At 73.2% G+C, this 56,130-nt stretch carries 48 protein-coding genes, 2 tRNA genes and 3 pseudogenes; 30 read left to right on the plus strand and 23 right to left on the minus strand.

What is annotated here, in order from left to right; genetic code table 11:
* The 10 genes and pseudogenes from ABT118_RS31340 to ABT118_RS31390 form a co-directional block, all read left to right on the plus strand.
* A pseudogene (locus ABT118_RS31340) lies at positions 1–114 on the plus strand (dolichol-phosphate mannosyltransferase); the annotation flags it as partial.
* A 139-nt stretch (positions 115–253) separates the two neighbouring features.
* Positions 254–1,183: an MBL fold metallo-hydrolase gene (locus tag ABT118_RS31345; RefSeq protein WP_350677218.1), complete on the plus strand. Its 930-nt coding sequence runs from the start codon at positions 254–256 to the stop codon at positions 1,181–1,183.
* Positions 1,184–1,199: 16 nt separating this feature from the next.
* Positions 1,200–2,183: pseudogene (locus tag ABT118_RS32805) on the plus strand (NTP transferase domain-containing protein).
* Complete coding sequence (locus tag ABT118_RS31360; RefSeq protein ID WP_350677223.1) at positions 2,180–3,373, plus strand: molybdopterin molybdotransferase MoeA; 1,194 nt, start codon at positions 2,180–2,182, stop codon at positions 3,371–3,373. The pseudogene ABT118_RS32805 and the gene ABT118_RS31360 overlap by 4 nt, the downstream one beginning before the upstream one ends.
* A 124-nt stretch (positions 3,374–3,497) precedes the next feature.
* Positions 3,498–4,502 carry a potassium channel family protein gene (locus ABT118_RS31365; protein ID WP_350677445.1) on the plus strand — a complete coding sequence of 335 codons (1,005 nt, stop codon included), beginning with the start codon at positions 3,498–3,500 and terminating at the stop codon, positions 4,500–4,502.
* Positions 4,503–4,538: 36 nt separating this feature from the next.
* The gene (locus ABT118_RS31370; protein WP_350677229.1) at positions 4,539–5,516 is read left to right on the plus strand and encodes an NAD(P)H-quinone oxidoreductase; all 978 of its coding nucleotides are present in this window, start codon (positions 4,539–4,541) and stop codon (positions 5,514–5,516) included.
* Positions 5,517–5,667: 151 nt separating this feature from the next.
* Positions 5,668–6,555 carry a hypothetical protein gene (locus ABT118_RS31375; protein WP_350677232.1) on the plus strand — a complete coding sequence of 296 codons (888 nt, stop codon included), beginning with the start codon at positions 5,668–5,670 and terminating at the stop codon, positions 6,553–6,555.
* Between the two features lie 97 nt (positions 6,556–6,652).
* On the plus strand, positions 6,653–7,234 hold the full coding sequence (locus ABT118_RS31380; protein WP_350677239.1) for a bacterial proteasome activator family protein: 582 nt from the start codon (positions 6,653–6,655) through the stop codon (positions 7,232–7,234).
* A 189-nt stretch (positions 7,235–7,423) separates the two neighbouring features.
* Positions 7,424–8,770, plus strand: a pseudogene (locus ABT118_RS31385) (protein kinase domain-containing protein); the annotation flags it as partial.
* A 140-nt stretch (positions 8,771–8,910) separates the two neighbouring features.
* Entirely contained in the window at positions 8,911–10,617 is a 1,707-nt protein-coding gene (locus ABT118_RS31390; protein ID WP_350677251.1) for a protein kinase domain-containing protein, read from the plus strand.
* Between the two features lie 57 nt (positions 10,618–10,674).
* Here the strand turns inward: ABT118_RS31390 and ABT118_RS31395 are convergent, their stop codons facing one another.
* Positions 10,675–11,757 carry a phosphotransferase enzyme family protein gene (locus tag ABT118_RS31395; RefSeq protein WP_350677257.1) on the minus strand — a complete coding sequence of 361 codons (1,083 nt, stop codon included), beginning with the start codon at positions 11,755–11,757 and terminating at the stop codon, positions 10,675–10,677.
* Between the two features lie 59 nt (positions 11,758–11,816).
* Positions 11,817–12,476, minus strand: a complete 660-nt coding sequence (locus ABT118_RS31400; RefSeq protein WP_350677261.1) for a response regulator — start codon at positions 12,474–12,476, stop codon at positions 11,817–11,819.
* A 359-nt stretch (positions 12,477–12,835) separates the two neighbouring features.
* Between ABT118_RS31400 and pdhA the strand changes: the two genes are divergently transcribed.
* From pdhA to ABT118_RS31415, 3 genes are read left to right on the plus strand one after another with little or no spacing between them, the layout of a single operon-like run.
* Positions 12,836–13,987 carry a pyruvate dehydrogenase (acetyl-transferring) E1 component subunit alpha gene (pdhA, locus tag ABT118_RS31405; protein ID WP_502884745.1) on the plus strand — a complete coding sequence of 384 codons (1,152 nt, stop codon included), beginning with the start codon at positions 12,836–12,838 and terminating at the stop codon, positions 13,985–13,987.
* Positions 13,987–14,961: an alpha-ketoacid dehydrogenase subunit beta gene (locus tag ABT118_RS31410; RefSeq protein WP_502884746.1), complete on the plus strand. Its 975-nt coding sequence runs from the start codon at positions 13,987–13,989 to the stop codon at positions 14,959–14,961. Before pdhA ends, ABT118_RS31410 begins: the two co-directional genes overlap by 1 nt.
* A gap of 13 nt (positions 14,962–14,974) precedes the next feature.
* The gene (locus ABT118_RS31415; protein WP_350677272.1) at positions 14,975–16,372 is read left to right on the plus strand and encodes a dihydrolipoamide acetyltransferase family protein; all 1,398 of its coding nucleotides are present in this window, start codon (positions 14,975–14,977) and stop codon (positions 16,370–16,372) included.
* A gap of 71 nt (positions 16,373–16,443) precedes the next feature.
* Here the strand turns inward: ABT118_RS31415 and ABT118_RS31420 are convergent, their stop codons facing one another.
* Positions 16,444–17,283 carry a hypothetical protein gene (locus ABT118_RS31420; protein ID WP_350677277.1) on the minus strand — a complete coding sequence of 280 codons (840 nt, stop codon included), beginning with the start codon at positions 17,281–17,283 and terminating at the stop codon, positions 16,444–16,446.
* A 49-nt stretch (positions 17,284–17,332) separates the two neighbouring features.
* Positions 17,333–18,250, minus strand: a complete 918-nt coding sequence (locus ABT118_RS31425) for a hypothetical protein (protein ID WP_350677280.1) — start codon at positions 18,248–18,250, stop codon at positions 17,333–17,335.
* Positions 18,251–18,453: 203 nt separating this feature from the next.
* Between ABT118_RS31425 and ABT118_RS31430 the strand changes: the two genes are divergently transcribed.
* The 3 genes from ABT118_RS31430 to ABT118_RS31440 all read left to right on the plus strand — a co-directional run bounded on the left by ABT118_RS31430 (position 18,454) and on the right by ABT118_RS31440 (position 22,450).
* The gene (locus ABT118_RS31430) at positions 18,454–19,665 is read left to right on the plus strand and encodes a benzoate/H(+) symporter BenE family transporter (RefSeq protein WP_350677287.1); all 1,212 of its coding nucleotides are present in this window, start codon (positions 18,454–18,456) and stop codon (positions 19,663–19,665) included.
* A gap of 157 nt (positions 19,666–19,822) precedes the next feature.
* The gene (locus ABT118_RS31435) at positions 19,823–21,061 is read left to right on the plus strand and encodes a M64 family metallopeptidase (protein ID WP_350677290.1); all 1,239 of its coding nucleotides are present in this window, start codon (positions 19,823–19,825) and stop codon (positions 21,059–21,061) included.
* 78 nt (positions 21,062–21,139) lie between these two features.
* A complete protein-coding gene (locus ABT118_RS31440) occupies positions 21,140–22,450 on the plus strand; it encodes an MFS transporter (RefSeq protein WP_502884749.1) in 1,311 nt (436 codons plus the stop codon).
* 67 nt (positions 22,451–22,517) lie between these two features.
* Here ABT118_RS31440 and ABT118_RS31445 read toward each other — a convergent pair whose 3' ends face one another.
* Together ABT118_RS31445 and ABT118_RS31450 are read right to left on the minus strand one after the other, a co-directional pair.
* Entirely contained in the window at positions 22,518–23,330 is an 813-nt protein-coding gene (locus ABT118_RS31445) for a BRO-N domain-containing protein (RefSeq protein ID WP_350677302.1), read from the minus strand.
* Positions 23,331–23,453: 123 nt separating this feature from the next.
* Positions 23,454–24,275, minus strand: coding sequence for a maleylpyruvate isomerase family mycothiol-dependent enzyme (locus ABT118_RS31450; RefSeq protein ID WP_350677310.1), 822 nt, complete (start codon positions 24,273–24,275; stop codon positions 23,454–23,456).
* A gap of 168 nt (positions 24,276–24,443) precedes the next feature.
* Between ABT118_RS31450 and ABT118_RS31455 the strand changes: the two genes are divergently transcribed.
* The 3 genes from ABT118_RS31455 to ABT118_RS31465 all read left to right on the plus strand — a co-directional run bounded on the left by ABT118_RS31455 (position 24,444) and on the right by ABT118_RS31465 (position 26,974).
* Complete coding sequence (locus ABT118_RS31455) at positions 24,444–25,241, plus strand: carbon-nitrogen family hydrolase (RefSeq protein WP_350677453.1); 798 nt, start codon at positions 24,444–24,446, stop codon at positions 25,239–25,241.
* Between the two features lie 145 nt (positions 25,242–25,386).
* Entirely contained in the window at positions 25,387–26,280 is an 894-nt protein-coding gene (locus tag ABT118_RS31460; RefSeq protein ID WP_350677316.1) for a GntR family transcriptional regulator, read from the plus strand.
* A 46-nt stretch (positions 26,281–26,326) separates the two neighbouring features.
* Positions 26,327–26,974, plus strand: coding sequence for a putative DNA-mimic protein (locus ABT118_RS31465; RefSeq protein WP_350677321.1), 648 nt, complete (start codon positions 26,327–26,329; stop codon positions 26,972–26,974).
* Positions 26,975–27,026: 52 nt separating this feature from the next.
* On the opposite strand, the gene ABT118_RS31470 is transcribed toward ABT118_RS31465, so the two are convergent.
* Positions 27,027–27,812: an SLATT domain-containing protein gene (locus ABT118_RS31470; protein ID WP_350677326.1), complete on the minus strand. Its 786-nt coding sequence runs from the start codon at positions 27,810–27,812 to the stop codon at positions 27,027–27,029.
* Between the two features lie 470 nt (positions 27,813–28,282).
* Here ABT118_RS31470 and purD point away from each other — a divergent pair, with 470 nt between their 5' ends.
* The 4 genes from purD to ABT118_RS31490 all read left to right on the plus strand — a co-directional run bounded on the left by purD (position 28,283) and on the right by ABT118_RS31490 (position 34,258).
* Positions 28,283–29,524, plus strand: coding sequence for a phosphoribosylamine--glycine ligase (gene purD / locus ABT118_RS31475; protein ID WP_350677331.1), 1,242 nt, complete (start codon positions 28,283–28,285; stop codon positions 29,522–29,524).
* A gap of 495 nt (positions 29,525–30,019) precedes the next feature.
* Positions 30,020–31,576, plus strand: a complete 1,557-nt coding sequence (locus ABT118_RS31480; RefSeq protein WP_350677335.1) for a hypothetical protein — start codon at positions 30,020–30,022, stop codon at positions 31,574–31,576.
* Between the two features lie 184 nt (positions 31,577–31,760).
* A complete protein-coding gene (locus tag ABT118_RS31485; protein ID WP_350677343.1) occupies positions 31,761–33,311 on the plus strand; it encodes a N,N-dimethylformamidase beta subunit family domain-containing protein in 1,551 nt (516 codons plus the stop codon).
* Between the two features lie 47 nt (positions 33,312–33,358).
* Positions 33,359–34,258 (plus strand): phosphoribosylaminoimidazolesuccinocarboxamide synthase, encoded by a 900-nt coding sequence (locus tag ABT118_RS31490; RefSeq protein ID WP_350677348.1) that lies wholly within the window; start codon positions 33,359–33,361, stop codon positions 34,256–34,258.
* A 57-nt stretch (positions 34,259–34,315) separates the two neighbouring features.
* Here the strand turns inward: ABT118_RS31490 and ABT118_RS31495 are convergent, their stop codons facing one another.
* From ABT118_RS31495 to ABT118_RS31525, 7 genes are all read right to left on the minus strand, one after another.
* Entirely contained in the window at positions 34,316–34,924 is a 609-nt protein-coding gene (locus tag ABT118_RS31495) for a response regulator (RefSeq protein ID WP_350677351.1), read from the minus strand.
* Positions 34,921–36,147, minus strand: coding sequence for a sensor histidine kinase (locus ABT118_RS31500; protein ID WP_350677356.1), 1,227 nt, complete (start codon positions 36,145–36,147; stop codon positions 34,921–34,923). The genes ABT118_RS31495 and ABT118_RS31500 overlap by 4 nt, the downstream gene beginning before the upstream one ends.
* Before the next feature lie 44 nt (positions 36,148–36,191).
* Positions 36,192–36,989, minus strand: a complete 798-nt coding sequence (locus ABT118_RS31505; protein ID WP_350677361.1) for an ABC transporter permease — start codon at positions 36,987–36,989, stop codon at positions 36,192–36,194.
* On the minus strand, positions 36,986–37,972 hold the full coding sequence (locus ABT118_RS31510) for an ABC transporter ATP-binding protein (RefSeq protein WP_350677367.1): 987 nt from the start codon (positions 37,970–37,972) through the stop codon (positions 36,986–36,988). The genes ABT118_RS31505 and ABT118_RS31510 overlap by 4 nt, the downstream gene beginning before the upstream one ends.
* A 154-nt stretch (positions 37,973–38,126) precedes the next feature.
* Positions 38,127–38,199, minus strand: a tRNA-Gly gene (locus tag ABT118_RS31515).
* A 23-nt stretch (positions 38,200–38,222) separates the two neighbouring features.
* Positions 38,223–38,295 (minus strand) — tRNA-Gly (locus ABT118_RS31520).
* 139 nt (positions 38,296–38,434) lie between these two features.
* Positions 38,435–38,752, minus strand: coding sequence for a histone-like nucleoid-structuring protein Lsr2 (locus ABT118_RS31525; protein WP_057230366.1), 318 nt, complete (start codon positions 38,750–38,752; stop codon positions 38,435–38,437).
* Positions 38,753–39,217: 465 nt separating this feature from the next.
* Here ABT118_RS31525 and purS point away from each other — a divergent pair, with 465 nt between their 5' ends.
* From purS to ABT118_RS31545, 4 genes are all read left to right on the plus strand, one after another.
* On the plus strand, positions 39,218–39,472 hold the full coding sequence (gene purS / locus ABT118_RS31530; protein WP_033250393.1) for a phosphoribosylformylglycinamidine synthase subunit PurS: 255 nt from the start codon (positions 39,218–39,220) through the stop codon (positions 39,470–39,472).
* Positions 39,469–40,146 carry a phosphoribosylformylglycinamidine synthase subunit PurQ gene (purQ, locus tag ABT118_RS31535; RefSeq protein WP_350677377.1) on the plus strand — a complete coding sequence of 226 codons (678 nt, stop codon included), beginning with the start codon at positions 39,469–39,471 and terminating at the stop codon, positions 40,144–40,146. The genes purS and purQ overlap by 4 nt, the downstream gene beginning before the upstream one ends.
* Positions 40,146–42,401 (plus strand): phosphoribosylformylglycinamidine synthase subunit PurL, encoded by a 2,256-nt coding sequence (purL, locus tag ABT118_RS31540; protein WP_350677383.1) that lies wholly within the window; start codon positions 40,146–40,148, stop codon positions 42,399–42,401. Before purQ ends, purL begins: the two co-directional genes overlap by 1 nt.
* Before the next feature lie 61 nt (positions 42,402–42,462).
* Positions 42,463–43,296, plus strand: a complete 834-nt coding sequence (locus ABT118_RS31545; protein ID WP_350677387.1) for a sterol carrier family protein — start codon at positions 42,463–42,465, stop codon at positions 43,294–43,296.
* A 7-nt stretch (positions 43,297–43,303) separates the two neighbouring features.
* Here the strand turns inward: ABT118_RS31545 and ABT118_RS31550 are convergent, their stop codons facing one another.
* Entirely contained in the window at positions 43,304–44,083 is a 780-nt protein-coding gene (locus tag ABT118_RS31550) for a DUF3152 domain-containing protein (RefSeq protein WP_350677390.1), read from the minus strand.
* Positions 44,084–44,335: 252 nt separating this feature from the next.
* Here ABT118_RS31550 and ABT118_RS31555 point away from each other — a divergent pair, with 252 nt between their 5' ends.
* Entirely contained in the window at positions 44,336–45,457 is a 1,122-nt protein-coding gene (locus ABT118_RS31555; RefSeq protein ID WP_350677396.1) for a histidinol-phosphate transaminase, read from the plus strand.
* A 47-nt stretch (positions 45,458–45,504) separates the two neighbouring features.
* Positions 45,505–45,924 (plus strand): DUF3151 domain-containing protein, encoded by a 420-nt coding sequence (locus ABT118_RS31560; protein ID WP_350677401.1) that lies wholly within the window; start codon positions 45,505–45,507, stop codon positions 45,922–45,924.
* 63 nt (positions 45,925–45,987) lie between these two features.
* Here ABT118_RS31560 and fbaA read toward each other — a convergent pair whose 3' ends face one another.
* Entirely contained in the window at positions 45,988–47,016 is a 1,029-nt protein-coding gene (gene fbaA / locus ABT118_RS31565; protein ID WP_350677458.1) for a class II fructose-bisphosphate aldolase, read from the minus strand.
* A gap of 318 nt (positions 47,017–47,334) precedes the next feature.
* On the opposite strand from fbaA, the gene ABT118_RS31570 reads away from it, so the two are divergent.
* The gene (locus tag ABT118_RS31570) at positions 47,335–48,042 is read left to right on the plus strand and encodes a DedA family protein (RefSeq protein WP_350677409.1); all 708 of its coding nucleotides are present in this window, start codon (positions 47,335–47,337) and stop codon (positions 48,040–48,042) included.
* A gap of 60 nt (positions 48,043–48,102) precedes the next feature.
* Here the strand turns inward: ABT118_RS31570 and ABT118_RS31575 are convergent, their stop codons facing one another.
* The 7 genes from ABT118_RS31575 to ABT118_RS31605 form a co-directional block, all read right to left on the minus strand.
* On the minus strand, positions 48,103–49,926 hold the full coding sequence (locus ABT118_RS31575) for an alkyl/aryl-sulfatase (RefSeq protein WP_350677414.1): 1,824 nt from the start codon (positions 49,924–49,926) through the stop codon (positions 48,103–48,105).
* A 95-nt stretch (positions 49,927–50,021) separates the two neighbouring features.
* The gene (pyrE, locus tag ABT118_RS31580) at positions 50,022–50,558 is read right to left on the minus strand and encodes an orotate phosphoribosyltransferase (protein WP_350677417.1); all 537 of its coding nucleotides are present in this window, start codon (positions 50,556–50,558) and stop codon (positions 50,022–50,024) included.
* A gap of 26 nt (positions 50,559–50,584) precedes the next feature.
* The gene (locus tag ABT118_RS31585; RefSeq protein ID WP_350677422.1) at positions 50,585–51,448 is read right to left on the minus strand and encodes an SRPBCC domain-containing protein; all 864 of its coding nucleotides are present in this window, start codon (positions 51,446–51,448) and stop codon (positions 50,585–50,587) included.
* 70 nt (positions 51,449–51,518) lie between these two features.
* Entirely contained in the window at positions 51,519–53,129 is a 1,611-nt protein-coding gene (locus ABT118_RS31590; RefSeq protein ID WP_502884748.1) for a spermine/spermidine synthase domain-containing protein, read from the minus strand.
* A 79-nt stretch (positions 53,130–53,208) separates the two neighbouring features.
* Positions 53,209–53,778, minus strand: a complete 570-nt coding sequence (locus ABT118_RS31595; RefSeq protein WP_350677427.1) for a DUF2617 family protein — start codon at positions 53,776–53,778, stop codon at positions 53,209–53,211.
* A 342-nt stretch (positions 53,779–54,120) separates the two neighbouring features.
* Positions 54,121–55,281, minus strand: coding sequence for a pyridoxal phosphate-dependent aminotransferase (locus ABT118_RS31600; protein ID WP_350677434.1), 1,161 nt, complete (start codon positions 55,279–55,281; stop codon positions 54,121–54,123).
* Positions 55,282–55,406: 125 nt separating this feature from the next.
* A complete protein-coding gene (locus ABT118_RS31605; RefSeq protein WP_350677438.1) occupies positions 55,407–55,943 on the minus strand; it encodes a type III secretion system chaperone family protein in 537 nt (178 codons plus the stop codon).
* Between the last annotated feature and the right edge of the window lie 187 nt (positions 55,944–56,130).

Raw genomic sequence — 56,130 nt, forward strand, 5'->3', positions numbered from 1 at the left:
GAACGCGAACTCGGCAACTCCAAGATGAGCCGCAACATCGTCATCGAAGCCCTCTGGCGCGTCACCGTCTGGGGCATCACCGCCCGCCTCGACAAGCTCACCGGCAAGAAGTAGCCGCAGCGGCTGCCGCGCCCAGGGACGGTGTTTGATCACTCACCTGGGCGCGCCTGCGCGGCGGTCCCGGCGGTTTCCTCCCAAGCTGGAGCCCTGGGGCCGGTCCGCACCGGCCCACCGTGCCGACCAGGGAGCCGATGTGACGCCGTCCCAGCCCGAGGGGACCGCCGGAGCCGAACCGGGCGGTCCGGGGCACCCGGGCCCGGCACCGGCCCCGCTGCAGATCGAGGTCTTCACCGGCCCCGAGACCGCCTTCTTCGCCACCTCCAGCCTGATCATGGGCGAGCGCACCGCGATCCTGGTCGACGCCCAGCTCACCCGGGCGGCCGGCCGCGAGCTGGCCGAGTGGATCGCGGGCAAGGACCGGCAGCTGCTCGCCGTCGTGATCACGCACCAGCACCCGGACCACTACTTCGGTGCCGAGGAGGTGCTCCGGCTCTTCCCGAAGGCCCAGCTGCTGGCCGCCCCCCTGGTGGTGGAGGGCATCCTCGCCACGGTGGCCGCCAAGGTGGCGCAGTGGAAGCCGGTGTACGGGGACGACATCCCCGACCACCCGATGATCCCGGCCCCGCTGCTGCCGCAGCCGCTGATGATCGACCGGCAGCTGATCCGGGTGCTCAGCCTCGGCCAGGGCGACTGCGCCGGCTCCACCGTCGTCCACGTGCCCGGCAGCCGGACCGTGATCGCCGGGGACTTCGTCTACAACGGCACCCACATCTGGACGGCCGACACCGACCCGGCCGAGCGCGAGCAGTGGTCGCACAACCTGGCCCGGCTGGCCGACCTCGGCGCCGAGCGGGTGATCGCCGGCCACCGGGCGCCCGGGGCCGACGACGACGCGATGCGGGTGCTCGCCTTCACCGGCGAGTACCTGCAGGACTTCGACCGCGCGCTGGCCGCCCACCCCGACGACGCCGAGTCCCTGGTCGCGATGGTCAACGAGCGGTACGGCGGGCTGACCCTCCCGGCGCTGCTCGACCTCAGCGCGGAGGCCAACGTGCTCACCCCCGAGGACCTCTCCAACGGCGAGAACGGCATCGTGGACGCGGAGATCGTCGAGGACCCGTGAGCGCGATACTGGCCGTATGACGGTCTATGACGCCCTGGTGCTGGCGGGCGGTGCGGCCCGACGGCTCGGCGGGGCGGACAAGCCGGGCCTGCCGGTCGGCGGCCGCACCCTGGTGGACCGGGTGCTGGCCGCCTGCGCGGACGCCCGTACCACCGTGGTGGTCGGCCCGGAGCGGGAGACCGAGCGCGGCGGCCTGCGGTGGACCAGGGAGGACCCGCCCGGCGGCGGCCCGGTGGCGGCGGTCGCGGCCGGGCTCGGGCACGTCACCGCCGACTGGGTCCTGCTGCTCGCGGCCGACCTGCCGTTCCTGGACCGGCGGACCGTCGGGCGCCTGCTGGACGCACTCGGCGAGCAAGACGGGGCCCTGCTGGTCGATGCCGGCGGCCGGGACCAGCCGCTCGCCGCCGCCTACCGCACCGCCGCCCTCCGCGCCGCCCTCGCCGAGCTCGGCGAACCGGCCGGGCTCCCGCTGCGCCGCCTGCTCGCCCCGCTCCGGCTGACCCGCCTCGCCGACCCGGACGGCGTCTCGTACGACTGCGACACCTGGGAGGACCTCGAACTCGCCCGCCTCCGCGACCGCTGAGGTCTTCGCCCGGGGCTCGGGCTCTGCTGCGCGGCGGGGCCGCACCTCACCAGGGCCCCGAGCGGGCCGGCTCACGGGGCGGGCTGCTGCCGGGTGAGCGAAACGACGCGCGATGCTCATGCCCGGAGCGTTGCCTGCGGCGCCGGATCAGGCAGCATGGGGGCCATGGAGCGCACGCTGGATGACTGGATCGCCGACGTCGCCACCGAACTGGGCATCGACCTGGAGGTGGACGTGGCCGGGCTGCTGGACCTCGCCCGGGTGGTGGCCCACGGAGTGGCCCGCCCGGCTGCACCGCTGACCGCGTTCCTGGTCGGCTACGCGGCCGCCCAGCAGGGCGGCGGCCCGGCCGAGGTGGCCCGGGCGCAGGCCCGGACGGCGGCGCTCGCCGAACGCTGGGCCGGGGAGCAGGGGTGACCACGGTGGCCCGGGAGACCGTCCCCGGGACGACCCTGCGGCACTGCCCCTGGCCGCAGGCCCGCCGGGCCGCCCGGCTGGCGGCACGTCAGCCGCTGCCCGCCGTCGGCCTCGCGCTCGGCGCGGCGCTCGGGCAGAGCCTGGCCGAGCCGCTGGCGGCGCTCACCGACCTGCCTGCCTTCGACACCTCGGCGATGGACGGCTGGGCCGTGGCGGGCCCGGGGCCCTGGCGGCTGACCGGCCGGCTGCTGGCCGGGGAGCCGTGCACACCGCTGGCCGACGGCACCGCGGTACAGATCGCCACCGGGGCCCAACTGCCGCCCGGCGCCACCGGGGTGCTCCGCCGGGAGCACGGCCGGGCGGACGGCGCGGTGCTGTCGGGACCGGGTGGGGTGACGCCGGGTCAGGACGTCCGCCCGCGCGGCCAGGAGTGCCGCCGGGGCGAGCCGCTGCTCCCGGCCGGGACGGTGGTGACCCCGGCCGTGCTCGGCCTGGCGGCCGCCTGCGGGCACGACCGGCTGACCGTGCACCGCCGTCCGACCGTCGAACTGCTGCTGCTCGGTGACGAACTGCTGGACGCCGGGCTGCCCGGCCCCGGCCTGGTCCGGGACGCGCTCGGCCCGCTGCTGCCGCCGTGGCTCTCCGCCGCCGGGGCGGAGCTGGTCGGCCGCCGCCGGGTCGGCGACGACTTCGGGCTGCTCCGGGACGCGATCCGGCACTCGCCCGCCGACGTGGTGGTCACCACCGGCGGGACGGCCGCCGGGCCGGTGGACTTCCTGCACGAGGCGCTGGTCGCGGTCGGCGCCCGGCTGCTGGTGGACGGGGTCGCGGTCCGGCCCGGACATCCGATGCTGCTGGCCGAACTGCCGGACGGGCGCCACCTGGTGGGCCTGCCGGGCAACCCGCTGGCCGCCGTGGCCGGGACGGTCACCCTCGCCCTGCCGCTGCTGCACCGCCTGGCCGGCCGGCCGGGCCCGGACCTGCGGACCGAGCCGGTGGCCGTCGCACTGCCGGGCCACCCGGACGACACCCGGCTGCTCCCGGTGCTCAGGACCGGCCGGGGGCTGGTGCCGCTGGCCTTCGACGGTCCGGCGATGCTGCGCGGCCTGGCGCTGGCGGAGGCGTTCGCGGTGGTGCCGCCCGGCGGTGTACCGGCGGGCGGCCGGGCGGAGACACTGGAGACGCCGTGATCGGCACCCGCATCCCACCGACCCGTACCCACCCCACCGAGGCCCCGTGACCGACGCGCCGAAGAAGGCCCGCCCCTCCCTGCTGCACCCGCTCCGCGCCCCGGCCGACGGCAGCGGCCCCGACATGGCGATCCAGCTGCCCGCCCGGCGGGTCGCCCCGGCCTTCCGCCAGGTCGGCGCCCGGCTGGCGATGGCGCTGCTGGTGCTGGTCGCCACCACGCTGATCGTCTGGCTGGACCGCAGCGGGTACAACGACAACTCCGACGGCGCGGTGGACTTCCTGGACGCCGCCTACTACGCCACCGTCACGCTCTCCACCACCGGGTACGGCGACATCACCCCCGTCAGCGACGGCGCCCGGCTCATCAACATCCTGGTGATCACGCCGCTGCGCGTGGTCTTCCTGATCATCCTGGTCGGTACCACCCTCGAGGTGCTGACCGAACGAACGCGCCAGCAGTGGCGGTTGAACCGCTGGAGGTCCACCGTGCGGGAGCACACCGTCGTCGTCGGCTACGGAACCAAGGGCCGCCACGCGGTGGCCACCCTGCTCGGCCAGGGCGTCGACAGGCACGAGATCGTCATCGTCGACCCGCAGCGCAAGGTGATCGACCAGGCCACCCGGGACGGGCTGGTCGGCGTGATCGGCGACGCGACCAGGACCGACACCCTGATCCGGGCCGAACTCCCCACCGCCAGCCGGGTGGTGATCGCCCCGGAGCGCGACGACACCGCCGTGCTGGTCACCCTGACGGCCCGCCAGCTCAACAAGCACGCCACCGTGGTCGCCGCCGTCCGCGAGGACGAGAACGCCCCGCTGCTCCGGCAGAGCGGCGCCGACGTGGTGGTGACCAGCTCCAGTTCGGCCGGCCGGCTGCTCGGCATGTCGATGCTCAGCCCGCACGCGGGTGCGGTGATGGAGGACCTGCTCACCTACGGCAACGGCCTGGACGTGGTGGAGCGCCCGGTCACCAGGGCCGAGGCCGGGCACAGCCCGCGCGACTGCGCCGACCTGGTGGTCGCGGTGGTGCGCGGCCGCCGGGTGCTCAACTACACCGAGCCCGAGGCGGCGGTCCTGCAGCTGACCGACCGGGTGATCACCATTCAGCAGGCCGCCCCGCTGGCCTGATCCGCGCCACCGGGCCGGGGCAGTACCGTCGGACGCATGCATGCGATGACGATCCCTCAGCCCGGTGGTCCCGAAGCGCTGGTGTGGGCGGAGGTGCCCGATCCGGTGCCCGCCGCGGGCGAGGTGCTGGTCGCGGTCTCGGCCAGTGCCGTGAACCGGGCCGACCTGCTGCAGCGGCAGGGCTTCTACGACCCGCCGCCCGGCAGCTCCCCGTACCCGGGCCTGGAGTGCGCGGGGCGGATCGTCGCCCTCGGCGCGGGGGTGGCGGGCTGGGCGGTCGGCGACGAGGTCTGCGCCCTGCTGGTGGGCGGCGGCTACGCCGAGCTGGTCGCCGTCCCGGTCGGCCAGCTGCTGCCCGTACCGAAGGGCCTGACGTCGGCCGAGGCGGCCGCGCTGCCCGAGGTGGCCTGCACGGTCTGGTCGAACCTGTTCATGGTGGCCCATCTGCGCCCGGCCGAGACGGTGCTGCTGCACGGCGGCGCCAGTGGGATCGGCACCCTGGCGATCCAGCTGGCGAAGGCGGTCGGCGCCAAGGTGGTGGTCACCGCGGGCAGCGCCGAGAAGCTGGCCCGGTGCGCGGAGCTGGGCGCGGACGTCCTGGTCAACTACCGCGAGCAGGACTTCGTCGAGGTGGTGCGCGAGGCCACCGGCGGTGCCGGTGCGGACGTGGTGCTGGACATCATGGGTGCCAAGTACCTGCAGCGGAACGTCGACGCCCTGGCCGTCAACGGGCGGCTCGCGATCATCGGGCTGCAGGGCGGCACCAAGGCCGAGCTCGACCTCTCCACCCTGCTCCGCAAGCGGGCCGCGATCACCGCGACCACCCTGCGCAGCCGTCCGCTGGGCGAGAAGGCCGCCATCGTCGCGGCCGTCCGCGAGCACGTCTGGCCGCTGGTCGAAGCGGGCGTGGTCAGGCCGGTGGTGGACCGGGTGCTGCCGCTGGCGGAGGCGGCCGAGGCGCACCGGGTGGTGGAGGCGGGCGAGCAGGTCGGCAAGGTGGTCCTGCGGGCCTGAGCCCTGGGGCGCGGCGGTTCCGGCCGCTGCGCCCCCGAAGCGGCCGGTGAGTCCGAAATGCCTTGAATGTCGGAGTGTGTGAGGCTGGTGCGGAGCAGTCCCGCCGCCGTCCGCGCCGCAGCGTGGTCGGCCGTCGGAAGGACCTCCCTCCGTGGCCGCACTTCCGTTCGTGTTCTCCGCACGTCCTGCTCCGGCGGTCTTCCGCGCCGCGGTCCTGGCCGGGGTGGCGGTGCCGTTGCTGCTCTCCGGGCCGACCGCACGGGCCGACGAGCGGGAGCCGGACGGCCGCCCGCAGGTGGAGGTGGTGCTGCCCGTGCTGCCGCCGGTGCTGATACCCAAGCTGCCGACGCTGCCCGCGCTGCCCACGGTGAAGCTCCCGGTCACCCCACCGGCCACCCCCGGCCGGACCGTCCCCGCGAAGCCCCGGCCCGTCGAGCCCGTCGAGCCCGCCGATCCGGCCCCGAAGCCGTCGTCCGAGCCCACGCCGACGCCGACCCCGGCCGCCACCCCCACCCCGAGCGCCCGCCCGTCCGCCGAGCCGTCGGCGGAGCCCACACCGACCCCCGCTCCCACGGCGGTGCCGACCCCCGCCCCGACTCCCGCCCCGACCGCCGCACCGAAGCCCCCGACCACCCCGGCGCCGGTGGTCACCGTCGCGCCCGTCCAGCCGGCCCCGGTCGCGCCCGCCCGGCAGCAGCAGGCCTCACCGACCCACCAGCCGCCCGCCCCCGCCGCGCCCGAGGCCCCGGCCGCCGAGGAGGCGGCCCCGCTGCCCGAGCGGCCCCGGCCGGTCGGGCGGATCGCGCCGAAGGTCGGGCCCGCCGAGGCCGCCGCCCCGGTGGAGCAGGCCGAGCCGTCCGAACCCGAGGCGTCCGCCGAGCCGGCCGTCCGGCCCGCCACCGCCGTGCAGGTGGCCGCCGGGTTCACCGCCCCGCTGCGCTGGACCGACGCCTCCACCCTCCAGCTGCCGCTCGGTGCCGGGCTGGCGATGATCGGCTGCGGGCTGGGGCTGGTCGGTCTGCGGATGCGCCGCCGCTGACGCCGGGTCAGTCCGGATCACCGGCACGGACGGCACCGTACGCGGCATGATGGTGGGTGAGTTGACCCTCTCCCCGCATGAAGCATATGAAGGAGCTATGACTAAGCCGATGAACGAACGGTCGCAGTCGGAGGACGCCCCGAAGGTGCTGATCGTGGGCCCGGACGGGATGCCGGTCGGGGCGGTCCCCGGCTTCGGCCGGATCGGCGAGGGCGAGGCGGTGGAGCCGCGCGAGCTCCCGGTGACCGAGATGGTCGAGCAGCCCGCCAAGGTCATGCGGATCGGCAGCATGATCAAGCAGCTGCTCGAAGAGGTCCGGATGGCCCCCCTCGACGAGGCCAGCCGGGTCCGGCTGAAGGACATCCACGCCAGCTCGATCAAGGAGCTGGAGCTCGGCCTGGCGCCGGAGCTGGTGGAGGAGCTGGAGCGGCTCTCGCTGCCGTTCACCGACGACACCATCCCGACCGAGGCCGAGCTGCGGATCGCCCAGGCCCAGCTGGTCGGCTGGCTGGAGGGCCTCTTCCACGGCATCCAGACCGCGCTGTTCGCCCAGCAGATGGCCGCCAGGGCCCAGTTGGAGCAGATGCGGCGCGCGCTGCCGCCCGGCAGCCACGGCGCCGAGGCGGACTTCGACGAGCCGGCCGAGGGACGCGGCATCCGCTCCGGCCCGTACCTGTAGAGCTGCTGCGCGGACTTCGTTCCAGCTCGGACACGGCCGCCACCCGAGACCCGGTGGTGCCCGGCCGAGCCGATACCCTGACCCCTGTCGTCGGCCCCTGCGGGCCGGCGGCCGGGGTCGGTCCGGTTTCTGGAACCGGACGGCTGCGCAGCCGGGACACCTCCGCAGCCGGAGGGGGAAGCAGGGGACATGAGCGGCGAGGACGGCAGCACGGTCGAGGGCCACTCGCTGGCAGGCGGCCGGTACGTGCTGCGGCACCTGCTCGGCCAGGGCGGGATGGCCTCCGTCCACCTGGCCCACGACACCGTGCTGGACCGCAAGGTCGCGGTGAAGACCCTGCACACCGAGCTGGGCCGGGAGCAGGCCTTCCGGGAGCGGTTCCGCCGGGAGGCGCAGGCGGTCGCCCGGCTCCAGCACACCAACATCGTCTCGGTCTTCGACAGCGGCGAGGACGTCGGCCCGGACGGCGCGACCACGCCGTACATCGTGATGGAGTACGTCGAGGGCCAGGCGCTGCGCGACGTGCTGAACGAGGCGATCGCCAAGCACGGCGCGATGCCCGCCGACCAGGCGCTCAGGATCACCGGTGCGGTGCTCTCCGCGCTGGAGGCCTCGCACGACCAGGGCCTGGTGCACCGGGACATCAAGCCGGGCAACGTGATGGTCAGTGCCAAGGGCACGGTCAAGGTGATGGACTTCGGCATCGCGCGCGCCCTGCAGTCGGGGGTGACCTCGATGACCCAGACCGGCATGGTGGTCGGCACCCCGCAGTACCTCTCGCCGGAGCAGGCGCTCGGCAAGAGCGTGGACGCCCGCTCGGACCTCTACTCGGTCGGCTGCATGCTGTTCGAGCTGCTCACCGGGCAGCTGCCGTTCGACGGCGACTCGCCCTTCTCGATCGCGTACAAGCACGTGCAGGAGGAGCCCCCGTCCCCCTCCGGCGTCAACCCGGCGGTGCGCCCCGGGGTGGACGCCCTGGTGGCCCGGGCGCTGCGCAAGGACCCGGCGCACCGCTTCCCGACCGCCGAGGCGATGCGGGCCGAGCTGGAGCGGATCGCGGCCGGGGTGCCGGACGGCGGTGCGCCGCTGCGCGCGGCCACCCCGCTGGTGATCGGCGAGGGCCCGCGCTCGGTGTCGGCCGGGGCCTCGCTGACCGGCTTCCCGCAGGTCTCCGGCGACCTGCGCGGGCCCGCCCCGCAGGTGCACCAGCCGTACCAGCCGTCGACCCCGCCGCCGTACGGTCCGCAGACGCCGCCACCGCCGGTGCCGGTCTTCGCCCAGCCGTACCCGGGGCCGCACACGCCGGGCCCGTTCCCGCAGCAGCAGCCGTACCCGATGGGCCATCAGCAGCCGTACCCCCAGCAGCCCTACCAGGCGCCGCAGTTCGCCCCGCAGGCGGCGAAGGGCAACGGCTGCTCGACCGCGCTGGTGGTGGTCGGCGTGATCATCGGTGTGATCGTGCTGGCCGTGGTGATCGTCGGGATCGTGGCGGCCAAGCAGGAGCAGACGTCGCAGAACGACCTGTACGACACCGGGGCACCGGCGGCTTCGAGTCAGTACCTCCAGGACCGGCCGATCTGACCGTCGCACCGGCTCCGCCGCAGCACGCCGGGCGGCCCGAAGCGGTAGCGTTCCAAGGACGCAACTGACAGGGCGATGGCCCGGGGCGAGGAGTGATGGCACAGACACAGCAGCCGGGCGACGGCGCGGACGAGAACCCCGATTCGCCCGAGGTGCCGGAGGCCGTCCCCGAGCCGACCCCCGAGCCGATCCCCGCCGAGACGGCGGAGACGGCCGTGCTGCCCGCGTCCGCCTCCGTGTCCGCCACACCGGGCCGGGGCACCGCCGCACCGCTCGGCACCGTCGGCGAGGGCCGCTACCGGTTGACCCACCGGCTCGGCCGGGGCGGGATGGCCGAGGTGTTCGCGGCCCAGGACGTCCGGCTGGCCCGGACCGTCGCGGTCAAGCTGCTCCGCACCGAGCTGGCCCAGGACGAGACCGCCCGGCTCCGGTTCACCCGGGAGGCGCACTCCGTCGCGTCGCTCAACCATCACTCGATCGTCGCTGTCTACGACACCGGTGAAGAGGTCGAGGACGGCGAGTCCACGCCGTACATCGTGATGGAGCTGGTCGAGGGCCGCACCGTCCGCGAGCTGCTGGTGGACGAGGAGGCGCCGCCGGTCGACCAGGCGCTGATCATCATCGCCGGCGTGCTGGAGGCGCTCGCCTACAGCCACCGCCACGGCATCGTGCACCGGGACATCAAGCCCGCCAACGTCATCATCACCACCGGCGGCGCCGTCAAGGTGATGGACTTCGGCATCGCCCGTGCGCTCACCGGGCCGGCCAGCACGATGACCCAGACCGGCATGGTGATGGGCACCCCGCAGTACCTCTCGCCCGAACAGGCGCTGGGCAAGGCCGTCGACCACCGCTCCGACCTGTACGCGGCCGGCTGCATGCTCTACGAACTGCTGGCGCTGCGCCCGCCGTTCGTCGGCGAAACCCCCCTTTCGGTGGTCTACCAGCACGTCCAGGACGCGCCGGTGCCGCCCTCGCAGGCCAACGACCGGGTGCCGCCCGAGCTGGACGCGCTGGTGCTGCGCTCGCTGGCGAAGAACCCCGACGACCGGTTCCAGAGCGCGGACGAGTTCCGGGCCCATCTGCAGCACGCGCTGCGGGAGATGCACGGGGCCGCCGGGGCTGGTTACGCGGCGGGCGCGGCTGCCGCCGCAGCTGCGGCCGCCGGGCTGGCGGCGGCCGGGGCCGGGAACACCGGTGGCTACCCCGGCTACGAAGGGGTGCCCAGCGGGGGTACCGCGATCACCGAGCCGATCGGCGGGGCGGTGGCCGGCAGCGACCCGACGGCGGTGCTGCCGTACCCGGTGGGCTCGCCGTTCCAGACCCCGTCCGCGCCGTACCCGGCCGTGACCGGCGGAGGTGACGACGGGTCGGACGACGGGAAGTCGGGGCGCCGGCGCAACCCCTGGCCGGTGGTGGCCGGGGTGCTGCTGGTGCTCGGCGCCGCAGGCGTCGGCATCGGGCTGGCCCTGAACAAGGACAACGGCGGCGGCGGGCCGACGACCCCTGCGGTCAGCAGCTCGGCCCCGGTCTCGCCGACCCCGTCGGACTCGCCGACGCCGACGCCGTCCAAGAGCACCAACTCCCGGACGCCGTCGCCCACTCCGACCCCGACGCCGACCCCGTCGCCCACCCCGACGCCGACGCCGAGCCCGAGCCCGACCCCCACGCCGAGCCCGTCGCCGTCGCCCACTCCGACGCCGACGCCGAGCCCGACCCCCACCCCGACGCCGACACCCACGCCGGCCTCGTCGAACCCGGCCCCGCCCAGTCCGGCAGAGGGCAACGCTCCGGTTTCGTAGGCAGGCGGCGCCGACCGTCAGCTGCGGGCCGAGTCCCGGACCGCAGCTGACGCGGGGTCAGTTGGTCAGGGCGTCGAGGACCTGTTCGTACTCCTGGCACCACCAGGTGAGTTGGCCTGCGGAGGCGGGGAAGAGCGGGTCGGCCCGGTGGTCGTTGCGCTGGTAGTGCCACTGGAGCATCCAGAGGTCGTTCAGGCGCTCCCACCAGACCCGGTGGGTGGCAGCGGCCAGGTCGGCGGTGGTGGCGGCGCCGGTGCTGCGGTAGGCGCGGGACCAGTGGCGGACCCGGTTGAGGTCGAGGACGCCGGTCCTGCGGTCGTCGAAGAGCAGGGTGGCGGCCCGGACGGCCTCCTCGGCCTGGGGGCGGAAGCCGAGCTTGTCCCAGTCCAGGACGGCGGAGACCCGGCCCTGCCGGTAGAGCAGGTTGAGGCCGTGGAAGTCGCCGTGGGTCCAGCCGGTGGGCGGGGCGGCCTGCGGGGCGGGGCGGCGGTGGCGGTGGGTGTCGAGCAGGTCGAGGCGTTCGGTCAGGCGGCGTTCGACCAGGGTGTCGAACCGGCTGCGGGGGAGGGCCGCCCCGGCCTGTTCGCGGAGCCGGAGGACCAGGGCGGCGGTCTCCTCCGGGTCGGCGGAGCGGTGGCCCGCGGGCTGCCGGGCGGGGGTGCAGACCTGACCGAGTGCGAGGTGCAACCGGCCTAGCAGGGCGCCGAGTTCACGGGTCTCGCGCGGGTCGAGGTCGGTGCCGTGCCGGTGGCTGCCCTCGATCCAGGGGAAGAGGGCGAACAGGCGGCCGTCCCGGCTGGTGAAGGTGCGACCGTCCCGGGTCGGGACCGGGGGCGCGATCGGGAAGCCGAGCGCCGCCAACGCGGTGGTGGCGCGGTGCTGGGCGAGGACCACGGGGCGGGTGGCGGTGGCCTGGTCGACGTAGCACTTGAGGAAGAACCGTCCGGCCCCGGTCTCCACCCGGTAGCCCCGGTTGAGCAGGCCCTCGGCGACCGGTATGGCGCTGAACCGGGCCAGTCGGTAGGTGCGCAGCACCCCGGCCAGGACGCGGTCCGGGACCGGGGGGCTGAGGGTGCCGATGGGGGGTGCGCTGGTGTCCGGACGGGCCGGTGCGCATGCGATGGAGGTGCCGTGGTTCACGTCCCCTGAGGGTAGTGCCCACCGGCAGGGGTACTTGACAGAGTGTCAGAGATCTGCTCTCAGTGGTGCTGGTCCGCCTGGTGCCGGGCGACGTACGCGGCGGCCTGGGTCCGGCGCTCCATTCCCATCTTGGCGAGCAGGCTGGAGACGTAGTTCTTCACGGTCTTTTCGGCCAGGTGCAGCTCGTTGCCGATCTGGCGGTTGGTCATCCCCTCGCCGATCAGGTCGAGGATGCGGCGCTCCTGCTTCGTCAACTGGGCGAGTCGCTCGTCCTCCTTCTCACCCCCGTCGCGCAGGCGCGCGAGCACCCGGCTGGTGGCGATCGGGTCGAGCAGGGACTTGCCCGCGGCCACGTCGCGGACGGCCGAGATCAGGTCGGTGCCGCGGATCGCCTTCAGTACGTACCCGGAGGCCCCGGCCATGATGGCGTCGAAGAGCGCCTCGTCGTCCGAGAAGGAGGTCAGCATCAGGCACTTGATGTCGGGGTGCTGGGAGCGCACCTCGCGGCAGACCTCGACCCCGTTGCCGTCCGGCAGCCGGACGTCGAGCACGGCGACGTCCGGGTGGACGGCGGGGATGCGGGTGAGCGCCTCGGCGGCGGTGCCGGCCTCGCCGACCACCTCGATGTCGTCCTCGATCGAGAGCAGCTCGTGCACGCCCCGGCGGACGACCTCATGATCATCGAGCAGGAATACCCTGATTTGTCCGTTTCCAGTCACGGCCAAATGCTCCCATGAATATGTAGAGAAGACCTATCGCCCGTGCCGACCGCTGTCCGGAAATTGATGCCGGTTACCCCCTTACGCGGAGACTGCTGCCCGGATAGCGTGCGCAGGTGTCCTGACGGCCACGAAATGAGAGCCGCGCCACACCCGCGGCGCTCACCACCCGAACAACTAGGACGTCCTAGCGCAGAAGCGCCAAGGGGCTGCGCTGGGTAACGTTCTCGTGAGGGACGCCGTCGGAAAAGGAACACCACCTGCTGAGCAGTCGGTGCGCATACCCACGCGCTCCTGCGAGGCGGTGACCGGACCGGTCACCGGCGACCCCGGGCGGCCGGACAGACCGAGGAGTGAACGTGACCGTCAAAAGCACGACGAGGGCGCGCAAGAAGGCAGCCCCCGCCGTCCCTGACACCCTCCCGTCGGGCGCCGACGCCCAGCCGGAGCTGGTCCAGCTGCTCACGCCGGAGGGCACCCGGGTCGAGCACCCGGACTTCCCGCTGACCACCACGCCCGACGAGCTCCGCTCGCTCTACCGGGACCTGGTGCTGGTGCGGCGCTTCGACGCCGAGGCGACGTCCCTGCAGCGTCAGGGCGAGCTCGGCCTGTGGGCCTCGCTGCTCGGCCAGGAGGCGGCCCAGGTCGGTTCCGGTCGCGCCATGCGCACCGGCGACTACGCCTTCCCCACCTATCGCGAGCACGGCGTGGCCTGGTGCCGCGACGTGGACCCGCTGAACCTGCTCGGCATGTTCCGCGGCGTGAACCACGGTGGCTGGGACCCGAACGAGAAGAACTTCCACCTCTACACCATCGTGATCGGCGCACAGACCCTGCACGCCACCGGTTACGCGATGGGCATCACCAAGGACGGCGCCGACGACGCGGTGATCGCGTACTTCGGTGACGGCGCGTCCAGCCAGGGCGACGTGAGCGAGGCGTTCACCTTCGCCTCGGTCTACAACGCGCCGGTGGTGTTCTTCTGCCAGAACAACCAGTGGGCGATCTCCGAGCCGACCACCAACCAGACCCGGATCCCGCTCTACCGCCGCGCCTCCGGCTTCGGCTTCCCGGGTGTCCGGGTGGACGGCAACGACGTGCTGGCCTGCCTCGCGGTGACCCGCTGGGCGCTCGACCACGCCCGCAACGGCAACGGCCCGGTGCTGGTCGAGGCGTTCACCTACCGGATGGGTGCGCACACCACCTCCGACGACCCGACCCGCTACCGCGCCACCGAGGAGACCGAGTCCTGGAAGGCCAAGGACCCGATCTCCCGGCTGAAGGCGCACCTGGAGCAGGAGGGCCTGGCCGACGAGGCGTTCTTCGCCGAGCTGGAGGCGGAGAGCGAGCAGCTCGGCCTGCGGGTCCGCGAGGGCGTGCGCAACATGCCCGACCCGGACCCGACGCTGATCTTCGACCACGTCTACGCGGAGCCGCACGCTCTGGTGGACGAGGAGCGGGCCGAGTACGAGGCGTACGCCGCCTCCTTCGAGGGCGGGGAGAACCACTGATGGCCGGGCAGCTCAGCATCGCGAAGGCGCTCAACGAGGCGCTGCGCAAGTCGCTGGAGAACGATTCCAAGACCCTGCTGATGGGCGAGGACATCGGGAAGCTCGGCGGTGTCTTCAGAATCACCGACGGTCTGCAGAAGGACTTCGGCGAGGACCGGGTGATCGACACCCCGCTCGCCGAGTCCGGCATCGTCGGCACCGCGATCGGCCTCGCCCTGCGCGGCTACCGCCCGGTGGTGGAGATCCAGTTCGACGGGTTCGTCTACCCGGCCTTCGACCAGATCGTCTCCCAGCTGGCCAAGATGCACGCCCGGGCACTCGGGCACGTCAAGATGCCGGTCACCATCCGGATCCCGTTCGCCGGCGGCATCGGCGCGGTCGAGCACCACAGCGAGTCGCACGAGGCGTACTTCGCGCACACCGCAGGCCTGCGGGTGGTCACCCCCTCCAACGCGCACGACGCGCACTGGATGCTCCGGCAGGCGATCGCCTCGGACGACCCGGTGATCTTCCTGGAGCCCAAGCGCCGCTACTGGGACAAGGGCGAGGTCGGCGACGCCGCCGACCTGCCGCTGCACTCGGCGCGGGTGGTCCGCCCCGGCACCGACGTGACGCTGCTCGCGTACGGGCCGATGGTGAAGGTCTGTCAGGAGGCCGCCGCGGCGGCCGAGGAGGACGGCCGCCGGCTGGAGGTGGTCGACCTGCGGTCCATCTCGCCGATCGACTTCGCCACCGTCGAGGAGTCGGTGAAGCGCACCGGCCGGGCCGTGGTGGTGCACGAGGCGCCGGTCTTCATGGGCCTGGGCGCGGAGCTCGCGGCCCGGATCACCGAGCGCTGCTTCTACCACCTGGAGGCCCCCGTGCTCCGGGTCGGCGGCTACCACGCCCCGTACCCGCCGTCGCGGGTGGAGGAGTCCTACCTGCCCGACCTGGACCGTGTGCTCGACGCTGTCGACCGCACCCTGGCGTTCTGAGAAGAGGGGCGAAATGACCACTGAGGTGCGCTCGCTCCGCGAGTTCAAGATGCCCGACGTCGGCGAGGGCCTGACCGAGGCCGAGATCCTGACCTGGTACGTCAAGCCGGGCGACGTGGTGACGGACGGTCAGGTGGTCTGCGAGGTGGAGACCGCGAAGGCCGCGGTCGAGCTGCCGATCCCGTTCAACGGGGTCGTCGAGACGCTGTTCTTCCCGGCCGGGTCGACGGTCGACGTCGGCACCGCGATCATCTCGGTCGCGGTGGGGGCCGTCGCTCCCGCTGACGCCCCTGCGGCCGCCGCCCCGGTGGCGGCCGAGGCACCGGCGGCTGCCGAGCCGGAGCGCCGCGAGGTGCTGGTCGGGTACGGGCCGCGTACGGGCGGCGCCCAGCGGCGGGTCCGGAAGACCGCTGCGGCTGCTCCGGCCGCTCCGGTCGCTGCGCCGGTCGCCGTGGCCGCTGCGCCGGTCGTGGTGCCGGTGGTGGTGCCCGCGCAGGCCGAACCCGCAGGTGCGGACCGGCCGTTGGCCAAGCCGCCGGTGCGCAAGCTGGCCAAGGACCTGGGCATCGACCTGCGGACGGTCACCCCGACCGGCCCGGACGGTGTGATCACCCGGGACGACGTGCACGCCGCGCTCGCTCCGGCTCCCGAGCCGGTGGCCGAGGCCGTCGTGGCGGCCGTGGCGGCCGTCCCGGTGCCGGTCGGCACGGGCGACGTCCGGGTGCCGGTCAAGGGCGTCCGCAAGGCCACCGCGCAGGCGATGGTCGCCTCGGCGTTCACCGCGCCGCACGTCACCGAGTTCATCCAGGTCGATGTGACCCGGACGATGAAGCTGGTGCGCGAGCTCAAGCTCAGCGGCGAACTGGGCGAGGGCATCCGGGTCAGCCCGCTGCTGCTGGTGGCCCGGGCCCTGCTCACCGCCGTCCGGCGGCACCCGGAGATCAACGCCGCCTGGGACGAGGCGAACCAGGAGATCGTGCTCAAGGGCCAGGTCAACCTCGGTATCGCCGCCGCCACCCCGCGCGGTCTGCTGGTGCCCAACATCAAGGACGCCGGCGCCAAGACCCTGCCGCAACTCGCACTCGCACTGGGTGAGTTGACCGACACCGCCCGCCAGGGCAAGACCTCCCCGGCGGACCTGTCCGGCGGCACCGTCACCATCACCAACGTCGGCGTCTTCGGCGTCGACACCGGCACCCCGATCCTCAACCCCGGCGAGGCCGCCATCCTGGCCTTCGGCGCGGTCCGGGAGCTGCCCTGGGTGCACAAGGGCAAGGTGGTGCCCCGTCAGGTCACTACGCTGGCCCTGTCCTTCGACCACCGCCTGGTCGACGGCGAGCTGGGCTCCAAGGTGCTGGCCGACACGGCCGCCGTCCTGGAGCGCCCGAAGCGCCTGATCACCTGGAGCTGACGCTCCACCCGCACGCGAACGGGCCCCGCTCCCTCAGGAGCGGGGCCCGTTCGGCGTGGTGGGCGGTCGGTTCAGCGGCGGGTGCGGCGGCGGATCACGGTGAGGACGGTGGCGCCCAGGGCGATGAAGGCGGCGGCGGAGGCGAGCAGGAAGGTGTTCGGGGTGGTGCTGCCGGTCTCGGCCAGCTCGGCGGGAGCAGGTGCCTGGGACGGGGCCGCAGCGGGCTCGGACTGCTCGGACTGCTCGGCGGTGACGGCCACAGGGGTTGCTGCCGGGGTGGCGGGCGGGGTCGTCCGCGGGGCCGGGGCGGTGGTGGCGGGCTTCGGCCGGAGTACGTTCAGGGTGCCGCCGACGGTGCCCGAGACGAGGTCCGGACCGGTGGCGTTGGCGCTGTAGGTGATGGTGTCGAGGGCCTTCGGCACCGAGGCCACCACGGCGATCCGGTAGGTCAGCTCGGCCGACTCCCCCTTGCCGAGCGCGAGCATCGGCAGCGCGCCGTCCTTGTTGACGATGCCCCGGGTGCAGCCCGGCTGCAGCGCCAGGTCGTGCCACTTGCCGTCGCCCTTCTTCCAGCTGACCTTCACGTCGCGGAGCTGGAGATCGACGCTCATGTCGTAGAAGTGGCCCAGCCCGAGCGAGGGCTCCACCTGCTCGTACGCCGCATCCGTCCGGTTGGTGATCCGCACCGGCAGCTCCACCGCGGCGCCGCCGGCGGTGATCTGGGTCGGCAGTGCCTTGAGCGCCGTGACCTGCAGCTCGCCCTGGTGCTTCGCCGGGCGCGGCTTGCCGCCCGACGGGTCCTTCGGGCCGTTGCCGCAGACGGCCCAGGCGGTGTCGGTGGCAAGGAAGTTGATGCAGGCGGTGAGCGCGAGGACGGCGGTCACGGTGGCGGCGGAGCGGGACGTACGCATGGTGGTTGGTTCCCCCGGGGCGATGCTGGACGGTGGACGGCGGGTCGGTTCAGTGCTGGGTGCGGTTGCGGCGGCGGATCACGGTGAGGACGGTGGCGCCGAGGACGACGGAGGCGGCGGCGGAGGCGAACAGGAAGGTGTTCGGGGTGCTGCTGCCGGTCTCGGCCAACTCGGCGGTGGCGGCGGGCTGCTGAGCGGGGGTGGCGGAGGCGCTCGCGGTCGGGGTCGGGGTGGCGCTCGGGGTCGCGGCGGTGACCGGAACGACGGCGGGAGCGACGGCCGGGACGGCGGCGGGGGCAGGGGCGGTGGACGGGGCGGCCTTCGGTGCTGCGGGCTTGGCGGCGGGGTGGGTGATCTTCATGGAGCTGGTGGTCATGCGCCCGTTGCTGCGGTTGGTCGACAGGTACAGCTGGATGCCGCTCTGCTCCTTCGGCGAGGTGGCGGCCAGGCCGATGCGGAACAGGTAGCGCTGTCCACGGCCGTCCGCCAGCGGGGCGTTGAGCAGCGAGGTGTCGGCGGAGAGCGACGGGTCGCAGCCGAGGCGGAGCTTGAGCGGCGTCCACTTGCCGTCCTTCATCACCTCAAGGGTGAAGTCGCTCTTCCGGACGTTGATCTTCGCCAGGTCGGGGTGGGGCTCCCCGGCCTCGTAGGACTTCCCGGAGTCCGGGTTCCAGAACGCGATGCCGGGGCTGATCGCCTTGTACGGGGCGCCGGTGGAGTTGACGACCTGCACCCCGAACTCCACCTTCGGACCGCCCGCGACGAGGGTGGTGGCCTTGGGGTCGATGAACACGGTGGTCGGGTCCGTGGCGTGCTGCGGCTCCGGCGCCGCAGGGGCGGCGGGGGAGGAGCCGTCGCCGCAGGCCCAGGCGGTGGAGGCGGGGATGACGGTGAGTCCGGCGGTCAGCGCGGCGACGGCGGCGAGCGGGACGAGCTTCGCGAAACGGTTGATAACGGGCGCGCGCATGACGGGTCTCCCCCAAGGAGTGGCAACAGCCGGTGTGTGGGTGAAGGGGTGCCGCTCCGGCCGGATCCTGCCCGGCCCTGCTCTCCCTGCCTTCAACCGTTAAGACGTCCATCCCGCTCGGAGGTTGCAGGTGAGTTCAAAATATTTTTTGCGACCGTTCGCGGACCCTCCGGGATACTGCCCGGGTGACAGGACTACGGGGGATGACAGCGGCAGCGCGGGGTACGGACGAGTACCGGCCGGCGCTGAAACGGGACGTGTCGGGGCCGGCGCTGCTGGCCGGGCTGATCTGTGTGGGGGTGTCGTTCTCGGGGCCGCTGGTGGTGGTGCTGGCCGCGGCGAAGGCCGGGCAGCTGACGGCGGACCAGACCGCCTCGTGGATCTGGGCGGTGTCGATCGGCAGCGGGCTGAGCTGTCTGCTGCTGAGCTGGTGGACCAGGACCCCGGTGATCGCGGCCTGGTCGACCCCGGGGGCGGCGCTGCTGGTGACCAGCCTGGGGGACTACCCGTACCGGGAGTCGATCGGGGCGTTCCTGGTGAGCAGTGTGGTGGTCACGCTGTTCGGGGTCACCGGTCTGTTCGGCCGGCTGATCCGGGCGGTGCCGGCCGGGATCGTGAACGCGATGCTGGCGGGCATCCTGTTCTCCTTCGGCGCGGGCATCTTCACCTCGGTGAAGGGCGCCCCGGTGCTGGTGGTCGGCACCTTCGCCGCCTTCCTGCTGGCCCGGCGGTTCGTGCCCCGGTACGCCGTGCCGGTGGCGCTGCTGGTCGGCGCGCTGCTGGCGGCCGTCACCGTCGGGCTGCCGCTGCACATCGGGCACGGCGGTCCGGTCCGGCCGGAGCTGACGGTGCCGCAGTTCAGCTGGTCCGCGATGGTCGGGCTGGCACTGCCGCTCACGGTGGTCGCGCTGGCCTCGCAGAACGCCCCCGGGCTGGGCGTGATGCGGGCCTCCGGCTACGAGCCGGACGACCGGCTGCTGATCGGTGCCACCGGCGGCCTCTCGGTGCTGCTGGCCCCGTTCGGCTCGCCCGGGGTGAACCTGGCCGCGATCACGGCGGCGATCTGCACCAGCCCGGAGAGCCACCCCGACCCGCGCCGCCGCTACATCGCGGGGATGTCCACCGGCGTGCTGTACATCGTGATCGGCAGCTTCGCCGGGGTCCTGGTCGGCCTGTTCACCGGCCTGCCCGCCGCCCTGATCGCGGTGATCGCGGGCACTGCCCTGCTGGCCTCATTCCAGGGCAGCCTGGCGGGTGCGGTCGCCGACGAGCACGGCCGGGACGGCGCGGTGGTGACCTTCCTGGCCACCGCCTCGGGGATGACCCTGTACGGCATCGGCTCGGCCTTCTGGGGCCTGCTGTTCGGGGTGGCGACCCACCTGGTCGGACAGCTGAGGCGGCCCGCCCGGGGCTGACCCGCGCAACCGGGGCTGGGCCGGTCGGCCGACCGCTTGTACCGGTCCGGGGAACTTGGCGCGCCGGGGGACTGCGGGGGCGTACTCGGCGGGTACGTCTTCGCGACCCCCCACCCGAGCCCCCGCCGGGTGACCGGAGCAGCGAGGACGAACCCGCATGCCTTCTGGCAATCCTGGCCGTCGTCTTCTCCGTGGTCTGGCCGCCGTCGTCCTGCTGTCGGCGGCCGTCCTCCCCGCGGTGGTGGAGGTGGCCTCCCCGCCGCCGTACGAGGTGATCGGTGCCCCGTCACCCGCGCCCGAGCTGGCCCTCCCGCCGCACGTGGTCCGGCACGCGGACCTGCGCACCGCCGGTGCCGCGCCGACCGTCGACATACGCCGCACCGGCGCCCCGGCCGACCGGATCACCCTGGTGCTGCTCGGCGACGGCTACACGGCCGAGCAGCAGGAGCTGTTCCGGCAGCAGGCCGACCAGGCGTGGCGGTCGCTGATGGAGATCGAACCGTTCCGCAGCTACCAGGGCTTCTTCAACATACGGCGGGTCGAGGTGGTCTCCCCGGCGCCCGGCATCGTCGAGGGCGACCAGTCCGGCCGCCGGCCGAGCAGCCCGCTCGGGATGCACTTCTGGTGCGAGGGCACCGCCCGCCTGCTCTGCGCGGACGAGACCGCCACCGCCCGCTACGCCGGCGAGAGCGAGGGCCCGCAGTACCTGATCGCCCTGGCCAACTCCAAGGAGTACGGCGGCGCGGGCGGCACCGGGGTGACCACCCTGGCGGGCGGCAGCCCGGACGCCGGGCGGATCATCCAGCACGAGATAGGGCACACCGTGGGGGACCTCGGCGACGAGTACGACAGCGCCCCGGCCGATGCCGACTACCCCAACCTGTCCACCGCCGACGGTGACGAGATGCGCCGGGGCCGGCTGAAGTGGTGGCGCTGGCTGGGCGCCGAGTCGCCCGACGGCGGCGGCGTGGTCGGTGCGTACCGCAGCGCCAACGGCGTCTACCGGCCGACCGCCGACTCGGTGATGCGCACCCTGGGCGGCAGCTACAACCTGCCCTCGCGCGAGGCCATCATCAAGCAGATCTACCAGCGGGTCGGCCCGGCCGACCCGCCCGTACCGGCGGCCGGGCCGGTGACGGGTCGGCCCCGGCTGGAGGTGCGGCCGCTCCGGCTGGCCGGCGCGCGCCAGCTCGCGGTGGAGTGGCGGGTGGACGGCGCGCCGGTGGAGCGCCCGGCCGCCGACCGGAGCTGGCTGGACACCGCCGGGTTGGACGTCCCGGCGGGTCGGACCGTCGCGGTCACCGCGACCGTCCGGGACGACACCGACTGGGTCAGGGACGAGGACTTCCGGAGCCGGCGGATGACCCGGACGGTCCGCTGGGAGCTCAAGGGCTGAGCCGCTCCTTCGTGTTCGGATCGTTGCCTGCGGGGGCCGACGCGGGTTGACGGGCTGCATAGTCTGGTCGACGTGACCGTGGACCCCGAGACCGCCAGCCCCGCCCGTGCCGCCGTCCCCGGTCAGCGGGCCACCCGGCCGGCCGCCCTCCCGGTCACCCCGCCCGGCGGGCGGGCCGCCTGGTTCGCCTGGTCGATCGGCGTCAGCGTCTACGTCCTCGCGGTGATCCACCGCACCAGCCTCGGCGTGGCCGGGATCGACGCGGTCGAACGCTTCGGGATCGGTGCCTCGGCGCTCTCCACCTTCTCGATCCTCCAGGTGCTGGTCTACGCGGCGATGCAGATACCCGTCGGCCTGCTGGTCGACCGGTTCGGGCCGCGCCGGGTGCTGCTCACCGGCATCCTGCTGCTGAGCCTCGGTCAGCTCGCCTTCGCCTTCTCGACCTCGTTCGGCCCGGCGCTGGCCTCCCGGGCCGTGCTCGGCTGCGGGGACGCGATGACCTTCATCAGCGTGCTGCGGATCTCCGCCCGCTGGTTCCCCGCCGCGAAGAACCCGCTGATCGCCCAACTCACCGGCCTGGCCGGCATGGGCGGCAACCTGGTCACCACCGTGGTGCTCGCCCAGGCCCTGCACAGCAAGGGCTGGACGGCCAGCTTCGCCTTCGTCGCCCTGCTCGGCATCGGCGTCTTCGCCCTGGTCGCGCTGCTGCTCCGGGAGGCCCCGGCGGGCGTGGCCGTGGTCCCGGCGGCCGGGCGGCGGCTCGCGGTACGCGCCCAGATCCGCGACTCCTGGCGCGAACCCGGGACCCGGCTCGGGATGTGGGTGCACTTCACCACGGCGTTCCCCGGGGCCGCCTTCGGCCTGCTCTGGGGGATGCCGTACCTGGTCGAGGGCCAGGGCATGACCCGGGGTCAGGCGGGCGCGCTGCTCACCGTCCTGGTCGGCGGGAACATGGTCTTCGCCCTGCTGCTCGGACGCCTGCTCTCCCGGTCCGTCCGGGCCCGGCTGCCGATCACCTTCACGGTCATCGCCGCCACCGCCGTGAGCTGGGCCGTGGTGCTGGCCTGGCCGGGGGCGCGGCCGCCGCTCTGGCTGCTGCTCGTCCTGCTGGTGGTGATGGGCACCAACGGCCCCGCCTCCCTGGTCGGCCTCGACTACGCCCGCGCCCACAACCCGCCCGAGCGCCTCGGCACCGCCTCCGGCATCGCCAACATGGGCGGCTTCATCGGCACCGTGGTGACCCTGCTCGGGGTCGGCCTGCTGCTCGACACCCTGGCCGGGCCCGGCGGGGTGCACTCGGCGGAGGCGTACCGGTGGGCGCTGTGCTGGCTGTTCGTGCCACTGGGGGTCGGCACGGGGATGATCCTGCGGCTGCGGCGACTCGTCTAGGGCTTCCGACCGGCGGAGACGTCAATGCCCTCGGTCGGAACGAGGGCATTGACGGTTCGTCGGACCGCTACGGCAACAGGCCGTTGTCCCGCAGGAGTTCGTTGAACTCGGCCACTCCGGTCCGGAACCGGAACGGCCTGACCTCTCCGTGCACGGTGGCCCGGAATCCGGCGGTGCCGCCTCCGATCACCGGGACGGACGCGGGTGGACGGGCCACGAGCCGGCGGATCAGGTCGACCAGCTTGACCTTCTCGCAGCCGGGGACGGCCCGGCCGCCCCGGATGCCGACCCGCTCCACGGCCGTGCACTCGAAGTACGGTCCGAACGGCGGCCCGCTGTCCTCCTGCCGGCTCGGCACCCGGAGCTCCATCGCGCCGTGCCGGCAGTGCACCGTCCCGTCCGAACGGGCGCTGAGGCTGCTGCCGTCCTCCTGGTGGAGCTGGGCGAGGATCTGTACCTGCTGACCGATCGCCTCACTGAGGGTCTCGGCCATCCGCTGCTGCTGCCTCGGCACGTCGGTGTCACCGCGCCGGACCGACGGCAGCAGCTCGGCGGTGACCCACTCCTGGAACGGCTTGGCCGCCGCCTTGTCGGAGCGGAGGATGAGCTTGTAGAGCCCGGCCTCGCTGACGACGTTGACGATCGGGTAGCCCCTTTCGTAGGCCTTCTGACCTGCGGACTCGCGATTACCCTGAATCCGAATCAGGGTAAGCCGGACGGTTCGACGGTGCTCCGGGTCGATTACCCTTCCGGCCTTGGTCGGGTTCCCGAGCCCGAGGATCCTGCAGACGTCCGCGGTGACGAACCACTGGAGCGGACCAGCTCCATGTTCTGTTCGGTGTTGTCGTGCATGACGGCCCTCTTTCGTGTTCGGGTGCATGGGCTGCCCGGAACAACGAGGCCGTACGGGTGACGTACCGGTACCAGTCGAACTGGTGGGAGCACGTGGTGCGCCACCCCGCGCGCGGAACGGTCGCACTCCGTATGCGAGGGTAACGCTCCGTCAGGGGGCGACGGTGAAGTTCGCCAGGACCCGGGCGCCGAGTTCCTGGTCGCCGTCGACGGCGACCGGGCCCGGGCGGCCGCGGCCGCAGGCGAGGCGGACGTAGGTCTCCCAGGTGAGGGTGAGGCGGACGTCGGGGGCGAGGCTGACGGTCTCGTCGATGGTGGCCCGGCCGTCGTCGCCGACCCGGACGGTGCGGAGGAATTCGAGCGGGCCGGAGACGTCGAGGGCCAGCGTGGTGCCGGGCGGGGCGCCGACGTTCTTGGCCAGGACCTTGGGGAGTCCGGCCAGCAGCAGGTCGCGGGTGATCCGGGCGGCGGCGGAGTCGAGGTTGCCGGGGACGCCGAGGGCGCGGCGGAGGTCCTGCTCGTGCACCCAGACGTCGAAGGTGCGCAGCCGGAGCAGCTGGGTGTACGGGACGTCCCGGGAGAGCGGCCCGGCGGGCCAGCGGACCAGGTCGTCCGGCTCGTGCCTGCTGTTGCGCAGGGCGCGCTGGCGGCGGATCACCGTGTACTCGAGCTCGCCGGTCATCTCGGGTGCGGTGTGGCAGCGCCGCTTGTCGACCGGGAGCTCCATGTAGCGGGCGAACTCGCTGGTGACGTGCCGGAGGTCGCGGGGCAGCGAGTGGATCGGCCGGGGGTCGCCGAGGAGCTCGGACTCCAGCGCGATGATGTGCGAGACCACGTCGCGGACCGACCAGCCGGGGCAATCGGTGGGCCGGTTCCAGGCGTCGGTGGGCAGCGGGGCGAGCAACTCGGATATCGCCTCGATGGACTGTGTCCACGCGTCGATGCAAGCCTGCACGGTCTGGTTGTCCGTCACGGGATTCTCCGGCCCTCCGTCAGCTTCCGTACTGCACCGCCCAGAAGTGGGAACCCGGGTGTTCCGGCTTCCGGGCGGAGGCGCTAACCGCACGTTACGCTGCCGGGTGACAGCCGGGCAGCGCTTTCGGGTGACGATCGTAGGACTGGTCCCATGGACGGTGGTAGTGTGCGCGCTTCATTGATCCAAATCGACGTCTCGGACGCCGAACCACCCGCCGAACGGCGGGCCAGGGCAGCCGCGTTGGTACGCGCCCAGGAGGGCGCGGACCTGGTGGTACTGCCTGAGCTCTGGCCGCTCGGCGGCTTCGCCTACGACGCCTGGTCGGACGGCGCCGAACCACTGGACGGGCCGACCGCCGAGGCGATGTCGGCCGCCGCGCGGGCCGCCGGGGTGTGGCTGCACGCCGGTTCGATCGTCGAACGCGATCCGGACGGCCCGATCTACAACACCTCGCTCCTGTTCGCCCCGGACGGCGAGCTGACCACCACCTACCGCAAGATCCACCGCTTCGGCTTCGACAGCGGCGAGGCGATCGCGATGGGGGCGGGCCAGGAGATCGTCGCGACCACCACCGAGCTGGGCACCATCGGCCTGGCGACCTGTTACGACCTGCGGTTCCCGGAGCTGTTCCGGGCCCTGCTGGACGCCGGGGCCGAGCTGCTGCTGGTACCGGCCGCCTGGCCGGAGCGGCGGCGCGAGCACTGGACCCTGCTGGCCCGGGCCCGGGCGGTGGAGGAGCAGGCGTACGTGCTGGCCTGCAACACGGCCGGCACGCACGGCGGGGTCGAGCAGGCGGGCCACAGCATCGTGGTCGACCCGTGGGGCCGGGTGCTGGCCGAGGCGGGCGCGGGCGAGCAGGTGCTGACGGTGGACTTCGACCCGGCGGGGGCGGCGAAGGCGCGGTCCGAGTTCCCGGTGCACCGGGACCGGCTGCTGGGGATTCCGGCACCCGTCCAGCGCTGACCGGGGGCCGGGCGCATGTCCGGGTATCGACACTGTTAGGGCTCTTGCGCACCAGGTGGGCGCATTTGAGAAGATGAGCCCTGGTCGTGTTCCCCCGAGCCGGCCGACGAGCAGCGCCGAACCCGGAGAGGAGGCCGCCGCCCGGATGTCCAGCCCGATGGCTCCCCCCGGCGACGGTCGCCCGGCGATCCAGCGCAACAGCCTGCGCGAGCAGATCGCCGCCGCGCTGCGCGAGGAGATGATGGCGGGCCGCCTGGCGGCCGGCCGCAACTTCACCGTGAAGGAGATCGCCGAGCTGTACGGCGTCTCCGCCACCCCGGCCCGGGAGGCCCTGGTCGACCTGGCGGCCCAGGGCCTGCTCCGGACCGAGCACCACCGCGGCTTCACCGTGCCGGAGTTCGACTGGGCGGACTTCCTGGAGATCTTCGAAGCCCGCACCATGCTCACCGACAGCGCCTTCCGGCAGCTCGGCAGCCGGGTCAGCCGGTACGACTGGCGCCGGCTGCCGTCGCTCCGCCGCCGCGCCGACGCGGCCCAACGGGCGGCCCGGTCGGGGCAGTTGGACGTACTGGTCGGCTGCGACCTGCGGTTCTGGCACGAGGCGGGGGCACTGCTCGACAACACCCGGATCTCCGGCTACCTGGGCTGGCTGCGGGTGCAGTCGTGGATGTTCGCGGCCCCCTACCTGCGGGCCGCCGACGGGTCGGAGGGGGTCTGCTGGGACCGCCATCCGGAGCTGGTGGACCGGATCGAGGCCCGGGACGTGGCCGGGGCGCACCAGGTGGTGAACGAGTACAACCTGTTCACCGTCGAGCTGCTGGCCCGGCTGGCCGGCCGGCCGCTGGAGTCGGTGGCGGTGCTGCCGCTGCTCCGCCGCCCGGTGGGCCCGCCGCCCGAGCCGGTCACCTTCGCACCGGAGGGCGAGGTGGGCCTCGGCCTGGTCCCGCTGCCCCGCGCCGTCCCGCCGGGCCGCTTCGGCCGCCCGCTGAGCCCGAGCCCCGGCTCCGGCCCCGGCACCGAGGAGCCCGTCTCGCAGTAGGGTGGGCCTCTTCGTTGTCCGCCCCCTGGAGAGGAAGAGCCGGCCCATGGCCTGCGACCTCTGGCTCGTCCCGCTGGTGGACGTCCTGACGCACAGCCCCGAGAACCCGTTCCGGGACGATCTCGCGCGCTACAACGCGGCCCTGGTCGCGCACGGTCTGCCCGAGGTCCCGGTCTACCGGTACTCGGAGGAGATCAGCGGCTCGGTGGAGCCGATAGCCGCCTTCGACTACGACTCGCTGCACTTCCTGCGGCGGGCCTACCTGCTGGGGCTGACCGGATTCGCGATCGAGCCGGTGGACGCGCTCGGCGGCGACTACGAGCAGCTGCTGGAGATGTTCGAGTCGACGGCCGAACAGTCGCACCTGGTCTGGCACTTCGACCACGCCGGGGCGTACGTGCCGATCGACTTCCAGCTCCCGCTGGTCGCGGAGGAGCTGCTCACCGCGGGCGGCCCGCTCGGCTCCTCGTACGGGCTGCTGCGGGAACTCCAGGCGGTGGCACCGGTGTTGGGGATCGACCCGCTGAACCCGCCGGCTCCGACCCGGCCGCTCGCGCCGACCGAGCTGGAGCAGACCTTCGAGCCGCCGATCGACGACCTGCACCCGTTCGCCCGGGAGCGGCACGCCTGGGCCGGGCTGTACGCGGCGGCCACCCGGAGCGTCACCCAGGGTTCGATGATCGTCTTCGCCTGACGGCGCATCGTTTCTGCAGAGGCGCCCGCCCCGGTGCGGGCGCCCCACGCAGCTAGCGCAGCGGCCCCTCCGGGGGACGCTGGCGCGGCATGGTCGGGCGGGTGCCCGGCGAGGGGAGGATGCGGACCTGCGCACCGGTACCGCTCTCGGTGCGGCCGCCCCAGGGGCCGGGGGACTGGGTGGGCAGCTGGGTCATGGTGGCGCGGAACTCCAGCATCCACTCCGAGGTCTCACCCCGGACCACGTCGGAGACGTCCTCGCAGAACCGGCGCAGCACGCCGAGACAGCGCTCGGCGGCCTCCCCCGCGGTGCCCTCGGTCGGGCCGAGCACCTCGCGCACGCACTCGGAGGCCCAGTCGAACTGGAACGCCTCCAGCCGCCGCTGCAGCGCCTGGGCGGTGCTGACGTCCCGCATCCAGCCGGAGGTCTGGCCGAAGGCCCGGTCCACCCCGAGGCAGGCGGCGGAGAGCGCCAGGCCGACGTAGCCCCAGCTCGGCGAGGACCAGGAGACCCCGCTCAGCGAGAGCAGCGGCGCGGTCACCCCGGCGACCGCGAAGGCGGCCGAGCCGAACCGCAGCAGCCGGGCCCAGCGGCGCTTCCAGACCCGGTCCCGGCGGTACCAGTCGATCGCCTCGACGGCCCGCTCCTCGGACCAGCGGTAGAGCTCCTCCAGCCGCTCGGCCGGCTCGCCCCAGTCCCCGAGCGGGAACTGGCGGGCACTCAGATCGGTGCGGCGGCGGGTGGGGGTCCGTGCGGCGGAGGCCGCGACGGGCTGGTCCTCCTCACCGACTTCCTTGCCCCAGGGGCTCTCCTCGGGCTGCATTTCCGGCTGGCTCACCTGTGGGGCTCCCTGTGGCGGGCGGACTGCTGAGGCCCTGGCGGGTACCGGGCCTGACGGTGCGTCGATCGGCCAGTGTTCCGGACACCGGCCAGATGTGACACCTCGTCGGACGGGCGGCGCCGCGAGCGGTGTGGGTCGCCCATGGTGCCGTGCAACGGTGACGGCCGGTGCTCGTCCAACAGCACTTCTTACCGCCAAATGGCTGACCATGTGGCCGCTTCGGCAGCGATCGTTATCGGATTTCACCCCATCAAGCCGAGGTGGGGGAGTTGCGGCGGTCGGCGAGATTTCACCCGTCCGAGCGAGCCCGCTCGGCCCCCTCACCCTGACCCGGCCACTCTGGCCGGTCCGGCCGGACCCGGGGGCTGGAGGTTCCTCCAGTTTCGTGCGTGTACCGCGCCGCCGGCTTGGAGGTTCCGCCGGGACCGGCGAAGGTGCCGAACCGGCCACCGACTACTCTTCAAGGCGTGAAGGTCCTCGTCATCGGCGGCGGCGCCCGCGAACACGCCCTGTGCCGCTCTCTGTCCCAAGATCCCGCCGTGACCGAGCTGCACTGTGCCCCGGGCAACGCCGGGATCGCACAGGTGGCGACGGTCCACCCGGTCGACCAGCTGGACGGTGCGGCCGTGGCCGCACTGGCCCGGCAGCTCGACGCCGAACTGGTCGTGGTCGGCCCGGAGGCCCCGCTGGTCGCGGGCGTCTCGGACGCCGTCCGCGCGGCCGGCATCCCCGTCTTCGGCCCGTCCGGGGAGGCCGCCCAGCTGGAGGGCTCCAAGGCCTTCGCCAAGGACGTGATGGCCGGCGCCAACGTGCCGACCGCCCGCTCCTACGTCTGCACCACCGAGGCCGAGGCGGCCGAGGCGCTGGACGCCTTCGGCGCCCCGTACGTGGTGAAGGACGACGGCCTGGCGGCCGGCAAGGGCGTGGTGGTCACCTCCGACCGCGCCGAGGCGCTGGCGCACGCGGTCTCCTGCGACCGCGTGGTGATCGAGGAGTACCTGGAAGGCCCCGAGGTCTCGCTGTTCGCGATCACCGACGGCGTCACCGTGCTCCCGCTGGTGCCCGCGCAGGACTTCAAGCGCGCGCTGGACGACGACCAGGGCCCGAACACCGGCGGCATGGGCGCGTACTCGCCGCTGCCGTGGGCACCCGAGGGCCTGGTGCAGGAGGTGCTGGAGACCGTCCTGCAGCCGACCGTGGACGAGCTGCGGCACCGGGGCACCCCGTTCTCCGGCCTGCTCTACGCCGGTCTGGCGCTGACCTCGCGCGGCACCCGGGTGATCGAGTTCAACGCCCGCTTCGGCGACCCGGAGACCCAGGTCGTGCTGGCCCGGCTGCGCACCCCGCTGGCCGGCGTCCTGCTGGCCTCGGCGAACGGCACCCTGGACACCCTGGAGCCGCTGCGCTGGGACGAGGGCGCCGCGGTCACCGTGGTGATCGCCTCCGAGGGCTACCCGGCCGCCCCGCGCACCGGTGACCCGATCGAGGGCCTGGCCGAGGTCGAGGCCGAGGGCGCGTACGTGCTGCACGCCGGCACCGCGACCGGTCCGGACGGCGAGGTGCTCAGTGCCGGTGGCCGGGTGCTCTCGGTCACCGCGGCCGGGGCCGACCTGGCCGAGGCCCGCGAGCTCGCCTACCGGGGCGTCGCGCGGATCTCGCTCAAGGGCGGGCAGCACCGCACCGACATCGCGCTGAAGGCGGCGCAGTAGGTCCCGCGGTTTTCGGAAGGGCGTTGCGGCCGGTCATCCCACCGGCCGCAACGCCCTTCGGCGTTCCCGGCGGCCAGTCGCCACACCGGTCGGCGGCAGGATTCCAGCCCTTCGGGTGATCCGGTCGCCATCCGGCTGACGGGACCGGGCCCCGGGTCGTAGGGTGCGCTGGATCGCGTCGGCGGCCCGGCTGCCGGTGTGGCCGCCGCCGGGTGTCCGGGCGCGGCCGGGGGGATGCTGTTGGGGGCGCTCGGTCCGACCGTCGCGTCACCAGGACGGGTGGAAACGGTAGCGATCCGGAACGCCCGCCCGCTGACTGGCGTCAGAACTGTCAGAAGTGCCATGCACGATGCACAACCGGGGCCGACGTCCGTCGTCCTCCGTTCGGATACTGATCATTTCGAGTCGGCTCGGGTGTCCGGGTCGCGGCCGGCCCCCTGCGAGCGGGGGCACCGCGGCCCGTGGACGCCGGCTCCGAAGGGGGTGCCGCGCCGTATGGCCGCTGTCGACGCAGCCCGCGCACGGGCCCAGGCCGTGCTCCGGGTCCGCGGGCGCGCACTGGGTGCCGCCGCACTGCCCGCCGCTCTCGCCGTGGTGCTGTTCGCGGGCCGGCTCACCGGCCGGATCGGCGCTCCCGGCTCCGCCGACGCGACGGCCTGGGACGTGGTCCGCTGGGTGGTCGGGGTGATCGCCGTCTTGGTGCTGCTGGGCGCCTGGCTGGCGGCCCGGACGTACGCCAGGGCGGTGCCGCCGCGCACGCCCGCGGTGCCGATCGCCGAGTCCGCCGCGCCGGAGCTGTACCGGCAGATCGGCGAGCTGGCCGATCGGCTCGGTGTGCCCGCCCCGTCCGGCATCGCGCTCACCCCCGACTGCGACAGCTGGCTGGAAGAGGTGCACACCCCGGGCCGGCGGGGCCGGGCCCCGGCCCCGCCGGTCGCGGGGGAGGTGCTCTCGGCCGGGTCCGACGGCGCGGCCGAGGCCGCGCCGGTGCTGGTGATCGGCTCCCCGTTCCTCTGGTGGATGCGGGCCGGCGAGCTGCGCGCCCTGCTGGCCCCGGTGGTGGCCGGTACGGCGGCCGCGGCCGATCCGGAGATCGCCGCCGCCCGCCGCTTCCTGCGCAGCCTGGACGCCTCGCTCGGCGAGCCGCGGCGCGGGCCCGCCGCCCTGGTCGACCGGGTCACCTGGCTGCTGCTGGGCGCCTGCCGCGAGCACTCCGCCGAGTTGGAGCGGGCGGTCGCGGCGGCCGCCTCCGAGCAGGCCAAGGCGGTCGACTACGGGCTGCGGATCGCCGCCCAGGAGCAGGTCGGCCTCGCCTACGCGGGGTGGGACAGGCTGCTCACCCGGGTCGCGCTGCCCGCCTGGCGGCTCGGCCGCCACCCGGCCCGGCTGAACGCCGGGGTGGTCTCCGCCCTGACCGAGCTGTCCCGCCGGGACCGGCTGGCCGACGGGTACGGCACCCGGCTCGGCGACCGCCCGGCCTGCGACCTGCTGGAGGAGCCCGGCGCGGTCGACGCGGCGGTCTCGCTGCTGGCGGCCGAGGTGTTGTTCGGCGAGCCCTTCGGGACCGAGGGCACCGGCTGGCGCGAGCTGGACTGGGCCGACTACCCGGCCGAGGTGGTCGGGCTCGGCTGGCGCGGCCAGTCCGAGGCGCTGCGCGCGGTGCTCGGGGAGCGCGCGCCCGAGGAGGCCGCACCGACCCTGCACCTCGTGCTGGCCCGGCTCGCGGAGGGTGGCGGCGAGCCCCTTGCCGCAGCACTCGCCGCCCACCTGGCGCGCACCGCACAGATCGCGCCCCCGCTGCAGGTGGTCCGCAGCGGGCGGGACCTGCTGGTCGACCACGTCACCGCACTGGTCTGCCTGGCCGCCGTCGACACCGGCCTCGGCCGCCCCGGCCTGGACTGGCTGGACGGCCCGGTCCTGCTGGTGGACGGCGTCCGCCGCCCCGAGCTGGCCGGCCTGGTCGCCGGCGCGGTGGAGCAGGGGAAGGACGCCCCGCTGCGGGCCTGGCTGGAGGCGGCCGGCCTGCGGTTGGAGGGTCCGGTCCGGCTCTGACCGGCCGTCGGTCCGTCAGCGGTCCGCCCCGGAGGCGCTCCGGTGACGAAGCAATTTTCAAAAATACTTGTTGCTACGGTGGGGTGACGCAGCGCCAGCACTGTGGTGTGCTGGTCCGCACGCACATCCGCCTGGCACATGCCACCGGGGGCCGAGTCGGGCCGGTGCGAGTGTGGGAGGGCGCGTGGGGACGGAACTCAACCGCCGCTGGGAGTCGGGCACGTTGAAGCACGGTGTCTCCGATCCCTTCGGCCAGGGCCCACTGCCGTGGCTGCGGAGCCCGGACCAGTACGTGGCCGGCATCGAAGGCGCGGTCCCGTGGTACGTCAGCCTGGACGCGCCCGGCCAGCTCCCCGCGGGCGTGCCGCGGCCGAGACCGCCGGTCGGTACTCCGGCCAACTCCGACGACGTGCAGCAGCAGATCAAGGGTTTCGCCTCGGCCGGGGTGATCCGCCCCGGCGGCTCGATCGACCTGCGGGTCACGGTGAACCCGCCGCGCGAGTTCACCGTGGACGTCTACCGGATCGGCCACTACGGCGGCGACGGCGCCCACCACATGACGTCCAGTCCGCTGATCGCCGGGCTGGCCCAGCCGGCCCCGCTGGTGGTCGGCCGCACCGTCTCCTGCCACCACTGGTGGCAGTCCTGGCGGCTGCACGTGCCCTCGCACTGGCAGCCCGGTGCGTACGTCGCGGTGCTGACCACCGCCGACAACCTGCACCGCAGTCACATCCCGTTCACGGTGCGGGACTTCGACCAGCAGACGCACCCGTCCGAACTGCTGCTGGTGATCCCCGACGTCACCTGGCAGGCGTACAACCTGTTCCCCGAGGACGGCCAGCACGGGGCCAGCCTCTACCACGCCTGGGACGGGGCGGGCGGGCTGCTCGGCGAGCAGGAGGCGGCCGTCACGGTGTCGTTCGACCGCCCGCACGCGGGGGCCGGGCTGCCGCTGCACGTCGGCCACGCCTACGACTTCATCCGCTGGGCCGAGCGCTACGGCTACGACCTCGCCTACGCCACCGCGACCGACCTGCACGCCGGGCTGGTCGACCCGGCCAGGCACCGGGCGCTGATTTTCCCCGGGCACGACGAGTACTGGTCCGAGCCGATGCGGCGGGCCGTCGAGCAGGCCAGGGACGGCGGCACCTCGCTGGTCTTCCTCTCCGCCAACACCATGTACTGGCGGGTCGAGCTCACCCCCAGCCCGGCCGGCGAGCCCAACCGGCTGCTCAACTGCCGCAAGCGCCAGCGCCTCCACCCCGGCCACCCGGCCGCCGGGGCGCCGGGCGGGCAGAGCGCGCTCTGGCGGGACGCGGGCGAGCCGGAGCAGCACCTGCTGGGCGTCCAGTACGCGGGCCGGGTGCCCGCGCCGGTGCCGCTGCTGGCCCGGAACACCGGGCACTGGCTCTGGGAGGGCACCGGGCTGCGGGAGGGGGAGGAGGTGCCCGGCCTGGTGGCCGGCGAGGCCGACCGCTACTACCCGAAGGTCGCGCTGCCCGAGCACACCGAGCGCACCCTGCTCGCGCACTCCCCGTACCGGGACACCGCCGGGCGCACCCGGTACCAGGAGACCTCGCTCTACCGGGCACCGAGCGGCGCGTACGTCTTCGCCGCGGGCACCTTCGCCTGGTCGCCGGCGCTGGACCGCCCCGGGCACACCGACGAGCGGATCCAGCGGGCCACCGCCAACCTGCTCGACCACCTGTGCAAGGGGGGAGCGGGCGGCGCATGAAAGACTCGGTGCCCAGAGCCCCCCTTCCTCTGAGGACTGAGACGACCTTGAGCGGATTTGTCACCAAGCCCGAGCCGGTCCAGGTACCTGGTCTGGAACACCTGCACACCGGCAAGGTGCGCGACCTCTACCGGGCCGCCAACGGCGACCTGGTGATGGTGGCCAGCGACCGGACCTCCGCCTTCGACTGGGTGCTGCCCAACGAGATCCCGGACAAGGGCCGGGTGCTCACCCAGCTCTCGCTCTGGTGGTTCGAGCGGATCGCCGACATCGTGCCCAACCACGTGATCTCCACCGAGCTGCCGGCCGGAGCGCCCGCCGACTGGGAGGGGCGCACGCTGATCTGCCGCGCGCTGGAGATGGCACCGGTCGAGTGCGTCGCCCGCGGCTACCTGACCGGCTCCGGTCTGAAGGAGTACCGCGCGGACCGCACGGTCTGCGGCATCGCCCTCCCGGAGGGGCTGGAGGACGGCTCCGAGCTGCCCGCCCCGATCTACACCCCCGCGCTCAAGGCCGAGGTCGGCGAGCACGACGAGAACGTCCCCTACGAGGAGACCGCCCGCCGGCTCGGCGCCGAACTGGCCACCACGCTCCGGCAGACCACCCTCGCGGTGTACGGCCGGGCCCGGGACATCGCCCGTGAGCGGGGCATCATCCTGGCCGACACCAAGTTCGAGTTCGGGCTGCTGGACGGCGAGCTGGTGATCGGCGACGAGGTGCTGACGCCGGACTCCTCGCGCTTCTGGCCCGCCGACCAGTGGGAGCCGGGCCGGGCCCAGCCCTCCTTCGACAAGCAGTTCATCCGCGACTGGCTGGCCTCCCCGGAGTCCGGCTGGGACCCGGCCGGCGAGCTCCCGCCGCCGGCGCTGCCCGCGGAGATCGTCGCGGCCTCCCGGGCCAAGTACATCGAGGCGTACGAGCGCCTCACCGGCAACACCTGGGCGTAAGGCTCGTACGGGGTCCGGTACTTGCGGACCGGGCCCCGGCCGCCGGGTGGCGTCTGCCTAGATCCACCCGTGTTCGCGGGCGATCCGGACCGCCGCGTGGCGGTTCTCCGCGCCGAGCTTGGTGGCGGCGGCGGAGAGGTAGTTGCGGACGGTGCCCGGGGAGAGGGCTGCGCGGGCGGCGATCTCGGCGATCGAGGTGCCGTCGGCGGCGAGCTCCAGCACGTCGGTCTCACGCGGCGTCAGGGGGCTCTCGCCGGCGGCGATCGCGTCGGCGGCCAGCTCGGGGTCGACGTACCGTCCGCCGCCCCTGACCGTGCGGATGATGCCGGCCAGGTCGGCGGCGGAGACGGTCTTCGGCAGGAAGCCCCGGACCCCGACCTCCAGGGCGCGCTTGAGGTAGCCCGGCCGCCCGTGCCCGGTGACGATCATGGTGCGGCAGTCCGGCAGGACCCGCCGCAGCTCGGTCGCCACCTCCAGCCCGTCCAGCCCCGGCATCTGCAGGTCCAGCACGGCGACGTCCGGGCGGTGCGCCTTGGCCATCGCCAGCGCCTCGGGGCCGGAGGCCGCCTCGGCCACCACGGTGAGGTCGTCCTCCAGCGCGAGCAGTGCGGCCATCGCGCCGCGGATCAGGTGCTCGTCGTCCGCGAGCAGGATGCGAATGGTCATCCGGGGGAGACCTCCAGCGAGAGGGCGGGTGCGGTCAGCGGCAGGTCCACGGCCAGCCGGAACCGGCCGGGTCCGGCCGGGGGAGTGGCGAGCTCGCCACCGTACACGGCGAGGCGTTCGCGCAGCCCGGTCAGGCCGGTGCCGCTGCCGCCGGGCTGACCCGCCGTCACACCGTCGTTCTCGATCTCGAGCAGGGCCATTCCGCCGCCGACCCGGAGCCGGATCAGGCAGCTGGCGGCCTCGCTGTGGCGGAGCACGTTGGTGGTGGCCTCGCGGACCACCCAGCCGAGCACCGACTGGGCGGTGACCGGGAGTTGGTCGATGCCGCCGAGCTCGACCTCGCAGGCCACGTCGGCGGCGCGGAGCACCGAGCGGGCGCCGGTGAGCTCGGCGTGCAGGTCGGCGGTGCGGTAGGCCCGGACCACGTCGCGCACCTCGCGCTGGGACTCCTGGGCGATCCGCTGCACCTCGGTCATCTGGTCGGCGGCCTCGGGGCGGCCCCGGCGGGCGAGTTGGGCGGCCAGCTCGCTCTTCAGCGCGATGGTGGTGAGGTTGCGGCCGAGCACGTCGTGCAGGTCGCGGGAGAACCGCAGCCGCTCCTCCGCCACCGCCAGCCGGGACTGGGTCTCCCGGGCGCCGTCCAGCTCCCAGACCACGCCGGCCAGCCAGGCCGAGCAGCGGCAGGTGAAGGCGAACAGCAGGCAGGACAGCGCGACGGCGGTGAGCACCCCGAGCGAGGTACCGATCGGGAAGCCGGCCAGCAGCAGGGCGGGCAGCACCAGGAGCAGGACGCCGCCGGCGAGCGCGGCGGACAGCCGGTGCGGCAGGACCACGGAGACCGGGCCGAACCAGAACATCAGCAGCAGCGGGGCGATCGACACCCCGGCCGGGTCGTCGCCGCCGGTGAGCACCAGGCCCCAGACGCCGGCCAGTGCCACCGCGGTGGAGAGGGCGAGCAGCAGGACGGGCCGGGGGCGGCGGCCGAGGTAGTGGGCCAGTCCGGTCCGGACCAGCAGGACGGAGAGGACGGTGCCGACCAGCGCGGCGGCGGCCAGCACCTGGAGGGTCAGCACGGACAGCTTCTCGGCCTGGCCGACGGCGGTGGCCAGGACCGCCAGCGGTTCGACTCCCGCCGCCACGTACAGGGACCAGCGGACGTAGAGCTCGGTCCGCTGCGGCTTGCCCTGGGCGTGCCAGCGGCGCAGCGGGTGGGCCAGTTCCACGGGATCTCCTACGGACGGTGTCGGTGCTGCAGTCTTCTTATCAGTCAGCGCCGGGGCTCCCAGCGGAACCAGCGGTTGGTGGCCCAGACGGCAGCGGCGGTCCAGGCCAGGCCGAGGGCGAGCAGCGGGAGGGCGTCGGACCAGGTGCCGGCGAAGTCGGTGGCCGGGGCCGAGCCCTCGGTGCCGAACCAGCCGAGCCGGAGCAACTGGAAGGCGGGGGTGGTGGGCAGCAGCCGGCAGACGGTGGCGAGCTGCTCGGGCATCGAGTCGATCGGGAGGATCAGGCCGGAGCCGAACTGACTGATCAGCAGCACCGGCAGGGTGGTGATCCCGGCGCTCTCCACCGTCCTGGTGACCACGCTGGAGAGCGCGGCGAGCCCGACCAGCAGGGCGATCAGCAGGACGAGCCCGAGCACCACCAGCACCGGGTTGACCGGCATCCGCAGGTCCAGGCCGACCGCCCCGGCGCCGCACAGCACCACGCTCAGCAGGGCGGCCAGCAGCACCGAGGGCACCGCCGTCCCGGCCAGGATCTCCAGGTCCCTGGCCTCGCCGGTGCGCAGCCGCTTGAGCACCAGCTCGCCGCGGCGGGCGACGTAGGCGGCGGTCAGGTTGTAGTAGACGACGAACATCGGGATCAGTCCGAGCAGTCCGCTGACCAGCAGGCCGGCGGTGCTGATCCCGGGGAACTCCCCGGCCTGCTGCTTCATCGGCTCGGCCAGCGCGACCACCAGCAGCGGCGGCAGCGCCAGCGCGGTGAACAGGGCGGTCCGGTTGCGGAACAGCAGGGTGGTCTCGGCCCGGCCGAGGGCGAGCAGGCGGCCGGTGGCGGTGGTGGTCATCGGACGGCTCCGGTCAGGTCGGTGGCGGACGGCGCGGCGGTGGACGGGGCGGAGGCGATGGCCAGGAAGGCCTCCTCCAGCGAGGCGCTGCGGGCGTCCAGCGCGTTGAGCGGAATCCCCTGCCGGGCGGCCCAGTTGAGCAGCTCGGTGAGGGTGGCCTGCAGGGTCGGGGTGCGCACGGTGATCCGGCGGCCCTCGGCCGTGACCTCGGCGCCGGCCAGCGGGGGCAGCCCGACGGTCTCGAACGGGCCGCTGCGCTCCGGGAGTTCGAAGCCGATCCGGGACGGGCGGCCGGCGATCACCTCGGCCACGGTGCCCTCGACGACGATCCGGCCGCCGTGCATGATGGCGAGCCGGTCGGCCAGCTCCTCGGCCTCTTCGAGGTAGTGCGTGGTGAGCAGCACGGTGGTGCCCTGGGCCCGGAGTTCGCGGACCAGCCGCCAGGTGGCCGCCCGGGCCTCCGGGTCGAGGCCGGTGCTGGGCTCGTCCAGGAACAGCACCTCGGGGCGGCCGAGCAGGGCCAGCGCCAGGTCGAGCCGGCGGCGCTCGCCGCCGGAGAGCTGCTTGACCCGGACGGTGCGGCGGTGCAGCAGGCCGACCAGGTCGAGCGCCTCGTCCACCGGCCGGGCGCCGCTGGTCATTCCGGCCCAGGACCGGCCGGTCTCGGCGACGGTCAGCTCGGACGGGAAGCCGCCCTCCTGGAGCATGATCCCGATCCGCGGGCGGACGGCGGTCCGCTCCCGGTACGGGTCGTGGCCGAGGACCCGGATCCGGCCCGCGGTCGGGGCGGCCAGGCCCTCGATCAGCTCCATGGTGGAGGTCTTGCCGGCGCCGTTGGTGCCGAGCAGGGCGAAGAGTTCGCCCCGCTGCACGGTGAGGTCCAGGCCCCGGACGGCGTCGAAGCCGGCCGCCCCGGCCGGGCCGTAGCGCCGGTGCAGGCCGGTGACCTCGATGACGGGTGGCTCGGTGCGGCTGATGTCCATGCCCACCAGCCTCCCGCCCGGTCGGCCGCGCGGGCAGTGCGTGCCGTCACCGGTCGGGGGCGCGTTCGCACGGGTGGGCGGTGACAAATGTCATCGGCACCGGCGGTGCGCAGGAACGACGAAGGGCCCCCTCGATGAGGGGGCCCTTCAACTGAGCGGACGACGAGATTCGAACTCGCGACCCTCACCTTGGCAAGGTGATGCTCTACCAACTGAGCCACGTCCGCACGATCTTCAATTTTTTACTGCGAGCGGACGACGAGATTCGAACTCGCGACCCTCACCTTGGCAAGGTGATGCTCTACCAACTGAGCCACGTCCGCACGGTGCTTCTTGAAGCACCGGTCGCCGTTGCGGTCTCCCGCTTGGCGACAGAAAGAACTCTACCCCATCGGAACGAGTGGTCGCCCCACCCTTTCCGCCTGGGCGGTCGGGGCGGGGCGTCGAGCCGGTCGGCGCAGGTCAGTTGGCCTCGGCGAAGGACTCGTAGACGTGCTTGGGAATGCGGCCCCGGGCGGGCAGCTCCATGCCGCGGGACTGGGCCCAGGCGCGCACGGCGGCCGGGTCCGGGGTGAGCGCGGTGCGGCGGAAGGACTTTCCGGCGCGGCTCTGCCGGCGGCCGGCCGCGACGAACGGGGCGAGGGCCTCCCGCAGCTTCTCCGCGTTGTCCAGGGACAGGTCGATCTCGTACGACTTTCCGTCCACACCGAAGTGGACGGTCTCGGCGGCGGCGCCGCCGTCCAGGTCGTCGGAGAGCGTGACAACTACACGCTGAGCCATGGGTGTCAATCCTCTCGGGCAATTCGGCCGCCGGGTGCGGGATGCGCCCGTGCGGCCCGATGTGCACCAGTCACGCGAGCGCCTACGGGCAGGCAGGTAGCCGCGCTGGATACGCAGCACTCGCCGTCACCGGTGGCCCTATTCTGCACCCAAAGCGGCCCGAAATCGAAGAGTCCTGCTTTCTTTTCCGGATATTCACGAGAGTTCGCCGGATCGGGATAGTGGGCGATGTGGGTGGTCGTTCTGTCCCGTAGTGCCGGTATTCGGACGTTCCAGAAGCGGCTGCGGAATCCATCGAAATGGGGTGGCGGTGGAAGCCCTGGGCGTGGTGGAACCCTTGGGGCGTAAGGGGCATGGGTCTACGCGCGTCGCCTTCTCGGGGCCCCGCCCGGTCAGCAAAGTCGCCCGAATGCCCCGGTAGTCTGGAGGTCCCCCGCCTCACGCACCACACCACCGGGAGTGCCAGTGGCTCGCGTCGTAGTCGACGTCATGCTCAAGCCCGAGATCCTCGACCCCCAGGGCCAGGCGGTGCAGCGTGCACTGCCCCGTCTGGGATTCGCCGGGATCGCCGATGTCCGTCAGGGCAAGCGATTCGAACTGGAGCTGGAGGGCCCGGTCGACGACGCCGCGCTCGCCCGGATCCGGGAAGCCGCCGAGACCTTCCTCGCCAACACCGTGATCGAGGACTTCACCGTCCGAGTCGAGGAGGAGGGCAAGTGACCACCCGCGTTGGCGTCGTCACTTTCCCCGGCTCCCTCGACGACCGCGACGCCCAGCGTGCGGTCCGCCTGGCCGGCGCCGAGCCGGTCGCCCTCTGGCACCGTGACAAGGATCTCCACCAGGTCGACGCCGTCGTCCTGCCCGGTGGATTCAGTTACGGCGACTATCTGCGCTGCGGCGCGATCTCCCGCTTCTCCCCGGTGATGGACACCATCATCGAGCAGGCGAAGCTGGGAATGCCGGTCCTCGGTATCTGCAACGGCTTCCAGGTGCTCTGCGAATCCCACCTGCTGCCCGGCGCGCTCACCCGCAACGACTCGCTGCACTTCGTCTGCCGCGACCAGAAGCTGCGGATCGAGAACAACGGCACGGCCTGGACCCGGGATTACTCGGTCGGCCAGGAAATCGTCGTCCCGCTGAAGAACGGCGAGGGCCGCTTCGTCGCCGACGAGCACGTGCTGGACCAACTCGAGGGCGAGGGCCGGATCGTGGCCCGCTACCTCGACGTCAACCCGAACGGTTCCTACCGCGATATCGCCGGCATCACCAACGCCGCCGGCAATGTCGTCGGTCTGATGCCGCACCCGGAGCACGCGGTCGAGCCGCTCACCGGCCCGACCACCGAGGGCCTGGGCTTCTTCACTTCCGTCCTCAAGCAGTTGGTGAACGCCTGATGTCCCTCGACACGGTCAAGAACGCCGAGCAGACCCCGGACGCCGCGCAGCCCTGGTCCGAACTCGGGCTGAAGGCTGACGAGTACGCCAAGATCAAGGAGATCCTCGGCCGGCGCCCCACCGGCGCCGAGCTGGCGATGTACTCGGTCATGTGGTCCGAGCACTGCTCGTACAAGAGCTCCAAGGTGCACCTCAAGCAGTTCGGCGAGAAGAAGCCGGACAGCGACGCGATGCTGGTCGGCATCGGCGAGAACGCCGGTGTGGTCGACGTGGGCCAGGGTTACGCGGTGACCTTCAAGGTCGAGTCGCACAACCACCCGTCGTACATCGAGCCCTACCAGGGCGCGGCCACCGGCATCGGCGGCATCGTCCGCGACATCCTGGCGATGGGCGCCCGCCCGGTCGCCGTGATGGACCCGCTGCGCTTCGGTGCGGCCGACCACCCCGACACCCGGCGCGTGCTGCCCGGGATCGTCGCGGGCATCGGCGGCTACGGCAACTGCCTGGGCCTGCCGAACATCGGCGGCGAGGTCGTCTTCGACTCCTGCTACCAGGGCAACCCGCTGGTCAACGCGCTCTGCGTGGGCGTGATGAAGCACGAGGACATCCACCTCGCGCAGGCCTCCGGCACCGGCAACAAGGTCATCCTGTACGGAGCCCGGACCGGCGGCGACGGCATCGGCGGCGTCTCGGTGCTGGCCTCCGAGACCTTCGACGCGACCGGCCCGGCCAAGCGCCCGGCCGTCCAGGTCGGCGATCCGTTCCAGGAGAAGCTCCTGATCGAGTCCACCCTGGAGATCTTCGCCGAGAAGCTGGTGCTCGGCATCCAGGACCTCGGCGGCGCCGGACTCTCCTGCGCCACCTCGGAGTTGGCCTCGGCCGGCTCCGGCGGCATGCGGATCGAGCTGGACACCGTGCCGCTGCGCGACAACACGCTCTCGCCCGAGGAGATCCTCATGAGCGAGTCGCAGGAGCGCATGTGCGCGATCGTCGAGCCCGGCAAGGTCGACCGCTTCCTGGAGATCTGCGAGAAGTGGGACGTCATCGCCACCGTCATCGGTGAGGTGACCGAGGGCGAGCGGCTGGAGATCTTCTGGCACGGCGAGCTGGTCGTGGACGTCCCGCCGCGCTCGGTCGCGCACGACGGCCCGACCTACAATCGCCCGTACGCCCGGCCGAGTTGGCAGGACGCGCTGCAGGCCGACGCGCCGACCGCCGAGCGGCTGGCCCGGCCGGCGAACGGCGAGGAGCTGAAGGCGGCGCTGCTGGCGGTCGCCGGCTCGCCGAACCAGGCCTCCAAGTCCTGGATCACCGACCAGTACGACCGGTACGTGATCGGCAACACCGTGCTGGCCACGCCCGAGGACTCGGGCATGATCCGGATCGACGAGGAGACCAACCTCGGCGTCTCGGTGGCCACCGACGGCAACGGCCGCTTCACCAAGCTGGACCCGTACACCGGTGCCCAGCTGGCGCTGGCCGAGGCCTACCGCAACGTCGCGGCCGGTGGCGCCAAGCCGCTCGCCGTCTCCGACTGCCTCAACTTCGGCTCCCCCGAGGACCCGGACGTGATGTGGCAGTTCGCCGAGGCGACCCGCGGTCTGGCCGACGCCTGCCTGGTCCTCGGCACCCCGGTGACCGGTGGCAACGTCTCGCTCTACAACCAGACCGGCGACACCGCCATCCACCCGACCCCCGTGGTCGCGGTGCTCGGCGTGATCGACGACGTCACCCGGCGGACCCCGATCGGCTTCGCCGAGGAGGGCCAGCTGGTCTACCTGCTCGGCGACACCGCCGACGACCTGGGCGGCTCCGCCTGGACCCAGGTCGTGCACGGCCACCTCGGCGGCCTGCCGCCCAAGGTGGACCTGGAGCGCGAGCGGCTGCTCGGCGACATCCTGATCGCCGCCTCGCGCGACGGCATGATCGACGCCGCGCACGACCTCTCCGACGGCGGCCTGGCCCAGGCCCTGGTGGAGAGCTGCCTCAAGGGCGGCAACGGCGCGCGCCTGATCGTGCCCGCCGGTCTCGACCCGTTCGTGTTCCTGTTCTCCGAGTCCGCGGGTCGCGCCATCGTGTCGATCCCGCGCAGCGAGGAGCTCCGGTTCAACGACATGTGCGGCGCCCGCGGCCTGCCGGCCACCCGGATCGGCGTGGTCGACGGTGACGTCCTGGAGGTCCAGGGCCAGTTCACCGTCTCGCTGGCCGAGCTGACGGACGCGCACACCGGCGTCATCGAGGCCCTGCTGGCCTGACGGCCCGCATCCTGAGGGGCGGCCCGGTTCCCGGGCCGCCCCTTCGCTGTACCCTCGCGGAATGGCGAACTCCGCGAACCGTCCCCGCAGTTACGACCCCGCCAAGGTGCGGGCCGCCCTGGCCGGGCAGACCGAGGCGCTGCGCGGGGCGGTGCACGAGCTCTGCGCCCGTCCCGACGCCGAGGCGGTGCTGGACCGGCCGACCCGGCTCGGGGACTGGAACGTCCGGCTGCTGATCGCCCACCTCGGCTTCTGCCTGGACTGGCTGCCCCGGCACCTGGACCAGCCGGTGCCGGACGGGGCGCCGCTCTCGCTGGTGGAGTGGGTCGGGATCACCAGGACCGCGGCGGCCGCGATCGACGCCGCCGTGCAGGAGCACGCGGAGGGGGCCTTCGCGGGCTCGCCGGCCGAGGTGGCCGCGGAGTTCGACGTCGCGGGCGACCTGCTGCTGCGGGCCCTGGAGCGGCCCGAAGCCGCCGACCCGGCGCGGCGGTTCGTGATCCGGTTCGGGCCGATGCTGGTGACCGACTTCCTGGTGACGCGGCTGGTCGAGACCGTGGTGCACGCGGACGACCTGGCGGCCGCGCTGGGGCTGGCGGCCTTCCCGCACGACCGGCAGGCCCTCGCGGCCGTCACCCGGCTGCTGGCGGACGCCTTCGCGGACCAGGCGCCCGGTGGGGCGGTGGAGTTGCGGGTGCCGCCGTACGCGGTCGTCCAGGCCGTTCCCGGCCCCCGCCACACCCGGGGCACCCCGCCCAACGTGGTCGAGACCGACCCGCTCACCTGGATCCGCCTCGCTACCGGCCGCACGGACTGGGCCGCCGAGCTCGACACCACCCTGCGGGCCAGCGGCGAGCGCAGCGACCTGGCGGAGTACCTGCCCGTGATGGGCTAGCGCGGGGCTACGGCTTGGCCGGGCCGCTGATGTACTTGCCGGTGTCGGTGTAGGGCCAGGCGTTCGAGACGCAGCCGTCCAGGCCGTAGATCTGCTGCATCATCGCGGGCGCCGGCTTGCCCGGGCCGGCGCAGCCTTCGTGGTTGTGGCCGATCCGGTGGCCGACCTCGTGGTTGATGATCAGGGCCCGGTAGTCCTCGATCGGGCCGCTGAACTTCGGTGAACCGGTGTTCCAGCGCTTGATGTTGACCATCACCTGCCGGTCCACGTTGCAGTTCACCTCGCCGCCGGTGTCCAGTCCGGCGGTGGCGCAGATCTTGTCCACCGTCTCGGGCGAGGCGATCCGGACGGTGAAGTCGTACGAGCCCGAGGCCACCAGCTGGAACGAGTTCTTGCCGTCGGTGGTCCAGCTCCGCTTGTCCGCCAGGATGCCCTGGACCTGCTGGGCGGCGGTCGCGGCGTCGATCCCGATTCCGTCCTCGACCTCCACCTTGTACTTGCGCAGGTGGCTGCCCTTGCCGGCCACCGGGCCGTTGGCGGGCACCGTGGTGAAGGTGCCGAGCCCCTTGCCCTCGACCACCGGGGTGGGGGCGGGCGCCGGTGCGGGTGGCGACGACGGCGGGGGAGTGGCGGCGGGGGACTCGGCGGCCGGGACGGCCCGGGCCTGGGTGGTGGGGGCGCCGACGGGTGCGTCCGCCGAGCTGCCGCTCAGGTGGTACGCGGTGCCGCCGAGCACCGCGAGTATGCCGACCAGCCCGACCGCGAAGGTCCGCCGCCGCCGCATCATCCGCTGCCTCCGCCGTCGTGCGTTGGCGGCACGCCGACGGCTCGGGGCGGGGGTGCTGCTGGAGTTGGGTCGCACTGCGGGGGCTCTCTGATCGGCGGGCAGGAACTGACGCGCTGTCGAGGACGATACCCGCCGCTGCTCCAGTTCCCGGGCACCGGGCCGGTCGCACCGACCGACCGCTGGACGGTCACCGCCCGGGTGCGGCCCGGGTGGTTCGATGATGCCGTTCGCCTGCCCTGGAAGGAAGCCGTGATGCACACCGCCCCGCCCCGCTGGGTCGAGACCACCCTGGAGGAGCTGCCGCTCCGCCCCGAGCTGCGCGGTGAGCAGCCTTACGGGGCACCGCAGTTGGACGTTCCGGTGCAGTTGAACGTGAACGAGAACCCCTACCCGCCGTCGCCCCGGGTGGTGGCCGACATCGCCGCCGCGGTGGCGGCGGCCGCGGCCGGGCTGAACCGCTATCCGGACCGGGAGTTCCGGGCGCTGCGGGCCGACCTGGCGGCGTACCTGGGCGAGGACACCGGGCTGGCGCTGACCGCCGATCAGCTCTGGGCGGCGAACGGCTCCAACGAGGTGCTCCAGCAGGTGCTGCAGGCGTTCGGCGGCCCGGGGCGGACGGCGCTCGGCTTCGCCCCGCACTACCCGATGTATCCCGAGTACTCCCGCAACACCCTGACCGGCTGGGCGGCCGGCCGCCGGACCGCCGACTTCGGGCTCGACCCCGGGCACGTGCTGGAGACCGTCGCCGAGCAGCGGCCCGCGGTGGTCTTCCTCACCTCGCCGAACAACCCGACCGGCACCGCGCTGCCGCTGGAGCTGATCGAGCAGGTGCTGGCCGCCGCCCCGGGCATGGTGCTGGTGGACGAGGCGTACGCGGAGTTCCGCCGGGACGGGGTGCCGAGCGCGGTGACCCTGCTGCCCGCCCACCCCCGGCTGATCGTCAGCCGGACCATGAGCAAGGCGTTCGCCCTGGCCGGCGGCCGGCTCGGCTACCTGGCGGCGAACGCGGCGGTGGTGGACGCGCTGCGGATCGTCCGGCTGCCGTACCACCTGTCGGCCGTCACCCAGGCGACCGCCCGGGCCTCGCTCGCCAACCGGGCGGAGCTGCTCGGCCGGGTGGCCGAGCTGCGGGCCGAGCGGGACGCGACGGTGGACTGGCTGCGCGGGCTCGGGCTGACCGCCGCCGACTCGGACGCCAACTTCGTGCTGTTCGGCACCTTCCCGGACCGGAGAGCGGTCTGGCAGGGCCTGCTGGACCGGGGCGTGCTGATCCGGGAGGCGGGCCCGGACGGCTGGCTGCGGGTCTCGATCGGCACCCCGGCGGAGATGGCGGCGTTCCGCGCGGCGCTGTCGGCGGTGCTCGGGCGGGCCTGACCGGGAGGCAGGCGACAGCGGTGCCCTCGGCGGGGCAGACTGCACGCATGAGTATTCACCAGAACCTCCTCGGTGGCCCCGAGCCGACCCGGCTGCCGGAGGACGAGCAGCCCTACCGGATGCTGGGCGAGGAGTCGGCCTCGCCGACCCAGGTCGCCGCGGCGTTCCCGACCTTCTCGCTGGCCTGGGCGATGCTGGCCGACGACGCCTACGACGCCGGCCGCGTGGTCGAGTCGTACGCCTACGCCCGGACCGGCTACCACCGCGGTCTGGACTCGCTCCGGCGGGCCGGCTGGAAGGGCCACGGCCCGGTGCCGTGGGACCACCGCGGCAACCGCGGCTTCCTGCGCTGCCTGGCCGCGCTGGCCCGGGCCGCCGAGGAGATCAAGGAGACCGAGGAGGCCGAGCGCTGCTGGACCTTCCTCAAGGACAGCAGTGCCGAGGCGTACGCCGAGCTGAAGCAGTAGTCCCCGAGACGGCACGGAGCCCGCTCGACCGGAATTCCGGTCGAGCGGGCTCCGTCGTACCGGCTACTTGATCCGGGTGCCCGCGGAACGCAGGGCCTGGGTCGCCTCGAGCACGCGGGCGGCCATGCCGGCCTCGGCCAGCTTGCCCCAGGTGCGCGGGTCGTAGGTGTTCTTGGTGCCGACCTCGCCGTCGACCTTCAGCACGCCGTTGTAGTTGCGGAACACGTGGTCCACGATCGGGCGGGTGAAGGCGTACTGGGTGTCGGTGTCGAGGTTCATCTTCACGACGCCGTTCTCCAGCGCGGTGGCGATCTCCTCGGCGGTGGAGCCCGAGCCGCCGTGGAAGACGAAGTCGAACGGGTCGGTCTTGCCGTACTGCTTGCCGATCTCGTCCTGCAGCTCGCGCAGCAGCTCCGGCTTCAGCACGACGTTGCCCGGCTTGTACACGCCGTGCACGTTGCCGAACGAGGCGGCCAGCAGGTAGCGGCCCTGCTCGCCCAGGCCGAGCGCCTCGGCGGTGCGGACGGCGTCGTTCACCGTGGTGTAGAGCTCGTCGTTGATCTCGTGCGAGACACCGTCCTCCTCGCCGCCGGTCGGGGTGATCTCGACCTCGAGGATGATCTTCGCGGCCTTGGCCTGCGCGAGCAGCTCCTGGCCGATCGCCAGGTTGTCGGCCAGGGTCTCGGCCGAGCCGTCCCACATGTGCGACTGGAAGAGCGGGTTCTGACCGTTCTTCACGCGCTCGGCGGAGATGGCCAGCAGCGGGCGGACGTAGCCGTCCAGCTTGTCCTTGGGGCAGTGGTCGGTGTGCAGCGCGACGGTGATGTCGTACTTCGCGGCCACGATGTGCGCGAACTCGGCGAGCGCGACGGCGCCGGTCACCATGTCCTTGTTGTGCTGGCCGCCCAGGAACTCCGCACCACCGGTGGAGATCTGGATGATGCCGTCGCTCTCGGCCTCGGCGAAGCCGCGCAGCGCGGCGTGCAGGGTCTGGGTCGAGGTGACGTTGATGGCCGGGTAGGCGAACTTGCCCGCCTTGGCCCGGTCCAGCATCTCGTTGTAGACCTCGGGAGTTGCGATGGGCATGCGAATCCGCTCCTGTCGGTGCTTCGGCGTACGGACGACCTGTCCGACGCTCGGTACGCCTTCGGTACGACGCGCGGTACCGGGAATGCCGTCGCGGCTCTGCGGTGCGGCTGGTGGTACCTCGGTTCGACGGAGTCCGTCGCGGTGTGCACTGAGGGTGGGTGCGACCGCGGGCCGGACACCTCGAACATCTTCCCAGACTCGGGCCCCGGGATCACCCCTAGGCCCGCTGGTTGGGACGGTCGGTGTCGCGAGAGGGGGCGGAGGCCCCGGTGCGGGAGGGACGTTGAGCCCTTGGTAAGGCGGGGGCGCTATCCTGCGCCCGTGGACTACAACCAGCTCGCCGTCAATCTGCTTGACGCCAAAGCCCTTGTCGCATCGGTGGGTGCGATCGGCATTCTGGCGATCATCTTCGCCGAGACCGGCCTGCTGGTCGGGTTCTTCTTCCCGGGCGACTCACTGCTGATCCTGGCCGGGGTGGCCGCCTCCTCGGCCGCCTCCTCGGTGCTGGGCGAGGGCGCCCAGATGTCGATCGCCCTGCTGCTGATCGGCGCGCCGCTGTGCGCGATCGCGGGGGCCCAGCTCGGACACTACTTCGGGGGCAGGATCGGCCCACGGATGTTCGACAAGCCGAACTCGAAGATCTTCCGCCCCGAGTACGTGGTGAAGGCGGAGGAGTACTTCGAGAAGTTCGGGCCGGCCAAGGCCGTGGTGCTGGCCCGCTTCATCCCGATCGTCCGGACCTTCCTGAACCCGGTCGCGGGGACGCTGGAGATGCCGGCCAAGACCTTCTTCGTCTGGAACGTGGTCGGCGGGGTGCTCTGGACCGAGTCGATGCTGCTGATCGGCTACTTCACCGGCGCCCAGCTCGCGCCGGTGATCGACAAGTACCTGCTCCCGGCGATGGCGCTGATCATCCTGGTCTCGGTCTCGCCGATCCTGTTCGAGGTGCTGCGCGAGCGGAAGAAGAAGAAGGCCGGTGCGGTCGAGAGCGGCGAGCCGGTCAGCAGCGGTCGGCACCGCAAGGGCTGAGCACACACGTACGCGGAAGGGGGCCCCGGTCGGGGCCCCCTTCCGCGTGTCCGGGGCGGGTTACGGCGTGACGATGGCGAAGTTCGGGTCCGGGGTGTCCAACGCGGCGAACAGGGTGGCCAGCGCTCCCGGGTCGCCGGAGCTCTCGATCCCGTCCGGTTGCTGTCCGGCCAGCAGGCCGAGCAGCTGGGGCTTGGTCAGGGTCAGCGTCAGGTCGGCCGGGCCGGCGCCGAGGGACTGCCCGGCGGGGGCGCTGCGGTGGGTCAGCGCGCCGTTGGAGAGGGTGAGCCGCCAGCCGTGCTGCTGGTCGGTGAACAGCCAGTCGAGGGTCAGCGGGGTGTCCCAGGCGCGCGGCCCGTTCACCCGGACCGCCAGCGAGTCGATCAGCTGGTCGACCGTCAGGGCCATCGCCATCTCGGGGTTGCCGGTCTCCAGGTCGACCCGGGCGAGGGTGCCGCGCAGCTCCATCGCGGCGGTCAGGTAGAAGTTCCGCCAGGTCCCGTTCTCGGCCCCGTGGCCGAGCCGGTCGTAGACGGCCGCCAGCGCCGCCCGGGCGCCGCCGTGCGCCGGATCGGCGAAGACCACGTGGTTGAGCAGGGTGGCGGCGAACCGGAGGTCGTCCTTCGCCACGAACTCCTGCGCACTGGCCACGGTGGCGTCCGCGCCGCCGAGCAGCTCGACGTAGCGGGTGGCCTGCTCGACCGGGGGGTGCGGCCACAGGTTGGCGGGGTTGCCGTCGTACCAGCCCATGTAGCGCTGGTAGACCGCCTTCACGTTGTGGCTGAGCGAGCCGTAGTAGCCGCGCAGCGCCCAGGACTCCTCCAGGGCCGGCGGCAGGGTGATCTCCTCGGCGATCTCCGGGCCGGTCAGTCCGCTGTTCAGCAGGCGCAGGCTCTGGTCGTGCAGGTAGGCGTAGAGGTCGCGCTGCTTGGTGAGGTACTCGCCGATCCGCTCCCGGCCCCAGGTCGGCCAGTGGTGCGAGGCGAACGAGACATCGGTGTCCTCGCCGAACAGCTGCCAGGCCTCGTCCAGGTAGTGCGCCCAGACCCGGGCGTCCCGGACCACCGCTCCGCGCAGGGTCAGCACGTTGTGCATGTTGTGGGTGGCGTTCTCGGCCAGGCAGAGGGCGTTGCGCTGCGGGAAGTGGAAGTTCATCTCGGCCGGCGCCTCGGTGCCGGGGGTGAGGTGGAAGACGATCCGGACGCCGTCCACCACCTCCTCCTGGCCGGTCGCGGTGATGTCCACCGTGGGCGCGATCAGGGTGATGGTGCCGGTCGAGGTGGTCATCCCGAGCCCGCAGCCGATCTGGCCGTCGGGCGCCTTGGGCAGCTGGGCGCCGTACATGTACACGGCCCGCCGGGTCATCGCGGTGCCGGCGTACACGTTCTCGCTGACCGCGTGCTCCAGGAAGCCGACCGGGGCGATCACCGGCACCGGCTCGTGGCCGTGCGGGACGACGCCCCGGGCGCCGCCGAAGTGGTCGCCGTGCGAGTGGGTGTAGATCAGGCCGGTGACCGGGCGGTCGCCCCGGTTGCGGCGGTACAGCGCCAGCGCGGCGGCGGCCGTCTCGGCGGAGATCAGCGGGTCGATCACGATCACGCCCTGGTCGCCCTCGACCAGGGTCATGTTGGAGAGGTCCAGGCCGCGGACCTGGTAGATGCCCTCGGTGACCTTGAACAGGCCCTGCCGGGAGCTGAGTTGGCCCTGCCGCCAGAGGCTGGGGTTCGCGGTGTCCGGGCAGTCCTGCTGCAGGAATGCGTATGCGTCGTTGTCCCAGACCACCCGGCCGTCCGCGGCGGTGACGATCGCGGGTTCCAGAGCCTCCAGGAATCCCCGGTCGGCGTCGGTGAAGTCCTCGGTGTTTTCGAAGGAAGGAGTCGCCATGGGAGCGACCCTGCCATGAATTGTCCGTTTTATCGCGTTATGACGGTGCCCGGTGTTTCACGTGAAACACCGGGCACCGGGTGACTGCCGGACCGTCAGAGGCCGAGGTCGTCCAGGCTGTAGGCGGTGATGTAGGGCAGGCCCGCCGCCTCGATCGCCGGAGCAGCGCCGCGCTCCACGATCACCGCGACGCCGACCACCTCGGCGCCCGCCTCGCGGAGCGCCTCGACCGCGGCCAGCACCGAGCCGCCGGTGGTGGAGGTGTCCTCGACCGCCAGCACCCGGCGGCCCTTGACGTCCGGGCCCTCGATCCGGCGCTGCAGGCCGTGCGCCTTGCCCGCCTTGCGGACCACGAACGCGTCCAGCTTCCGCCCGCGCGCGGCGGCGGCGTGCAGCATCGCGGCCGCCACCGGGTCGGCGCCCAGGGTCAGCCCGCCGACCGCCTCGTAGTCCAGCTCGGCGGTGGCGTCCAGCATGACCTGGCCGACCAGCGGCGCCGCCTCGGCGTCCAGCGTGATCCGGCGCAGGTCGACGTAGTAGTCGGCCTCCAGCCCGGAGGAGAGGGTGACCTTGCCGTGCACGACGGCCTTGTCCTTGATCTGCGCCAGCAGGGCGTCGCGCTCGTTGCTCATGGGCGTTGAGTCTACGGGGGCGGCCCTCAGCGCTTCCGCAGGGCACGGACCAGCACCACGGCGCCGCCGATCAGCGCGACCCCGCCGCCGATCATCCACGGGAGTGCGGTGCGGTCGCTCTGCGGCAGCTGCTCCGGGCCGCCCCAGCGGGTGGCGGCCCTGGCCCGGGCGCTGCGCGCGGGCAGCGCGGGGGCGTACCGGCCGCGCGGCGGCGCGTGGTCCACCTCCTCGGCCGAGCGGCCGACGATGCTGCGCCGGACCGGGCCGCTGCCGCCGTCGCCGGCCAGGTACTCCAGCGCCGGGACCTCGGCGGGCGGCTGCTCGGCGGCCTGCTCGGCCGGGGCGGGCTCGTCGGCGAAGGCGATCAGATCGGCGAGGTCGTCGTCCAGCTCGGAGGGGTAGCCGGTGGCCCGGTCCTCCAGGTACAGCACGGTGGCGGCCTCCGGCTCCGCTCCGCTGACCTCGGCCGCCAGGTCGTTGGCGAACCGGTCCAGCAGCCGGCGGCCGGCCGTGCCCAGCGCCACCGCGTCGAACTCGGTCAGCCGACCGGTGGCGGTGAGGTCGCCGGTGAAGTGCAGCGCGCTGCTGGTGTCGTCGGCGCCCGGCTGCACCGAGATCCGCACGGTCGCGGTCACCTCGCCGCTGCCCCGGGACTCCTGACCCTCCGCCAGCACGGTCAGCACGCCCTCGCGGCCCTCGATCAGCGACAGCACACCCTTGTACGTGATGGTCGAGCCGCCGATCCGCAGCCGCAGCCGACCGGCCAGCTCGTCACCCGCGGCCTCGGCCTCGGTGCTCAGGCCGGGGACGCAGCGGGCCAGCAGATCCCGGTCGCGCAGCGCCTGCTGGACGACGGTGGCCGACAGCTGGACGACAACCTCATGCTCCATGCCAGCGAGCCTACCGACCCGACCGCCCGGACGGAGAGCACCCGGTCAGGTCGATCTTCGGGTGCCCGCCTCAGTCCAGCAGGCTGCGCGGTTCGGGGGCCCGCCCGGGGCGCCCGGCGGCGAGCCGCTCGGCGGTTCCGACCAGGCTCTCGGTGGTGAGCGACCGGGTCGGCGCGGCCAGCGCCAGCCGGGGCGGGGTACGGGCGGCCAGCACGAAGGCCGGCGGCTCCGGCGGAGCCTTCGGGCAGCTCCGGGGGCCGTCGGCGGCGGTGTACGGGACGGTGTGCAGGCCGACCGCCCGGACGGTGGCCTCGGTGGCCCAGACGGTGTCGGTGCGGACCACCAGCCGCCCGCCGGGCGCCAGCGCCCTGGCCGCCAGGCCGTAGAACTCCCGGGAGTCGTACGGCAGCCCGGGCAGGGTGGCGAGCACCACGTCGTAGGAGCCCGCCTCGCGCAGCCAGCGCAGCGGGTCGGCCGCCACCAGCCGGACCCTGGAGTCCTCCAGGGAGTGGCCGCTGAGGGCCGAAAGGGCCGCGTCCCGGCGGACCAACTCCGGCACCGCCGGATCGAGTTCGACCACGGTGACGTCCCGGACCGCGGGCTGCCTGAGCACCTCGCGGAGCGCCATCCCGTCCCCGCCGCCGAGCAGCAGCACCCGGCCGACCGGGCCGCTGCCGAGCGCGGGGTGCACCAGCGCCTCGTGCTCCCGGTACTCGTCCGGGCCGCAGAGGGCCAGCCGCCCGTTCAGGTACAGCTCCAGCGGGGCCCGCTGCGGCGGCACCCGGGCCTCCAGGGCGGTGCCGACCAGCACGATCTCCTGGTGCCTGCTCTGGATCGCCAGCCGGACCTGGGCGCCGTACAGCGCGTTCCTGGCGGCCCGTTCGATCACGCCGGTGAAGGCGGCGGCGACCGCGAGCACCACCAGCACCAGGCCGCAGCCGGTCCAGAGCAGCAGCCTGGTCCGGGGCGACGGCTCGTCCCGGAACAGCCAGAGCACCACCGCCGCGCCCGCCACCGCGTTCACCGCGCCGGTCAGCAGCGCCCCGGCGGTCTGGCCGAGCAGCGGCAGCAGCAGGAACGGGAAGGCGAGGCCGCCGATCAGCGCGCCGACGTAGTCGGCGGCGAACAGGTCGGCGGCGGCCCGGCCCGCGTCCTCCCGGCGGATCCGCTGGACCAGCGTCATCAGCAGCGGGATCTCGGCGCCGATCAGCACCCCGATCAGGAAGGTGGTGCCGACCACCCCGGCCGTGGTGGCGCCGTACCGGTCCAGCCAGGCCCAGGCGGAGTAGAGCAGCAGCACGGAGAGGCCGCCGGTCAGTGCGAGCGCGCACTCGACCAGGGCGAAGGAGGTGGCGGGACGGCGGGTGAGCCGCTTGGCGGAGAGCGAGCCGACGCCCATCGCGAACACCATCACCGACAGCACGACCGAGGTCTGGGTCATCGGGTCGCCGATCAAGTACCCGCCCAGGGCCACCAGTTCGAGTTCGTACACCAGACCGCAGGCCGCGCAGACGAACGCCGCGAGCAGCACCAGCAGCCGGGCCGGGCGGGCCCGGCCCGGGCGCCGGCCGCCGCCCGGGCCGGTGTCCCGGTAGCGGACCGCGCCGGCCCCGATCCGGGCCAGCCCGGCCGGGTCCTCGGTGCTCGGCTGGGCGGGTGGGCCCGCCGGATGGTTGATCACGAACAAACGCTAGGCGAGGTGGGTGGCCGACCGCTGCACCCATTCGACGGACAGGGCGGTGCACTGAATTGACGTTTCATCAACATGGGCTACCGCCGCTAGGGTCCGGCTCGGACTGGCTTCCGAACACCGTCAGCGAGGACCGGGTGCAGACCAGCCGCCCCTCCTGCGGATAGGCGTGCCAGGTGCGCCAGTGCACCCGGCGCTCGTCGCCGTTGGCGACCAGCGCGGTGAAGGCGCTCGGGTCCCCCGGGAAGACCCCGGCCAGCGCACTCGGATGGCCCTCGACCAGGGCCAGCAGCTCCTGCGCCCGGGCGGCGAAGACGTGCGGGGTCAGCTCCTCGATCCGGGCCGCGAACTCGTACTCCCAGCCGCCGACCTGCTCGGCCACCCGGGCGGGCAGCGGGGTGCGGCGGCCCGGCAGGCAGGCCACCGTCTCCAGGCACTCGCCGGGGCCGGCCGCCAGGATCACCTGGTGCGAGGCGCCGAGCAGTCTCAGTTGCAGCGTCCCGCCGGAGAGCCGACCGGTGCCGAGGCGGTCGAGTCTCAGGTCGCGCACCGCGAGCGCGGGCAGCGGACTGCCGCCCAGGCACCAGGCCAGGTCACCGGCCCGGGTGTCCGTGTAGGAGGTCTGCAGTGTGGTGAGCATGCTGGGCTCCGCGTTTCAGCTCCGTGCGCGCCCGCCGTCAGCATCCGGCCCGGCACGGTGGCGGGGCTGTTCGAGGCTGTGCGGTCCCTGGCGCGGCCGACCGTGGAAGGAAGGATTCCGGCTGGAGATTCAGCAGCAGAGAAGCACGAATTCTCCGGGTCCGTCAGGGATTTACCCAGCTTTGCCCCAGAGTCACCGTTCTGGTAGCACTCTCCGTCTGGGTGTGATCACCCCGGTGCACGACTCTGTCCGGCGCGCGCCCCTGTCGCCGGGGCATGCGCCGTGTGCACCCGTCGTGCGCCGGGGTGCGCTGCCGGGGCCGCCCCGGTCCGCGGCGGCGGGTCAGAGCCTCCGCAGTCGGCTGACGGCCTCCTCCAGCACCGAGTCCGCCTTGCAGAACGCCCAGCGGACCAGGCTGCGGCCCGCCTCGGTGTTGTCGTAGAACACCACGTTCGGAATCGCCACCACGCCGCAGCGCTCGGGCAGCTTGCGGCAGAACTCCAGGCCGTCGGTCTCGCCGAGCGGGGTGATGTCGGTGGTGATGAAGTAGGTCCCCTCCGGGCGGAACACCTCGAAGCCCGCCGCCGCCAGCCCGGCGGCCAGCAGGTCCCGCTTGCGCAGCAGGTCGGCCCGCAGGGTGTCGAAGTAGCTGTCCGGCAGCCGCAGCGCGTCCGCGACGGCGTACTGGAACGGCCCCGCGCTGACGAAGGTCAGGTACTGCTTGGCGGTCCGGACCGCGGCCACCAGCTCCGGCGAGCCGGTCACCCAGCCGACCTTCCAGCCGGTGAAGGAGAAGGTCTTGCCGGCCGAGGAGATCGCCACCGTCCGCTCCCGCATCCCGGGCAGGGCGGCCAGCGGCCGGTGCGCCCCGGCGAACACCAGGTGCTCGTACACCTCGTCGGTGATCACCAACAGGTCGTGCTCACAGGCGAGTTCGGCGATGGTGCGGAGCTCGTCGGGGGTCAGCACGGTGCCGGTCGGGTTGTGCGGGGTGTTGATCAGCAGCAGCCGGGTGCGCGGGGTGATCAGCGCCCGCAGCTCGTCCAGGTCGGGCCGGAAGGCGGGGGCCCGCAGGGTGAGCGGCACCCGGGTGGCGCCGGCCATCGCGATGCAGGCGGCGTACGAGTCGTAGAACGGCTCCAGCGCGATCACCTCGTCGCCCGGCTCCAGCAGGGCCAGCAGCGCGGCGGCGATCGCCTCGGTGGCGCCGGCCGTGACCAGCACCTCGGTGTCGGGGTCGTACGCCAGCCCGTAGAAGCGCTGCTGGTGCTCGGTGATCGCGGCCCGCAGCTCCGGGATGCCGGGGCCGGGCGGGTACTGGTTGCCCCGGCCGTCCAGGACGGCCTGCGCGGCCGCCTCGGCGATCTCGCGCGGACCGTCGCGGTCCGGGAAGCCCTGCCCCAGGTTGATCGAACCGGTCGCGGCGGCCAGCGCGGACATCTCCGCGAAGATCGTCGAACCCATCCCCGCCAGCCTGCGGTTCAGCAGCGGCCTCGTACCCATCCCGGCTCCTCAGTAGGTGGTCGGGATCATCCTTGCGGTGGGGTCGGACGGGGGCAAGTACCCCCGGGAGTACGCGAGCAGGCCCGCCCCCGGTCGGGGACGGGCCTGCGCGAAGCGTGCGGGGATCAGCTCTCGTCGCCGGCGGCGGTGTCGCCCTCGCCGTCGATGTCCTTCTGGAGGCCGAGGCGCTCGACGATCCACTGCTCGAAACCGACCGCGGCCTGGGTCCAGTTGGCGGTGGTGGAGACGAAGTAGTCCAGGTTGACGCCGGTGCCGATGATCATCTGGGACTCACCGATGAGGCGGACCACGCCGTCCTCGTGCGTGTGGGTGTAGACCTTCGGCCAGAGGGTCTCGCGGTTCCACTCGTCGATGAGGTCGAGGATCTCGCCCTTGTCCTCGAGCGGGTAGGAGCGGTCGTAGAAGGCGCGGACCGCGAAGAGCTCCTTCTGCTCGCCGCGGAACATGTAGTAGACGCGGAAGCCGTCCCACGGCGCGGTGAGGTCACCCTCGTCGTCCACGACGTGCTTGAGCTGCATCTGGTCCAGCAACTGGGTGACCAGCGCCTGGTCCGGCACCACGATCGGCGGCGGGCCGGCGGGGCCCGGCTGGCCGCCCTGCGGGGCGCCGAACGAGGGGATGGACGACGGGTCGATGCTCATCAGGGGGTCCTCTTCTCAGTGCACAAGGGTGGCTGGCAATGAGGGGCCGCCCTTCCAGGCACCATCCTGCCTCATCCGCGGCCCGGGACACAGAATTCATATACGGATATTGACGCCGACCCCGGCATTCGGGCACTATGAATTCACGAACAGCGCGCCCGGTCGATCCGGGCCACGACGACAGGAG

Origin of the sequence: Kitasatospora sp. NPDC002040 (genome assembly GCF_040296785.1) — a bacterium.
Classification (GTDB): Bacteria; Actinomycetota; Actinomycetes; order Streptomycetales; family Streptomycetaceae; genus Kitasatospora.

Excerpts from the sequence above, each read along its gene's own strand:
- ABT118_RS31525 (WP_057230366.1), bottom strand. The coding sequence starts at position 38,752 with ATGGCTCAGCGTGTAGTTGTCACGCTCTCCGACGACCTGGACGGCGGC.
- ABT118_RS31510 (WP_350677367.1), bottom strand. The coding sequence starts at position 37,972 with ATGGACATCAGCCGCACCGAGCCACCCGTCATCGAGGTCACCGGCCTG.
- ABT118_RS31480 (WP_350677335.1), top strand. The coding sequence starts at position 30,020 with ATGGCCGCTGTCGACGCAGCCCGCGCACGGGCCCAGGCCGTGCTCCGG.
- ABT118_RS31420 (WP_350677277.1), bottom strand. The coding sequence starts at position 17,283 with ATGCGTACGTCCCGCTCCGCCGCCACCGTGACCGCCGTCCTCGCGCTC.
- ABT118_RS31605 (WP_350677438.1), bottom strand. The coding sequence starts at position 55,943 with ATGAGCATCGACCCGTCGTCCATCCCCTCGTTCGGCGCCCCGCAGGGC.
- ABT118_RS31555 (WP_350677396.1), top strand. The coding sequence starts at position 44,336 with ATGCACACCGCCCCGCCCCGCTGGGTCGAGACCACCCTGGAGGAGCTG.
- ABT118_RS31600 (WP_350677434.1), bottom strand. The coding sequence starts at position 55,281 with ATGGGTACGAGGCCGCTGCTGAACCGCAGGCTGGCGGGGATGGGTTCG.
- ABT118_RS31575 (WP_350677414.1), bottom strand. The coding sequence starts at position 49,926 with ATGGCGACTCCTTCCTTCGAAAACACCGAGGACTTCACCGACGCCGAC.
- ABT118_RS31595 (WP_350677427.1), bottom strand. The coding sequence starts at position 53,778 with ATGCTCACCACACTGCAGACCTCCTACACGGACACCCGGGCCGGTGAC.
- ABT118_RS31495 (WP_350677351.1), bottom strand. The coding sequence starts at position 34,924 with ATGACCATTCGCATCCTGCTCGCGGACGACGAGCACCTGATCCGCGGC.
- ABT118_RS31410 (WP_502884746.1), top strand. The coding sequence starts at position 13,987 with ATGGCCGGGCAGCTCAGCATCGCGAAGGCGCTCAACGAGGCGCTGCGC.
- ABT118_RS31425 (WP_350677280.1), bottom strand. The coding sequence starts at position 18,250 with ATGCGCGCGCCCGTTATCAACCGTTTCGCGAAGCTCGTCCCGCTCGCC.
- pyrE (WP_350677417.1), bottom strand. The coding sequence starts at position 50,558 with ATGAGCAACGAGCGCGACGCCCTGCTGGCGCAGATCAAGGACAAGGCC.
- ABT118_RS31435 (WP_350677290.1), top strand. The coding sequence starts at position 19,823 with ATGCCTTCTGGCAATCCTGGCCGTCGTCTTCTCCGTGGTCTGGCCGCC.
- ABT118_RS31465 (WP_350677321.1), top strand. The coding sequence starts at position 26,327 with ATGGCCTGCGACCTCTGGCTCGTCCCGCTGGTGGACGTCCTGACGCAC.
- ABT118_RS31505 (WP_350677361.1), bottom strand. The coding sequence starts at position 36,989 with ATGACCACCACCGCCACCGGCCGCCTGCTCGCCCTCGGCCGGGCCGAG.
- ABT118_RS31380 (WP_350677239.1), top strand. The coding sequence starts at position 6,653 with ATGACTAAGCCGATGAACGAACGGTCGCAGTCGGAGGACGCCCCGAAG.
- ABT118_RS31585 (WP_350677422.1), bottom strand. The coding sequence starts at position 51,448 with ATGGAGCATGAGGTTGTCGTCCAGCTGTCGGCCACCGTCGTCCAGCAG.
- ABT118_RS31560 (WP_350677401.1), top strand. The coding sequence starts at position 45,505 with ATGAGTATTCACCAGAACCTCCTCGGTGGCCCCGAGCCGACCCGGCTG.
- ABT118_RS31370 (WP_350677229.1), top strand. The coding sequence starts at position 4,539 with ATGCATGCGATGACGATCCCTCAGCCCGGTGGTCCCGAAGCGCTGGTG.
- purL (WP_350677383.1), top strand. The coding sequence starts at position 40,146 with ATGTCCCTCGACACGGTCAAGAACGCCGAGCAGACCCCGGACGCCGCG.
- ABT118_RS31460 (WP_350677316.1), top strand. The coding sequence starts at position 25,387 with ATGTCCAGCCCGATGGCTCCCCCCGGCGACGGTCGCCCGGCGATCCAG.
- ABT118_RS31430 (WP_350677287.1), top strand. The coding sequence starts at position 18,454 with ATGACAGCGGCAGCGCGGGGTACGGACGAGTACCGGCCGGCGCTGAAA.
- ABT118_RS31445 (WP_350677302.1), bottom strand. The coding sequence starts at position 23,330 with ATGCACCCGAACACGAAAGAGGGCCGTCATGCACGACAACACCGAACA.
- ABT118_RS31415 (WP_350677272.1), top strand. The coding sequence starts at position 14,975 with ATGACCACTGAGGTGCGCTCGCTCCGCGAGTTCAAGATGCCCGACGTC.
- ABT118_RS31365 (WP_350677445.1), top strand. The coding sequence starts at position 3,498 with ATGGCGATCCAGCTGCCCGCCCGGCGGGTCGCCCCGGCCTTCCGCCAG.
- ABT118_RS31550 (WP_350677390.1), bottom strand. The coding sequence starts at position 44,083 with ATGATGCGGCGGCGGCGGACCTTCGCGGTCGGGCTGGTCGGCATACTC.
- ABT118_RS31390 (WP_350677251.1), top strand. The coding sequence starts at position 8,911 with ATGGCACAGACACAGCAGCCGGGCGACGGCGCGGACGAGAACCCCGAT.
- ABT118_RS31545 (WP_350677387.1), top strand. The coding sequence starts at position 42,463 with ATGGCGAACTCCGCGAACCGTCCCCGCAGTTACGACCCCGCCAAGGTG.